At 43.4% G+C, this 56,652-nt stretch carries 63 protein-coding genes and 1 pseudogene (1 of these 64 only partly in view); 46 read left to right on the forward strand and 18 right to left on the reverse strand.

All coding sequences use genetic code 11. The features are described 5' to 3' along the window. Positions 1-137 precede the first annotated feature (137 nt). Positions 138-527 carry a large conductance mechanosensitive channel protein MscL gene (gene mscL / locus HU147_RS10870; protein WP_036809149.1) on the reverse strand — a complete coding sequence of 130 codons (390 nt, stop codon included), beginning with the start codon at positions 525-527 and terminating at the stop codon, positions 138-140. A 163-nt stretch (positions 528-690) separates the two neighbouring features. Here mscL and HU147_RS10875 point away from each other — a divergent pair, with 163 nt between their 5' ends. After that, on the forward strand, positions 691-1,338 hold the full coding sequence (locus HU147_RS10875; RefSeq protein ID WP_224076253.1) for a lytic transglycosylase domain-containing protein: 648 nt from the start codon (positions 691-693) through the stop codon (positions 1,336-1,338). A gap of 41 nt (positions 1,339-1,379) precedes the next feature. Here the strand turns inward: HU147_RS10875 and HU147_RS10880 are convergent, their stop codons facing one another. The 3 genes from HU147_RS10880 to HU147_RS10890 all read right to left on the reverse strand — a co-directional run bounded on the left by HU147_RS10880 (position 1,380) and on the right by HU147_RS10890 (position 3,537). Continuing rightward, complete coding sequence (locus tag HU147_RS10880; RefSeq protein WP_036809143.1) at positions 1,380-1,646, reverse strand: GlsB/YeaQ/YmgE family stress response membrane protein; 267 nt, start codon at positions 1,644-1,646, stop codon at positions 1,380-1,382. Positions 1,647-1,846: 200 nt separating this feature from the next. After that, positions 1,847-2,389 carry a cysteine hydrolase family protein gene (locus tag HU147_RS10885; protein WP_224076254.1) on the reverse strand — a complete coding sequence of 181 codons (543 nt, stop codon included), beginning with the start codon at positions 2,387-2,389 and terminating at the stop codon, positions 1,847-1,849. 293 nt (positions 2,390-2,682) lie between these two features. Continuing rightward, positions 2,683-3,537 carry a site-specific integrase gene (locus tag HU147_RS10890; RefSeq protein WP_074511438.1) on the reverse strand — a complete coding sequence of 285 codons (855 nt, stop codon included), beginning with the start codon at positions 3,535-3,537 and terminating at the stop codon, positions 2,683-2,685. Between the two features lie 228 nt (positions 3,538-3,765). On the opposite strand from HU147_RS10890, the gene HU147_RS10895 reads away from it, so the two are divergent. The 4 genes from HU147_RS10895 to HU147_RS10910 all read left to right on the forward strand — a co-directional run bounded on the left by HU147_RS10895 (position 3,766) and on the right by HU147_RS10910 (position 7,982). Continuing rightward, entirely contained in the window at positions 3,766-4,272 is a 507-nt protein-coding gene (locus tag HU147_RS10895; RefSeq protein ID WP_224076255.1) for a DinB family protein, read from the forward strand. 125 nt (positions 4,273-4,397) lie between these two features. After that, a complete protein-coding gene (acnA, locus tag HU147_RS10900; RefSeq protein WP_317985514.1) occupies positions 4,398-7,109 on the forward strand; it encodes an aconitate hydratase AcnA in 2,712 nt (903 codons plus the stop codon). 149 nt (positions 7,110-7,258) lie between these two features. Then, a complete protein-coding gene (locus tag HU147_RS10905; protein ID WP_224076257.1) occupies positions 7,259-7,699 on the forward strand; it encodes an acyl-CoA thioesterase in 441 nt (146 codons plus the stop codon). After that, on the forward strand, positions 7,683-7,982 hold the full coding sequence (locus HU147_RS10910; protein WP_224076258.1) for a hypothetical protein: 300 nt from the start codon (positions 7,683-7,685) through the stop codon (positions 7,980-7,982). The genes HU147_RS10905 and HU147_RS10910 overlap by 17 nt, the downstream gene beginning before the upstream one ends. 72 nt (positions 7,983-8,054) lie before the next feature. Here HU147_RS10910 and HU147_RS10915 read toward each other — a convergent pair whose 3' ends face one another. The 3 genes from HU147_RS10915 to plsY form a co-directional block, all read right to left on the reverse strand. After that, on the reverse strand, positions 8,055-8,450 hold the full coding sequence (locus HU147_RS10915; RefSeq protein WP_224076259.1) for a hypothetical protein: 396 nt from the start codon (positions 8,448-8,450) through the stop codon (positions 8,055-8,057). A gap of 90 nt (positions 8,451-8,540) precedes the next feature. Beyond that, a complete protein-coding gene (locus tag HU147_RS10920) occupies positions 8,541-8,840 on the reverse strand; it encodes a HesB/YadR/YfhF family protein (protein WP_224076260.1) in 300 nt (99 codons plus the stop codon). Positions 8,841-8,864: 24 nt separating this feature from the next. After that, positions 8,865-9,455 carry a glycerol-3-phosphate 1-O-acyltransferase PlsY gene (gene plsY, locus HU147_RS10925; protein ID WP_224076261.1) on the reverse strand — a complete coding sequence of 197 codons (591 nt, stop codon included), beginning with the start codon at positions 9,453-9,455 and terminating at the stop codon, positions 8,865-8,867. A 224-nt stretch (positions 9,456-9,679) separates the two neighbouring features. Here plsY and HU147_RS10930 point away from each other — a divergent pair, with 224 nt between their 5' ends. The 6 genes from HU147_RS10930 (at position 9,680) to HU147_RS10955 (ending at position 16,039) form a co-directional block, all read left to right on the forward strand. After that, positions 9,680-10,087, forward strand: a complete 408-nt coding sequence (locus HU147_RS10930; RefSeq protein WP_263427823.1) for a CoA-binding protein — start codon at positions 9,680-9,682, stop codon at positions 10,085-10,087. Positions 10,088-10,269: 182 nt separating this feature from the next. Further along, positions 10,270-12,240 carry a DNA topoisomerase IV subunit B gene (gene parE, locus HU147_RS10935; RefSeq protein ID WP_224076262.1) on the forward strand — a complete coding sequence of 657 codons (1,971 nt, stop codon included), beginning with the start codon at positions 10,270-10,272 and terminating at the stop codon, positions 12,238-12,240. Next, the gene (gene parC, locus HU147_RS10940; RefSeq protein ID WP_224076263.1) at positions 12,237-14,666 is read left to right on the forward strand and encodes a DNA topoisomerase IV subunit A; all 2,430 of its coding nucleotides are present in this window, start codon (positions 12,237-12,239) and stop codon (positions 14,664-14,666) included. The genes parE and parC overlap by 4 nt, the downstream gene beginning before the upstream one ends. 203 nt (positions 14,667-14,869) lie before the next feature. Then, positions 14,870-15,133: a hypothetical protein gene (locus HU147_RS10945; protein WP_224076264.1), complete on the forward strand. Its 264-nt coding sequence runs from the start codon at positions 14,870-14,872 to the stop codon at positions 15,131-15,133. 192 nt (positions 15,134-15,325) lie between these two features. Further along, the gene (locus HU147_RS10950) at positions 15,326-15,808 is read left to right on the forward strand and encodes a DUF2975 domain-containing protein (RefSeq protein ID WP_224076265.1); all 483 of its coding nucleotides are present in this window, start codon (positions 15,326-15,328) and stop codon (positions 15,806-15,808) included. Positions 15,809-15,823: 15 nt separating this feature from the next. Beyond that, on the forward strand, positions 15,824-16,039 hold the full coding sequence (locus HU147_RS10955; RefSeq protein WP_224076266.1) for a helix-turn-helix domain-containing protein: 216 nt from the start codon (positions 15,824-15,826) through the stop codon (positions 16,037-16,039). 152 nt (positions 16,040-16,191) lie between these two features. On the opposite strand, the gene HU147_RS10960 is transcribed toward HU147_RS10955, so the two are convergent. Beyond that, on the reverse strand, positions 16,192-17,490 hold the full coding sequence (locus tag HU147_RS10960) for an NAD(P)-binding domain-containing protein (RefSeq protein ID WP_224076267.1): 1,299 nt from the start codon (positions 17,488-17,490) through the stop codon (positions 16,192-16,194). 59 nt (positions 17,491-17,549) lie between these two features. Further along, on the reverse strand, positions 17,550-17,867 hold the full coding sequence (locus HU147_RS10965) for an ArsR/SmtB family transcription factor (RefSeq protein ID WP_224076268.1): 318 nt from the start codon (positions 17,865-17,867) through the stop codon (positions 17,550-17,552). A gap of 166 nt (positions 17,868-18,033) precedes the next feature. Here HU147_RS10965 and HU147_RS10970 point away from each other — a divergent pair, with 166 nt between their 5' ends. The 6 genes from HU147_RS10970 (at position 18,034) to HU147_RS10995 (ending at position 23,235) form a co-directional block, all read left to right on the forward strand. Beyond that, positions 18,034-18,741 (forward strand): class I SAM-dependent methyltransferase, encoded by a 708-nt coding sequence (locus HU147_RS10970; RefSeq protein WP_224076269.1) that lies wholly within the window; start codon positions 18,034-18,036, stop codon positions 18,739-18,741. Between the two features lie 258 nt (positions 18,742-18,999). Beyond that, a complete protein-coding gene (locus HU147_RS10975; protein ID WP_224076270.1) occupies positions 19,000-19,584 on the forward strand; it encodes a histidine phosphatase family protein in 585 nt (194 codons plus the stop codon). Positions 19,585-19,712: 128 nt separating this feature from the next. After that, positions 19,713-20,054 (forward strand): transposase, encoded by a 342-nt coding sequence (locus HU147_RS10980; RefSeq protein WP_224076271.1) that lies wholly within the window; start codon positions 19,713-19,715, stop codon positions 20,052-20,054. A gap of 404 nt (positions 20,055-20,458) precedes the next feature. Then, entirely contained in the window at positions 20,459-20,917 is a 459-nt protein-coding gene (locus HU147_RS10985; protein ID WP_224076272.1) for an SRPBCC family protein, read from the forward strand. Between the two features lie 545 nt (positions 20,918-21,462). Then, positions 21,463-21,963 (forward strand): HEAT repeat domain-containing protein, encoded by a 501-nt coding sequence (locus tag HU147_RS10990; RefSeq protein WP_224076273.1) that lies wholly within the window; start codon positions 21,463-21,465, stop codon positions 21,961-21,963. 630 nt (positions 21,964-22,593) lie between these two features. Then, positions 22,594-23,235, forward strand: a complete 642-nt coding sequence (locus HU147_RS10995) for a DUF3885 domain-containing protein (RefSeq protein WP_224076274.1) — start codon at positions 22,594-22,596, stop codon at positions 23,233-23,235. An 86-nt stretch (positions 23,236-23,321) separates the two neighbouring features. Here the strand turns inward: HU147_RS10995 and HU147_RS11000 are convergent, their stop codons facing one another. Beyond that, a complete protein-coding gene (locus tag HU147_RS11000) occupies positions 23,322-23,477 on the reverse strand; it encodes a DUF5412 family protein (protein WP_224076533.1) in 156 nt (51 codons plus the stop codon). A gap of 181 nt (positions 23,478-23,658) precedes the next feature. Here HU147_RS11000 and HU147_RS11005 point away from each other — a divergent pair, with 181 nt between their 5' ends. From HU147_RS11005 to HU147_RS11020, 4 genes are all read left to right on the forward strand, one after another. After that, the gene (locus tag HU147_RS11005) at positions 23,659-24,078 is read left to right on the forward strand and encodes a hypothetical protein (protein WP_224076275.1); all 420 of its coding nucleotides are present in this window, start codon (positions 23,659-23,661) and stop codon (positions 24,076-24,078) included. Positions 24,079-24,096: 18 nt separating this feature from the next. Beyond that, a complete protein-coding gene (locus HU147_RS11010; protein ID WP_224076276.1) occupies positions 24,097-28,995 on the forward strand; it encodes a DUF4132 domain-containing protein in 4,899 nt (1,632 codons plus the stop codon). Between the two features lie 351 nt (positions 28,996-29,346). Then, positions 29,347-29,769: a hypothetical protein gene (locus HU147_RS11015; protein ID WP_224076277.1), complete on the forward strand. Its 423-nt coding sequence runs from the start codon at positions 29,347-29,349 to the stop codon at positions 29,767-29,769. A gap of 151 nt (positions 29,770-29,920) precedes the next feature. Beyond that, positions 29,921-30,595, forward strand: coding sequence for a hypothetical protein (locus HU147_RS11020; protein ID WP_224076278.1), 675 nt, complete (start codon positions 29,921-29,923; stop codon positions 30,593-30,595). A 418-nt stretch (positions 30,596-31,013) separates the two neighbouring features. Here the strand turns inward: HU147_RS11020 and HU147_RS11025 are convergent, their stop codons facing one another. Then, positions 31,014-31,241, reverse strand: a complete 228-nt coding sequence (locus tag HU147_RS11025) for a hypothetical protein (protein ID WP_224076279.1) — start codon at positions 31,239-31,241, stop codon at positions 31,014-31,016. A 500-nt stretch (positions 31,242-31,741) separates the two neighbouring features. Here HU147_RS11025 and HU147_RS11030 point away from each other — a divergent pair, with 500 nt between their 5' ends. From HU147_RS11030 to HU147_RS11060, 7 genes are all read left to right on the forward strand, one after another. Then, a complete protein-coding gene (locus tag HU147_RS11030) occupies positions 31,742-32,164 on the forward strand; it encodes a nucleoside 2-deoxyribosyltransferase (protein ID WP_224076280.1) in 423 nt (140 codons plus the stop codon). A 105-nt stretch (positions 32,165-32,269) separates the two neighbouring features. After that, entirely contained in the window at positions 32,270-32,734 is a 465-nt protein-coding gene (locus tag HU147_RS11035) for a hypothetical protein (RefSeq protein WP_224076281.1), read from the forward strand. A gap of 561 nt (positions 32,735-33,295) precedes the next feature. Continuing rightward, positions 33,296-33,910 (forward strand): sigma-70 family RNA polymerase sigma factor, encoded by a 615-nt coding sequence (locus HU147_RS11040; RefSeq protein ID WP_224076282.1) that lies wholly within the window; start codon positions 33,296-33,298, stop codon positions 33,908-33,910. Then, entirely contained in the window at positions 33,897-34,853 is a 957-nt protein-coding gene (locus tag HU147_RS11045; protein WP_224076283.1) for a DUF4871 domain-containing protein, read from the forward strand. Before HU147_RS11040 ends, HU147_RS11045 begins: the two co-directional genes overlap by 14 nt. A 306-nt stretch (positions 34,854-35,159) precedes the next feature. Further along, entirely contained in the window at positions 35,160-35,444 is a 285-nt protein-coding gene (locus HU147_RS11050) for a hypothetical protein (RefSeq protein WP_224076284.1), read from the forward strand. 140 nt (positions 35,445-35,584) lie between these two features. Continuing rightward, positions 35,585-35,893 carry an inner-membrane translocator gene (locus tag HU147_RS11055; RefSeq protein WP_224076285.1) on the forward strand — a complete coding sequence of 103 codons (309 nt, stop codon included), beginning with the start codon at positions 35,585-35,587 and terminating at the stop codon, positions 35,891-35,893. A 300-nt stretch (positions 35,894-36,193) separates the two neighbouring features. Beyond that, positions 36,194-36,862: a DNA alkylation repair protein gene (locus HU147_RS11060; protein WP_224076286.1), complete on the forward strand. Its 669-nt coding sequence runs from the start codon at positions 36,194-36,196 to the stop codon at positions 36,860-36,862. 135 nt (positions 36,863-36,997) lie between these two features. Here the strand turns inward: HU147_RS11060 and HU147_RS11065 are convergent, their stop codons facing one another. Beyond that, on the reverse strand, positions 36,998-37,561 hold the full coding sequence (locus tag HU147_RS11065; RefSeq protein WP_224076287.1) for a cysteine hydrolase family protein: 564 nt from the start codon (positions 37,559-37,561) through the stop codon (positions 36,998-37,000). Between the two features lie 118 nt (positions 37,562-37,679). On the opposite strand from HU147_RS11065, the gene HU147_RS11070 reads away from it, so the two are divergent. The 5 genes and pseudogenes from HU147_RS11070 (at position 37,680) to HU147_RS11095 (ending at position 43,384) form a co-directional block, all read left to right on the forward strand. After that, positions 37,680-38,123 carry an Lrp/AsnC family transcriptional regulator gene (locus HU147_RS11070; protein ID WP_224076288.1) on the forward strand — a complete coding sequence of 148 codons (444 nt, stop codon included), beginning with the start codon at positions 37,680-37,682 and terminating at the stop codon, positions 38,121-38,123. A 115-nt stretch (positions 38,124-38,238) separates the two neighbouring features. Beyond that, positions 38,239-38,820 carry a DNA-3-methyladenine glycosylase I gene (locus tag HU147_RS11075; RefSeq protein ID WP_224076289.1) on the forward strand — a complete coding sequence of 194 codons (582 nt, stop codon included), beginning with the start codon at positions 38,239-38,241 and terminating at the stop codon, positions 38,818-38,820. Positions 38,821-39,440: 620 nt separating this feature from the next. Further along, positions 39,441-39,863, forward strand: a pseudogene (locus HU147_RS11080) (nitrite reductase); the annotation flags it as partial. A 260-nt stretch (positions 39,864-40,123) separates the two neighbouring features. Further along, the gene (locus HU147_RS11085; protein WP_224076290.1) at positions 40,124-42,223 is read left to right on the forward strand and encodes a copper-translocating P-type ATPase; all 2,100 of its coding nucleotides are present in this window, start codon (positions 40,124-40,126) and stop codon (positions 42,221-42,223) included. Positions 42,224-42,889: 666 nt separating this feature from the next. Next, positions 42,890-43,384 carry a DinB family protein gene (locus tag HU147_RS11095; RefSeq protein WP_224076291.1) on the forward strand — a complete coding sequence of 165 codons (495 nt, stop codon included), beginning with the start codon at positions 42,890-42,892 and terminating at the stop codon, positions 43,382-43,384. 115 nt (positions 43,385-43,499) lie between these two features. Here HU147_RS11095 and HU147_RS11100 read toward each other — a convergent pair whose 3' ends face one another. Both HU147_RS11100 and HU147_RS11105 read right to left on the reverse strand, forming a co-directional pair. Continuing rightward, positions 43,500-43,733 (reverse strand): hypothetical protein, encoded by a 234-nt coding sequence (locus HU147_RS11100; protein WP_224076292.1) that lies wholly within the window; start codon positions 43,731-43,733, stop codon positions 43,500-43,502. 117 nt (positions 43,734-43,850) lie between these two features. Then, entirely contained in the window at positions 43,851-44,093 is a 243-nt protein-coding gene (locus HU147_RS11105) for a hypothetical protein (protein ID WP_224076293.1), read from the reverse strand. A gap of 276 nt (positions 44,094-44,369) precedes the next feature. Between HU147_RS11105 and HU147_RS11110 the strand changes: the two genes are divergently transcribed. Beyond that, on the forward strand, positions 44,370-45,656 hold the full coding sequence (locus HU147_RS11110) for an MFS transporter (protein WP_224076294.1): 1,287 nt from the start codon (positions 44,370-44,372) through the stop codon (positions 45,654-45,656). Between the two features lie 74 nt (positions 45,657-45,730). Here the strand turns inward: HU147_RS11110 and HU147_RS11115 are convergent, their stop codons facing one another. From HU147_RS11115 to HU147_RS11125, 3 genes are all read right to left on the reverse strand, one after another. Beyond that, complete coding sequence (locus tag HU147_RS11115) at positions 45,731-46,390, reverse strand: O-methyltransferase (protein ID WP_224076295.1); 660 nt, start codon at positions 46,388-46,390, stop codon at positions 45,731-45,733. A gap of 64 nt (positions 46,391-46,454) precedes the next feature. After that, on the reverse strand, positions 46,455-46,781 hold the full coding sequence (locus HU147_RS11120) for an antibiotic biosynthesis monooxygenase family protein (protein ID WP_224076296.1): 327 nt from the start codon (positions 46,779-46,781) through the stop codon (positions 46,455-46,457). Between the two features lie 68 nt (positions 46,782-46,849). Further along, positions 46,850-47,200 (reverse strand): hypothetical protein, encoded by a 351-nt coding sequence (locus HU147_RS11125; protein WP_224076297.1) that lies wholly within the window; start codon positions 47,198-47,200, stop codon positions 46,850-46,852. A gap of 249 nt (positions 47,201-47,449) precedes the next feature. Here HU147_RS11125 and ccsB point away from each other — a divergent pair, with 249 nt between their 5' ends. Further along, positions 47,450-48,646, forward strand: coding sequence for a c-type cytochrome biogenesis protein CcsB (gene ccsB, locus HU147_RS11130; RefSeq protein ID WP_317985515.1), 1,197 nt, complete (start codon positions 47,450-47,452; stop codon positions 48,644-48,646). A gap of 306 nt (positions 48,647-48,952) precedes the next feature. Beyond that, positions 48,953-49,447, forward strand: a complete 495-nt coding sequence (locus HU147_RS11135; protein WP_224076298.1) for a DUF4306 domain-containing protein — start codon at positions 48,953-48,955, stop codon at positions 49,445-49,447. A 77-nt stretch (positions 49,448-49,524) separates the two neighbouring features. Here the strand turns inward: HU147_RS11135 and HU147_RS11140 are convergent, their stop codons facing one another. Then, positions 49,525-50,730 (reverse strand): MFS transporter, encoded by a 1,206-nt coding sequence (locus HU147_RS11140; protein WP_224076299.1) that lies wholly within the window; start codon positions 50,728-50,730, stop codon positions 49,525-49,527. 263 nt (positions 50,731-50,993) lie between these two features. On the opposite strand from HU147_RS11140, the gene HU147_RS11145 reads away from it, so the two are divergent. The 10 genes from HU147_RS11145 to HU147_RS11190 all read left to right on the forward strand — a co-directional run. Beyond that, complete coding sequence (locus HU147_RS11145; protein ID WP_224076300.1) at positions 50,994-51,464, forward strand: GNAT family N-acetyltransferase; 471 nt, start codon at positions 50,994-50,996, stop codon at positions 51,462-51,464. Positions 51,465-51,512: 48 nt separating this feature from the next. After that, complete coding sequence (locus HU147_RS11150; RefSeq protein WP_224076301.1) at positions 51,513-52,277, forward strand: hypothetical protein; 765 nt, start codon at positions 51,513-51,515, stop codon at positions 52,275-52,277. A gap of 300 nt (positions 52,278-52,577) precedes the next feature. After that, positions 52,578-52,961: a DUF302 domain-containing protein gene (locus tag HU147_RS11155; protein ID WP_224076302.1), complete on the forward strand. Its 384-nt coding sequence runs from the start codon at positions 52,578-52,580 to the stop codon at positions 52,959-52,961. Between the two features lie 188 nt (positions 52,962-53,149). Beyond that, on the forward strand, positions 53,150-53,410 hold the full coding sequence (locus HU147_RS11160) for a metal-sensitive transcriptional regulator (RefSeq protein WP_224076303.1): 261 nt from the start codon (positions 53,150-53,152) through the stop codon (positions 53,408-53,410). A 141-nt stretch (positions 53,411-53,551) separates the two neighbouring features. Next, on the forward strand, positions 53,552-54,031 hold the full coding sequence (locus HU147_RS11165) for a DsrE/DsrF/DrsH-like family protein (protein ID WP_224076304.1): 480 nt from the start codon (positions 53,552-53,554) through the stop codon (positions 54,029-54,031). A 16-nt stretch (positions 54,032-54,047) separates the two neighbouring features. Beyond that, positions 54,048-54,413 carry a rhodanese-like domain-containing protein gene (locus HU147_RS11170; protein WP_224076305.1) on the forward strand — a complete coding sequence of 122 codons (366 nt, stop codon included), beginning with the start codon at positions 54,048-54,050 and terminating at the stop codon, positions 54,411-54,413. An 18-nt stretch (positions 54,414-54,431) separates the two neighbouring features. After that, positions 54,432-54,728: a rhodanese-like domain-containing protein gene (locus tag HU147_RS11175; protein WP_224076306.1), complete on the forward strand. Its 297-nt coding sequence runs from the start codon at positions 54,432-54,434 to the stop codon at positions 54,726-54,728. A gap of 46 nt (positions 54,729-54,774) precedes the next feature. Then, a complete protein-coding gene (locus HU147_RS11180; protein WP_224076307.1) occupies positions 54,775-55,344 on the forward strand; it encodes a sulfurtransferase TusA family protein in 570 nt (189 codons plus the stop codon). A 39-nt stretch (positions 55,345-55,383) separates the two neighbouring features. After that, positions 55,384-55,500, forward strand: coding sequence for a DsrE/DsrF/DrsH-like family protein (locus tag HU147_RS11185; protein ID WP_224076308.1), 117 nt, complete (start codon positions 55,384-55,386; stop codon positions 55,498-55,500). Positions 55,501-55,614: 114 nt separating this feature from the next. Then, positions 55,615-56,652 carry the 5' portion of an MBL fold metallo-hydrolase gene (locus tag HU147_RS11190; protein WP_224076309.1) on the forward strand. It continues 84 nt past the right edge of the window, so 1,038 of the gene's 1,122 nt are visible here — the first part of the coding sequence; the start codon lies at positions 55,615-55,617; its stop codon lies off the right edge, out of view.

Here is a 56,652-nt window from a genome sequence, read left to right on the forward strand (position 1 = left end):
TTCATGACGATGGTTTTTGACGGGACCAATCATGAGACCTCGCTCCTTCATTTTCTTTTAGTGTACATCGGAAAAGTAGTAAAATAAACAAAAAAACAGGCTGTCGAGAGAGTTTCTCGACAGCCTGTAAAAACCGGTCATAGACCGGTTTTTTCTTTTGCCAATAAATCGCGGATTTCGACCAGCAGTTCTTCTTTTTTATCGAGAACTTCAGGCTCCACTTCAGCAGGCACATCTTTTTTGCGTTTCAGTTTCGTAAAAATGCGAATCACTAAGAAAATCGAGAAAGCAATAATGAAAAAGTCGATGACGGATTGTGCAAACAGCCCGTACCGCAATTCTGCCCCTTGAAATGTATAAGTCCAATCTTCTACGCTGAAACCGCCCAGCAGGATTCCGACTGCCGGCATAATGATGTCTTCAACCAATGAGGAAACAATTTTCCCGAAAGCAGCCCCGATAACGACTGCAATCGCCAAGTCGAGTACATTTCCTTTTAATGCGAATTTCTTAAAATCTTCCCACATATAAACACCTCCTTAACCTCCAGTATATCGAGAAATTGAATGCTTCCATACTGTTTTCTATAAGGAAAAACCGAATTCGCCCCTCTTGAACGGGAAAAGGAGGCAGATAAGTATGAAAAACTATGGTAAACTGGGGAAAATGGACGTTTAGGTGTGGGAAGAAATGAAGAAAAAGAGAAAACTCAAACGGAGTGTCCGTTTGAAATTGTGGTTTTTAATTGTCCTGTTTCCAGCTGTTATTGTGCTGACCACACTATTCGTTGTGGTTTTTTATATGTTTAATCCAATGTCAGTCGCGAATACATTAAAAGATGCGCCACAACAACTGTTTGAAATCGAATTGCCTGAGGAAAATATTCCGCTTTATCAGGAAGCTGCGGATGCATTCGGCATCCCATGGACTTTGCTTGCTGCACATCACCGCATTGAAACAAAGTTTTCGACGATGGATCCTTTGCTTTCACCGGTTGGGGCAGAAGGGCATCTCCAATTCATGCCGTGCACATTTGTCGGGTGGACCCATCCGACTTGCTCTGGAAAAGGCCAGGGGGAAATTCCTGAAAAGGAAAAGACCGATCCGGCCGTTATTGCAAAATATGGCGGGTATGGGCTTGATGGAGATGGAGACGGAATAGCCGATCCGTATAATCTAGCGGATGCCCTTTACAGTGCAGCTAATTATTTGTCGAAGAACGGGGCAGCTGATGGGAAACTGGAGCAAGCCGTTTTTCAGTATAATCACAGCGATCAATACGTAGACGATGTTATGCATTATTATCATCTATACGAAGAGCAGTTTCCAGGTCGATAAAAAAGAGACCCCTCAACGGGATCTCTTTTTTTATTGGCTTATTAAGTTCTTCTTGTTCTGCCTTTACGCATAGATCCAAGAATTAGGCTTAAGACAAATACTAATACCAAAGCACCAATCAATGCAGGGATTAGATAAACGCCCCAAATTTCTGGACCCCAATCGCCTAGTAGCAAGCTACCTAGCCAAGCACCAACGATACCTGCGATAATGTTACCAATAATGCCGCCCGGGATGTCTTTACCAAGGATTAGACCTGCTAGCCAACCAATGATACCGCCCATAATCAAAAATAATAAGAAACTCATTCTGTCCAACTCCTTTTTAAGTAATGAATAAGTGCTACACTCTAGATATAACCTTAATCATGACTTTTGAAACATAGAGTTGAAAATTTTTTTTGAAAGGCTGTTTTTTTCGTTTCCTCCGTAGCAGTAAGAAAGGAGGTTTCGTGCAGGGAAAACCCTCAATGAAGTCTATAAAAGCAGTCCGGTTACCTGCTTCTTTTTCAGCGCACTTCAGCGCCAAGCGTGTTTTGAAAATGGCCGAGCGCCCAGTCGTGGCCGACCGGATTAAAGCTTGCAACCGCGTCCTGGTGGATGACGATATTGAATCCTTTGTTATAAGCTTCGACCGCTGTATGCAATACGCAAATGTCGGTGCAGACGCCCACAATGTGAACTTCTTCGATTCCTCTTTCGCGCAGCAGGATTTCCAGATTGGTTCCCGCAAACGCACTATAGCGTGTTTTATCCATCCAGACAATTTCGTCTTTATGCTGTTCATATACTTCCGCCAAGCGGCCGTATAAATTTCTGCCGGCTGTGCCCCTGATATTATGGGGAGGGAAGAGTTTCGATTCGGGATGGAAGTCGTTGTTGACCTCATGGAGATCAACAGGGAAGACGACATACTCCCCGGCATGCACAAATTCCTCTGTCAACGAGCAAATCTTTTCTTCAATGGCCTGGCCAGGCTCGCCGCAAGTCAAAGCTCCGTCGTCTGCCACGAAATCGACTGTATAATCCACTACCAATAACGCTTTTTTCATCTGTTTGCCTCCTAATCTTTTATCCTCTTAATCTAATCACAAATGAGCTTTTTAAAAAAGCAATATTCATTCTTGCCAATAAAAAGAATTTTCTGTATACTCCTTAAAAGGAGATGAGAATATGGTATATGAAAACACTGAGAAACTGAACCGCCAGGCTTTCTGGTTTGTGGTTCTCCATACTTTGCTCATTATCAATTTTGCCATCGATTTTGAGGTGTTCATGTGAAACAGCCATTAAAATAACCTGCTCCCGCATATAAACGGGGAGCAGGTTATTTTAATGGGATGAGTTAATCCCGTTTCAAGCGGGTCAGGGAATCCTTCAGCATACGGGAAGCCGAGTCGAGCGAGACACCCATGATTTCCTGGATTTCCTCCAGATTTTTGTGTTCAACCGCGTATAAATGATGGACATAAGCAAAACGGATGTCCCCGGAACGAATCGGTGTGCCAAGAAACGCAGACAGCGATTCGGTATAATCGGACAGCGATCCCATTTTGAACATGGTGTATTCGTCTTTCACTTTGGACGACAAGAGGTAAGGCGTATTGCGGAAAACCGCCCGTTCAATGCCGTCCAGCATCACGGGGATTTCCTTTTCCGTAAATTCGATATGAACTACATAACCGTCTTTCTTTTCAACCGTCAGCTCGAGCACATCGCCGCGGTCAACAAAGTCTTCCACTTCGATGGCTGCCATGTCACGCAGGCGAAGCCCGCGCATATAGAGGAGAAAAAGAATTTTTGCCGTCAGCGATAATTGGTCGGAATCGAGTACCGACGCCTTCTTTTCCAAAAGCACTTCGTAATTGACGTGGATGTCGGATGGCCGCAAATCCAGTTTTTGATTGAATTTGAATTTCGGCATAAAATCCACCGGAATCCGGCCGATTCTCCACATATAATCAAACCATTGCCGAATATAAATCAGTTTCCGGTTCAAGGTGCTGTCCTTGATGCCGGTCGCGTATTCTTCCTGCAGAAACTTTTGAATATCAATTGGACGAATTTCATGGGGTTCCACTTGTTTCTTATATGTTTTTCGCAAATAAGCGAACAGCGAGCGGATCAATTGCACTTCATGGACAACCGTATTCGGACTAATGCCATTTTCTAACCGATACTTTTCATAACCATAAGGCATAAAGCAGCACCCCTCCTCCATAATTATCCTTAATTATACCACTAATCCGGAAAAATAGAACGTATTTTCCCTTAGTGAAAGCCTGTGAAACAGCGGTTTTATCAGGTTTTTCGCCTTTTTGGGCTAAATGCGCCAGGAACAGGAAAAATTACACGAAAAGAAAGCTTTATTTAAATCCGATAAGGGTATGCCTACTATAGAAGTCCATATCACAGATGGGGGATTGCCATGTTTAAAGAAGAGAACGCAAAAATCAGGAAGGCAGTTTTGCAAGCGGTGGAAGGGTGGCCGGACGAAGTCCTGAACACGAAACCTTCCGCTGATGAATGGTCGCCAATGCAAATCCTGGACCATCTTCAATTGATGGAAGGGGTAGTGGCCAAAAATGTCGCCCGTCAATTGGGGAGCGAAAAAAGCGAGAAAGCGCTCAAGAAACCGATCCAGCTGACCGTCAGCCGCATGATAAAAGTGGACGCACCGAAACACGTCGTGCCGTCCGAAGAATTTATTTCCCTGGCCGATATGAAAAAACGGCTGGAAGATTCAACAGCGTTCTTGCATCAAGTATACGATGGGACCACCATTGAAGAGCTGGAGAACAAGTCGCTGCCCCATCCGGTCTTCGGCAAAGTCCCGTTGATCCAATGGTTTCCATTTGTCGGACTTCATGAGAAACGGCATTTAAAGCAGTTGGAAAAGACTCTGGACAAACTCAAATCAGAAAAGACTGGGTAATTCATAAAACTTATTACAATGTATAAATTTAATGTAATTTACTTATGCTTCTCTTTTCGATATGATGGAGGAGGAGAAAAGACTCTTACCCGGCCTTTTCAAAGATTTAAAGGAGGAACATGATCATGGCAAAAAGCAGTTTGCACAACAGCCGTACTTCTTTTGAGCTAAATGGCAAAACGTATAACTACTATCGTTTAGCTGCTTTAGAAGAAGCAGGAATCGCGAAAGTATCACGCCTTCCTTACTCAATCAAAGTACTTTTGGAATCCGTATTGCGTCAGCATGACGGATATGTCATCAAAGACGAGCATGTAGAAGAATTAGCAAAATGGGGCAAAAATGCCAACAAAGATGCGGAAGTACCATTCAAGCCGTCACGCGTAATCCTTCAGGATTTCACGGGTGTACCGGTTGTCGTTGACTTGGCAGCACTTCGTTCAGCTATGTCTGAACTTGGTGGAGACCCGAACAAAATCAACCCGGATGTACCGGTTGATCTCGTTGTTGACCACTCTGTCCAAGTAGACAGCTACGGTTCAAACGAATCGTTGAAAATCAACACGAAACTGGAATTTGAACGCAACGCAGAGCGCTACCAGTTCCTAAACTGGGCTCAAAAAGCATACGACAACTACCGTGCTGTTCCACCGGAAACCGGTATTGTTCACCAAGTTAACCTTGAGTACTTGGCAAGCGTTGTCCATGCGATCGCAAACGAAGATGGAACATTTGAAGCTTACCCGGATACACTGGTTGGTACGGATTCTCATACAACGATGATCAACGGACTTGGTGTACTTGGATGGGGCGTCGGCGGTATCGAAGCGGAAGCGGGCATGCTGGGACAACCTTCATTCTTCCCGATTCCGGAAGTTATCGGCGTTAAATTGACAAATGCATTGCCAAACGGTGCAACAGCTACTGACTTGGCACTTAAAATCACTCAAGTGCTCCGCCAAAAAGGCGTAGTTGGGAAATTTGTTGAGTTCTACGGCGCTGGTGTTACGACATTGCCGCTTGCTGACCGTTCAACAATTGCCAACATGGCTCCTGAATACGGCGCTACTTGCGGATTCTTCCCGGTTGACGAAGAAGCGCTTGATTACCTTCGCCTGACTGGCCGTGAAGACAGCCACATTGAAGTTGTAAAAGCTTACTTGCAAGCAAACGACATGTTCTTCGATGCAGACAAAGATCCTGTTTACACAGATACAATCGAACTTGATCTTTCGACAATCGAACCAAACTTGTCAGGCCCTAAACGTCCGCAGGATTTGATTCCTTTGTCTCAAATGAAGACAGAGTTCAACAAAGCGGTAACGGCTCCTGAAGGCCCGCACGGTTTCGCATTAAGCGAAGAAGAAATCAACAAAACAGCAACTGTGAACTTCAAAGACGGTTCATCAGCGGTTATGAAGACTGGCGCAATCGGCATTGCGGCGATCACTTCATGTACAAACACTTCAAACCCATACGTAATGCTAGGCGCTGGTCTTGTTGCGAAAAAAGCAGCTGAAAAAGGCCTAATGCCACCGGCTTACGTAAAAACTTCTTTGGCACCAGGTTCAAAAGTTGTTACTGGCTACTTGCAGCAAAGCGGCCTGCTTGAGTACTTGGAGCAAATCCGCTTCAACTTGGTAGGTTACGGCTGTACAACATGTATCGGTAACTCAGGCCCAATGCTTCCTGAAATCGAAGATGCGATTTTAGACAGCGACTTGTTGGTAACTTCTGTACTTTCCGGTAACCGTAACTTTGAAGGACGTATCCACCCGCTTGTAAAAGCGAACTACTTGGCTTCACCGCCGTTGGTTGTTGCTTACGCACTAGCTGGAACTGTTGATATCGATCTTCAAAACGACCCAATCGGACAAGACAAAGAAGGCAACGATGTGTTCTTGAGCGACATCTGGCCGACTACGGAAGAAGTCAACGAAGTCGTGAAGAGCACAGTTACACCTGAATTGTTCCGCAAAGAATACGCACGCGTGTTTGACGAAAACCAAACTTGGAATGCCATTGAAACTAATGACGATTCTCTATATGCGTTCGATGAAGAGTCGACGTATATCCAGAACCCGCCGTTCTTCCAAGGACTTTCTGTTGAGCCAAAAGCGATCCAGTCCCTGGATAACTTGCGCGTAGTTGCTAAATTCGCGGATTCAATTACAACTGACCACATTTCGCCAGCTGGTGCAATCGGCAAAGATACTCCAGCAGGGAAATACTTGCGTGAAAAAGGCGTAGAACCTCGTAACTTCAACTCTTACGGTTCTCGCCGCGGTAACCATGAAGTTATGATGCGCGGAACGTTCGCAAACATCCGTATCCGTAACCAAGTGGCACCAGGCACAACAGGCGGTTTCACAACCTACTGGCCAACTGGTGAAATCCTGCCAATCTACGATGCAGCGATGAAATACCAAGAACGCGGTACAGGACTTGTTGTTCTTGCCGGCAAAGACTACGGCATGGGCTCTTCACGTGACTGGGCTGCCAAAGGTACATTCCTTCTAGGCATCAAAACAGTCATCGCTGAAAGCTATGAGCGTATTCACCGTTCAAACCTTGTGATGATGGGTGTTCTTCCGTTGCAATTCGTAAACGGACAAAACGCTGACTCACTTGGTTTGACTGGACGCGAAAGCATTTCTGTCAACTTGACTGACGACGTGAAACCACGCGACGTCCTGAAAGTAACAGCAACTGCTGAAGACGGCACTGTAACAGAATTCGACGCACTTGTGCGCTTCGACTCTGAAGTAGAAGTAGACTACTACCGCCATGGTGGTATCCTGCAAATGGTACTGAGAAGAAAGCTTGTTGAAGCGTAAAAAGTAATAAAGATCAGACGTCCCCTGAATCAGGACGTGTGAATCTGAGCAAGTCAATTCCTTACACTCAAATAAGGCTGCCCTTGGGCAGCCTTATTTTTTATTTATCGGATGATTTTCTGTATACTTACATAGAGGTGAAAGAGAACATGCACATAAGCGACAAAGAAATTGAAATCCGCTACGCGGAAACCGACCAAATGGGCGTGGTCTACCACGCGAACTATATTATCTGGCTGGAAATCGGCCGGACGCAATTGATTGAAGACCTGGGCTTTACTTATGCCGGGATGGAAAGTGAAGGCTATCTGTCACCGGTGACCGATATTTCAATCCAGTACAAAGCGGCTCTCCGCTACGGCCAAAAAGCGACGGTCCGCACATGGGTGGAAGACCACGGGCGCCTGCGCACCACATACGGCTACGAGATCCTGCACGAAGACGGAACAATTGCCGCAACCGCAACTTCTGAGCACGTGGTGGTTAAAAAAGATTCGTTCCGCCCGGTGTCACTGAAGAAAATCTATCCGGAATGGCACGAGAAATACGAAGAAATCAAAAAGCAGGCAACTGATGGCGTTCGGAGTTAAGCGAGACGAACTGAATCGCTGGAAACAGAATGTCGAGGCAGGCCATATCGCATTTTTAACGCATTACTGGATAGACGACCGTTTCCCTGGGTGTTCAACGGTCACGAAAGTAGGCTGCAGCGACTTGGATAAGCTGGAACAGTGGGGAATGCAATACGGATTGAAGCGTGAGTGGATGGATCTGCGGGGCAAGTACCCGCATTTTGATTTGTTCGGAGAGCATCAGCGCCGCATATTGACGGCGGAAGGCCAAGCGGAGCATTTGCGGCGCTTCAATTTGTAACACGGGTTAAACACGTTTAAAACTGCGGGCAGCGCACAAGCTGTCCGCAGTTTTTTTATGGAGAAAACCAGACTACAAATCTATGAAATCTTCGATGTACGCTTGCAGCTCTTCTTGGATGTCCTGTAAACTTTCATCCAGCAAGTCTCCGACCAGCCGGCTGCCGGGGAGGTTTTGGTTAACAGGCAAGCCCAAAAATAGCCTTTCGCATGTCCAAATGGGGATATTATGCAAATCGATGAGTTCCCCATGATCATCACAAATGCTGACCACGAGTGCAGAGCTGTAGCCTGGCTCGAAGGGGTCCATGCCTTCTTTGGTAATTCCGGCATCCAGCACTTTGTATTCCTGCAGAAACAAGCCTTGGTAGCGCGGAAGCCAGCTTTCCACATAGCGCGTAAGTTGCATTTCTTTGCGGTGGATTTCCTGCTTTAACAACTCGTTGAATTCTTTCTGGCGAAACCGCATATCTGATTCCTTCTTTCCGCGAGAGATTTCTTTCGGTAATAATGCCGATAAAAAAACACTGCCGAAGCAGTGCGGGTCCATCTTTTTCAGTTAGGCACTTTCTTTTTCGTAGGAATAATCCAATTCCTTCAATTCATCGTTTACAGTAACGTGCAGATCGTGCCCGTCAAAATACCAGACATCGGTTTGTTCCACATAATAAGTGACGCCGTCGTGTTCAAGCACCACTGCGGCTTCTGAAGGGACATCTTTTGTCACCCCGAGGGAAAAGCCGGGTTGAAGTTTGCTCGAACCGCCGTAGCGGACATAAAACCGGACCGCTTCTCCTGCGGCAACTTCCATTTCTTCATGAAACCAGTTGAATGCATCTTCACTGATGTTGATATTCACTCCATGCACACCCTTTCGTAGACCTTACCATTTGATTTTCGGTTCTGTACCGGCCTTGATTCGGCCAATATTCGCCCGGTGGCGGTAAATGATGAACGTTGCCAGGACGATGATGACTGCCAGGAACAAGTAGTCGCCTGTATTGATCGCATAGATGGTGGTGTAAATAACCGCTACAACCGCCAAAATGATGGAAGAAAGCGAAACCATTTTGGTGATTTTTAAGGTGATCAACAGAACCGCTACCGCTACCAGGAAAAGCGGCCATTGATACCCCAGCAGGATTCCGCCGGAAGTCGCTACGGCTTTGCCGCCTTTGAATTTTGCAAAAACCGGGAACATATGGCCAACGACAGCGATGACACCGAAGATCAGCGGATGGATATTGGTGTCGATATAAAGCGGAATCAATGTGGCCGCTGTCCCTTTTAAAATATCCAGTACGGTCACGACGATTCCCGCTTTAGCCCCTAGGGTCCGGAAAGTGTTGGTCGCGCCGAGGTTGCCGCTTCCTTTTGTCCGGATGTCTGTGTTGTAAAAGATTTTTCCGATCCACAAAGCGGAAGGAATTGAGCCGAGCAAATAAGCTAAAAGTACTGGAAGCAATGTATCCATTTTGAACTCCTTTGAACCATACTATTTATCCTGCATCAACAGCCAAAAAGCGGCCATTAAAACCCAAGTGAGCGGCTGCCGGTTGGGCTGGATAGCCCACAGAATGCCGTTTCACTTTACGTTTTTAGTTTAACACGAAGCGAGTTCTTTGAACAATATGTCTCTGATTGTTCACCTGCCTCCCTAAAATAAGGTATGATAGAATAAAAGGACAGGTGATTCTCATGAACAATCCAAGCCGTGAAGAAATCAAGAAAATCCTCGATACTGCAAAAACCATCGCAGTCGTGGGCCTAAGCCCGAATCCGAACCGGACTTCTTATATGGTATCTGAAGCGATGCAAAAAGCGGGTTACCGCATCATTCCGGTGAACCCCGTTGCTGACGAAGTGCTGGGGGAGAAAAGTTATGCGACGCTAGCTGACATTCCACATCCGGTCGATATCGTCAATGTGTTCAGACGCAGTGAATTTCTGCCGGAGCTCGCAAAAGAGTTTGTCGGGATTGATTGTCCTGTATTTTGGACGCAGCTGAATGTTGTAGATGAAGACGTTTTCAATGAATTGGCGGATGCCGGCTATACCGTGATCATGGATCGCTGCATCAAAGTTGAACACGCCATCCTGAAGTAAGGAAAAACGGCGGCCGGTGGAAGGGAAATTGCACTTCCGCAGGTTCGCCAAGCGGCAGCAAATCCGATTTAGGCAGAAGGGCGCCCTGCGCTCTTTTTTCTATGATAATTGACAGATGGCCGCGTTATCGATACGATTAAAAGAGAAGAAAGTACGAACAGATGTTTGTTGGAGGGAACTTAATGGCAAAAACTAAAAATACGGCATACAACGAAGAAGCGATTCAAGTACTCGAAGGCCTAGATGCCGTTAGAAAACGCCCGGGTATGTATATTGGTTCGACCGACACCAGAGGGCTTCACCATTTGGTCTATGAAATTGTTGATAACTCCGTCGATGAAGCACTTGCCGGATTCGGAAAAAGAATTACCGTCACCATCCACGAAGACAACAGCATCAGCGTCCGGGACTACGGCCGCGGAATGCCGACTGGCATGCACCGCAGCGGAAAACCGACGCCTGAAGTCATCCTGACCGTGCTACACGCCGGCGGGAAATTCGGCCAAGGCGGCTATAAAACGAGCGGAGGCCTCCACGGAGTCGGGGCGTCCGTTGTTAACGCGTTGTCAAAATTCCTGGAAGTGACGATTTACCGGGACGGCAAAAAATACCGCCAGCGCTTTGAAAACGGCGGCAAAGCCGTCACGACGCTTGAAGAAATCGGATCGACGAAAGAAACCGGCACCACCATCCATTTCCTGCCGGACGAATCGATTTTCTCGGCTACTAAATACAATTACGAAACGCTCAGCGAACGCCTGCGCGAATCGGCGTTCCTGCTGAAAGGCCTGAAAATCGAACTGATTGACAAACGCACCGAAACCGAAGAAACTTTCTTCTTCGAAACGGGCATTGAAGCGTTTGCCGCTTATTTGAACGAGGAAAAAGACGTCTTGCATCCGGTTGCCTATATCGAAGGCGAACAGGACGACATGGAAGTGGAGTTTGCGTTCCAGTTTAACGACGGCTATTCCGAAACGATCCTGTCGTTCGTCAACAACGTCCGCACGCGTGACGGCGGAACGCACGAAACCGGCGCAAAAGCCGCGATGACGCGCGTCTTCAACGATTACGCACGAAAAATCAATTTGCTGAAAGACAAAGACAAAAACCTCGAAGGCTCAGATATCCGCGAAGGGCTTGCGGCCATCGTGTCGGTCCGGATACCGGAAGGCCTTTTGCAATTTGAAGGCCAGACGAAAAGCAAGCTCGGCACAAGCGAAGCGAGAAGCACTGTGGATGCGGTCGTTTCCCAGAAACTGATGTACTTTTTGGAAGAAAACGCCGACCTCAGTGCGTCGCTTGTCCGAAAAGCCATCCGTGCTTCACAAGCGCGCCTGGCTGCCCGAAAAGCACGGGAAGATGCCCGGAACGGCAAAAAACGCAAAAAGTCGGATGTGCTGCTGTCCGGCAAATTGACGCCGGCCCAGTCACGCAATGCATCCAAAAACGAATTGTACCTGGTAGAGGGCGACTCTGCCGGCGGTTCTGCCAAACAAGGCCGGGACCGCACATTCCAGGCAATTTTGCCGCTGCGGGGGAAAGTCGTCAATACCGAAAAAGCGAAATTGGAAGAAATTATGAAAAACGAAGAAATTTCGACGATCATCCATGCCATTGGCGGCGGGGTATCGAGCGATTTCTCAATTGAGGACATCGCCTATAACAAAATCATCATCATGACCGATGCCGATACGGACGGGGCGCACATCCAGGTGCTGCTCTTGACGTTCTTCTACCGCTACATGAAGCCATTGATCGAAGCAGGGAAAGTGTTTATTGCCTTGCCGCCGCTCTACAAAGTATCCAAAGGCGTCGGCAAAAAAGAAGTCGTGGATTACGCATGGACGGAAGCGGACCTGGAAGCATCGACGAAAAAAGTCGGCAAAGGCTATATGCTGCAGCGCTATAAAGGGCTCGGCGAGATGAACGCCGACCAGTTATGGGAAACGACGATGAATCCCGAAACCCGGACTTTGATCCGTGTGACGATCGAAGACGGCGCACGTGCTGAAAGAAGAATTACGACACTCATGGGCGATAAAGTAGAACCGCGCCGCAAGTGGATTGAAAACAACGTCGACTTCGGAATGGAAGAAGATGCCAATATTTTAGAAAATGATTTGATTCATGCTGAGGAGGAAGTTGTATGACACAAACCGAACGTTTTCAAGATCTGCCCTTAGAAGAAGTCATCGGCGATCGGTTTGGGCGTTACAGTAAGTACATCATCCAGGACCGGGCATTGCCGGATGCGCGGGACGGGCTTAAACCCGTTCAGCGCCGGATTTTGTATGCGATGTATAAAGAAGGCAACACCAACGACAAAGCGTTCCGGAAATCGGCCAAAACGGTCGGGAACGTCATCGGCAACTACCACCCGCACGGAGACACTTCGGTGTACGAAGCGATGGTGCGGCTGAGCCAGGATTGGAAAATCCGCCATATGCTCGTTGAAATGCACGGCAACAACGGTTCGATGGACGGCGATTCGCCGGCAGCGATGCGTTACACCGAAGCACGGCTTTCTGCGATTGCTGGAGAATTGCTGCGCGATATCGACAAACGCACCGTGGAATTCATCCCGAACTTTGATGATTCCGATATGGAGCCGACGGTACTCCCGGCGAGCTTCCCGAACCTGTTGGTGAACGGATCGACCGGTATTTCTGCCGGTTATGCAACGGACATCCCGCCGCATGCGCTGCACGAAGTGCTTGATGCAGTGCTGATGCGCATGGACAAACCGAACGCGACGGTGGATGAATTGATGACCGTGATCCATGGACCTGATTTCCCGACCGGCGGCATCATCCAAGGCGTCGACGGGATCAAAAAAGCGTATGAAACCGGACGCGGCAAAATTGTCGTCCGTTCCAAAGCGGATGTGGAGCCGTTAAAAGGCGGAAAAGAACAAATTGTCATTACCGAAATTCCGTTTGAAGTGAACAAAGCGAATATGATCAAGAAAATTGATGATCACCGCTTTGACCGCAAACTGGAAGGCATCTCGGAAGTGCGTGACGAGTCGGACAGAACCGGCCTGCGCATTGTCATCGAATTGAAAAAAGACGTCGATGCAAATGGCATTTTGAACTACCTGTACAAAAACACTGACCTTCAAGTGAGCTACAACTTCAATATGGTCGCCATCTACAAACGCCGTCCGACGATGATGACTTTGCAGTCGATGCTTGACGCCTATATCGACCACCGCAAGGAAATCGTGACGAAGCGTTCGGAATACGATTTGCAAAAAGCGAAAGACCGCATGCATATCGTCGACGGTTTAATGAAAGCCTTGTCGATTCTCGATAAAGTGATCAAGACAATCCGGGCATCGAAAGACAAGCGGGATGCCAAAAACAATTTAATTTCTTCGTTTGAGTTTTCTGAAGCCCAAGCGGAAGCGATTGTTTCCCTTCAGCTATACCGCTTGACCAATACCGACATTACTGAACTGCAGAATGAAGCAGCTTCTTTGAAGAAAACAATCGATGAACTGACGGGTATTTTAACCAGTGCCACAAAGCTGAAAAACGTCATCAAAAAAGAATTGTCGGCTGTCCGTAAACAGTTTGCGGAGCCGCGCCGTTCTGTCATCGAAGAGAAAATCCAGGAAATTACGATCACCCGTGAAGTGATGATCCCGAGCGAAGACGTCATCGTGACCGTGACCAAAGAAGGCTATGTGAAACGCACCAGCCCGCGTTCGCATGCCGCCTCAAACGGCCAGGGCTTTGCGATGAAAGACACCGACCATCTGTTGTACGAAGGCAACTTGAATACGCAGAACACCATTCTGCTATTTACTTCAAACGGGAATTTTGTCTACCAGCCCGTCAACGAATTGCCGGACATCAAATGGAAAGACCTTGGCCAGCATTTGTCGAGCATCGTCCAGCTGGAGCCGAACGAATCGATCTTGTCGGTTTACCCGTTTGAAAACTTCGATGCAGATGCCAGCATCCTGACCGTTTCAAAGCAGGGCATGGTCAAACGTTCTGCGCTTAAGGACTACCACGTCCAGCGCTATTCCCGCACAATCAAGACGATGAACCTGAAAAAAGGCGATTCAATGATTTTTGCCGGGCTCGTAACCGATGAAACCGAACTGTTCATCGCCACGAACCAAGCGTACGGCGTACGTTTCCCGTTAGACGAAGTGCCGATCACCGGACTCCGGACAGCGGGTGTCAAAGGCGTGAATTTGAAAGATAACGATTTCGCGGTGTCTGCGATTATGCTGGATGCAGAAGAAAAGCAGGAACTGATTCTGGTAACAAACCGCGGAGCGGCGAAAAAGATGAAACTGCAGGAATTTGAAACAGGCGGACGGGCGAAGCGCGGCGTCGTGATGCTGCGTGAACTGAAAGCCAACCCTCACCGTGTAGTGGCCGTTGTCGGTACTTCAGGAAGAGGCGAAGAAATTCTGATTGAAACAGCAAAAGGCGTGCGTTTGACGCTTGCCGTCAACAACTTGAAACCGGTTGACCGTTACTCGAACGGGTCATTTGTCCTTGATGAAGGAACCGATGGCACGCCGGTAACCGTCTATCGATTAGAGAAAAAAGAATAGCAAAGCAGAAGCGCCTCCTTGCCAGGAGGCGCTTTTTTACTTTCATAAGCATTCACTTATGAATAAAATATAATTATTATGTAATCTATATGAGATTGTTAACTTCTGGTATACTGGTGGAAATAACCAAAATCAACAAATGGAGTATTGAAATCTGCAGCTGGTGGAGCTGGATATAACTATTGCTAAGAGGGGGAAAAGAGATGAAAAGATCTACTTTTGTCAGCTTGTTGGTCATGCTGTTAGCTTTTGGCGTCTATTTCCGTTTTCTAGACCCCTTATTGGATTCCAATCGCTGGTTGGCTTTTGCCGTTTTCCTGTTGATTTGGATGGCGGTGCGCGTAGCCAACCGGGCTCTTGAAGGACGATTTGAGTTTTTGGACAAGCACATGGATCCGCAAACAAGCGTCTGGCTGACCATCACCTTGTTCATCGTGGTGCCGGTGCTGATATTTTCACTGGGCTAATCTTTTTCGTCATCCAACAAATAAAACTGCTGACAAAACGTTCTTCCAAGTGGAAGAGCGTTTTTTATTTGGATTGAACGCGTTTTTTTCTATTTATCAACAATATTATAGTAAAAATCAATATTATTTTATTTCAAAACGATAAATAAGCTGATAAAATCAAAGCAACAAGAATGAAGCGAGGTGCTTATAATGAAACACGGTTCGACGCTCTTTTTAAAAATTGTCATTCTGTTGTTGGGGCTGCCGGTTCTGGGCGGCTGCCTTTATGGATTGACGCGCTTTGATCCAAATTCGCCTTATTGGGCGACTCCAGAGCTGGAAAAATTGCAGTACCCGCTGCTGATCGGCATGTACGCCGCGATGATTCCATTTTTCATCGCGTTGTACCAGACGCTGAAACTGCTTGGCTATATTGACCGCAACCAGGCGTTCTCTGAGTTGGCGGTAAAGTCGCTAAAACGCATTAAACACTGTGCGATGATCATCAGCGCACTGTTCGTGCTCGAGCTGCCGTTTTTTTACTTATTAACAAAAGCGGACGATGCACCGGGCGTCCTGATGGGACTGTTTGTGATTTTTGCTTCACTGGTGATTGCCGTCTTTGCGGCTGTTCTCCAAAAACTGCTGCAGGATGCCATCCGCATCAAAGCGGAAAACGATTTAATCGTCTGATACGGGGTGAAAGCAATGGCAATGATCATCAATATTGATGTGATGCTCGCAAAAAGAAAAATGAGCGTTACGGAACTCTCAGAGCGTGTCGGCATTACGATGGCGAATTTGTCCATCTTGAAAAACGGCAAAGCCAAAGCGGTGCGCCTGTCTACACTGGAAGCCATCTGCAAAGCGCTCGACTGCCAGTCGGGTGATTTGCTGGAATATCGGGACGGACAAAGTGAATGATAATTGAGAAAGGCAGGCTGTCGCACAGGACAGCCTGCCTTTCTGCTTCTTTGGAGCACCTCGCCGCTCGGCCTCCAAATCGCTTCCATGAGCGATATACCTAAAAGCTGCCAAAGGTTTCTGGGCAGCCTGTCATTCGGTTGGGTTCTGGATTAACTGCAGCAGGACGACCCTGACCCGGCTGGAGTCAATATCTTAAAGGGAACCGGACGGCTCGAACAGACGCCGGTTTCCGGCAGGTTCAACTCCACCCGCTTCGCAGCTTCTGTGTCTCCGCAAAGGTGCGCAACCACAGACCGGGCTTGTTCATAGCCGGTCGCCATCAGGAATGTCGGGGCGCGGCCATAGCTTTTCACACCGATGATGTAAAAATCCTTTTCGGGCTGGCGCAGTTCCTGTTCTCCGTGCGGCCGGACCGTGCCGCAGCTATGGACGTTCGGGTCAATCAACGGCGCGAGAGCCGGCACGCTTTCAAGCGCGGGATCAAAACTATAGCGGATTTCACGCAGGAAAGAGAAATCCGGTTTCGAACCGGTATTCGCAATGATTTCATCAAACGGACCAAGTTCAATTCCATCGCCGTTTTGCTGAGCCATCAGCGTCAAACTGAAATCCGCATTTACTTGCATTGACACAATGGAAGTAGAAGTATGGGTCGCCATTTTTCCTTCTTTTAAGACATTCCCGACACGGCTCCCAAGTGCTCCGCGAGCCGGCAGCTGGTCATTGCTTCCACCGCCGAGCGCACTGTCAGGGGTTGTCCGGCGTGTAATCCAGGAAATGACTGTGTTCGGCGCAGTCTTTTGGAGTTCGGCCAAGTCAAGAATCGAATTCAAGGCGGAATGCCCGCTGCCGACAATGGCCACGCGTTTGTTTTCGAATTTGCTGCGGTCGGCGCCGAGAATATCGGGGATATTGTAGTGCACTTTTGGGTTGTCTCCAGTTTCCAGGCCGCCTGAGGCGAGCGGATTCGGTTGCTGCCAAGTACCGGTGGCATCGATCACGGCTCTTGCCTGGAATGCACGGGTTTTATCGTCCTGCTGCACCAAAAGTTCAAACGGCCGTTCCTCGCGGCCTATTGACTTCACTTTATCGAGCCCTTGCCGGCTGATGTGCACCACTCGACTGTCCAAATGGATAAACGGCTTTATGTCCGGGAGATTCCCGAGCGGCTGCAGGTATTGTTCGGCAATCTCCCGGCCATACGGCAATTCTTGTGGATCCGGAAGCGGAGTATGGTGCTGTTCAAGCAGTTCTTTTGCCGCTTCATCGATATTGTACTGCCACGTTGAAAACAGGCGGACATGGCCGTAATCCAAAAAGTTCATACCGAGCTGGGCGCCGGATTCAAACAGGACAAACGATTGGCCGCGTCTCACCAACTGGGCCGCAGCGGCTAAGCCGACCGGGCCACCGCCGATAATTGCGACCGGTAATTGTGTGATTTTCATGCAGAACACCCCTTCATCAAATTATTTTGATTTATTGATTTGAAGAAAAGCCATCCCGTTTAACAAGATGGGCTGAGGACGCGGCAGATTTCATTGGACAGCAGCCGGTCCATTTCGTTGCTGTTTAACGAATAATAACTCCACGTGCCGCGGTTCTCCTTGTGCAAAAGCTCCGCATTCAATAAAATCTTCAAGTGGTAGGAAAGTTTCGATTGCGGAATCGCCATTTCGTCGACCAAATCGCACACGCAGACGGAACCTCTCCGGCAAATCAGGTTGAGCAGTTCCAACCGTTTTGGATCTGCCAGCGCCTTAAACTTCTGCGCGTAGAGGTCGAGGTCCGGAGAAGAAGCAATCGGTTCAATTCTTGAAGGCATGCAAATCCCTGCTTTCTATTAATCAAATTTATTTGATTTAATCATAATATAAATGAAAAGAGGGTACAAGCGTTTTCAGAAAATTTTATTGAATCTAGCAGGAGATAAGGCTATGGTAGTAAAAGAATAGCGTTATATACAACTGTAAAAGCCAGGAGAGAGTCCATTGAAAGACCAAGTGACTGAAGTATACAATCGATTGGCCGATTACTATGCCAACCAGGCAGACGAGGCAAGCCTATATAATAGCGAATACGAGCGGCCGGCCATGATGGCTCAATTGCCGCCAGACATGAGTGGATTAACTGTTCTGGATGCAGGATGTGCAGCAGGCTGGTATAGCGAGCAGTTTCTGGTTGCTGGAGCGAAAGTGACGGCGGTGGATTTCAGTCCGGAGATGGTCAAGGCGGCCAAGAAGAGGACAAAGAGAAAGGCAGAGGTTTTTTGTCTGGATTTGGCACTCGACTTGCCCTTTGCAGATCAGTCATTTGACTTGATTATCAGTTCATTGACGCTTCATTATTTAAAAGACTGGGACAAAACACTTCAAGAGTTCAAGCGTATTTTAAAGCCAAGTGGCCAATTGCTCTTTTCGGTCCATCATCCGATGACCGATATCGAACTCTTTTCGAAAGCTCAATACTTCAACACCGAATTGCTTACCGACCACTGGACGAAAGCAGGCGAAACGTACGAAGTCCTCTTTTACCGCCGGCCGCTCAGCGATATTCTCAATAACACGCTTCGCTGCTTTTCCATCGAAAAGGTGATTGAACCAAAGCCCACTATGAAAATGAAAGAAATGGCGCCAGAGAGTTACGCACGTTTGATGAAAAAGCCGCAGTTTTTGATTTTAAAGGCCAACAAGTTGTGAACGTCATTAAAAGTTTCGCTCTATCTGACTCTCCTTGCATATAGGTATGAAGAGATAGTGAAACGTTCGTAAAGTAGTATGAGACTTTTGCGAACGGTTTTTAGGCGGATTTCAGGTAATTTTAAGACGTTCGTAAAAGTGTACTTTTACGAACGTCATTATTTTTAATGTCTCCTAGATTTTCCAAATTTTGATTAGTATAGTGGATAAAAGTAGATTGTCTTGAAATTTAGAATAAAAGTATGGAGGGATTTAATTTTGAGTACATTTATTTATATGGTAAGACACGGTGATTCTCCAAAGGAGGGAAATGAAAGAACAAGAGGATTAACAGAAAAAGGGAGAATAGATGCTCTAAGGTTAACTGCTCTACTGAGGAAGGAAGAAATTGATGTTGTCACTTCAAGTCCCTACACACGTTCCATTTTAACTGTTGAAGAATTAGCTCAACAAATAGGGAAAGAAGTTTTAGTGTTTGAAGGCTTAAAAGAAAGAATATTTTCCGCGGAAGACCAGCGAATATCTGATAAGGAATTGCTTCCCCTATTGGAAAAATCGTTTTCAAATCCAAATTATGCTTTAGAAGGAGGAGAGTCAAATGCTGATTGCCAAGGAAGGGCTATAAAAGTTTTAAAAGAATTGCTAACTATTTATAGAGAGAATAAAATTGTAATCGCTTCTCATGGGGCTGTTATGACTTTAATGATGGGCTTTTATGATAACAAATATGATTTAAATTTCTTGCACAGCACTTCTAAACCGGATGTTTATAGAATGGAATTTAATGACCAGGAATTACTAAGTGTTCAAAGATTATGGACCGAACGCGTTGGGGGTAATTAACGAAAAAGTATGGGTTTAAGTATACATATCAGTACTTATTGGTAGTTCGATAAAGAGAAGTTGAACAGCTTTATCTCACATTTTATTTAACTATTTTCACTTAGAAGAAAAAGAAATGAGGACTTAACATGAACGAGAAGTTTGCCAAATCGCTTTATGAATCAATTGTTCAAGAAAATCTGGATTTATACAGAGAGGATTTTGAAGACACAGAAATAGATTCGTATACGGAAGAGTATTGGATAAAAGCTATCGAGTTTTACAATAGTCTAGCAGACGAACATAGAGACATTTTAATGAAAATAATAGAACAAACCATGGTTGATACCATATCTAATGTATTGGGAATCATTGATGGACATGTAACTCAAGCTGATGATTCGATTGAACCAAAATTATATCTTAATTCGAAAGATACAGAAGGAGAACTCCAAGATTCCTTTTTAGAATATGTGGAAGATCTAGGATAAAATAATTAATTCTATCCTCATAAAAACTTCAGAATCTTAATGAGTATAAATCGAATTTCAGTTTACATACCAAAAATTGATCGGAATCTTTATAAATAGGCAGGGAGAGAATGGGCTATTCAAGCTTATTTTCTCTTTTTTTCGAGTTAGATTACATATCATGACTTATTGGAAGAGGAAAAGCTAATAAGCTTTTCTCTTTTTTGTTTGGATAACTGGACTTTTACGAACATTTTATGGCCGGGACTAAATATTGTAGATTATTTTGTTGAGTAGTAATGAATGCTAATATAGTAGTCAATATAGACAATAGATCAAAAATCACGGGATCTAAAAATTTAATCCGAAAAATTTGAGTCGAGAGACTTTAAAGATGAAGAAGATAGCTGGGAGGAATTTCACTTATGCCAATTATTACGCATGAAATTTATATCCATGCTCCAATCAGAATTTGTTTCGATCTTGCCAGAAATGTTGATATCCATACCGAAACTACTGCTAAGACAAAAGAACGAGCGATTGCAGGAGTAACAACAGGTTTAATGGAAGAAGGAGACTGCGTAACGTGGGAAGCTATTCATTTTGGTGTGAAACAAAAGCTCACTGCTAGAATTATCGAAATGGAGAAACCTTATCGATTTACAGATGAGATGGTGAAAGGGGCATTCCATTCCTTTACCCACACGCATGAATTTCTCAAAAAAGACAGCGGAACCATTATGAAAGACAGATTTGTTTATCGTTCTCCTCTCGGCCTTTTCGGGAAAATAGCGGACAAATTATTTTTAGAAAAATATATGAGACGATTTATCATAAACCGGGCAATTGAATTAAAGAAAATAGCGGAATATAAGGAGGTGTAGAGTTTACATCTCAAGACTTTATCGAAAGGGAAAAAGCAGATAGTGCTTTTTCCTTCTTTTCGTTTGGATCAACGTGCTTTTATAAGCAGTTCTATTTCCAGTATTATCTATCTTTTGGTTTAAGTTCTAGGTATATTTAATGTATGAGTTTCGATCGGATAACTAAGAGATAAAATTTAAACTCGCAACAGAAAAACCGAATGAAGATTTTGGAACAAAGGCTAGGAGTTGAAAGTAACTTAAGTGCAGATAAGTTACTTTCAGATGTACAAATACTTAGGAGAAGGAAGGTACTCAATGGAAATATATATTGCGGCATTTTGTAGTATCTGGGTAGCATTTATACTTTATTTGCTCATTGAAAAAAAGGTGGCTAAACGAGACAAACCACTCTTTTATTTTATTATCGCAATCCTTCTTTTTGTCATAAGCATGTCAGCACCGTACTAAACATCTTAAAAAGATTTTGAATGTGACTTAATATGAATTAAGTTACATTCAGATTGGCTTAGAGACACTTTTAGAAAGAGAGGGAGGAGAGAAGGATGAACATCAATCTGCTCGAAAACGCACTTGAGAAAAACGATGTGGAAGAAGTAGAAAGATTAATAACTGAAATTTCCTCTGATCAACATGACGAGGCAGTTCCCCTATTGATAAAGCACATTACCTTAACCGAAAATCTAGGTATAAGAAATGCACTGGCTATTGCTTTGCGGGATATTGGAAATGAAAAAGCGATTTCTCCCCAGATTGACTTGATTAACGATCCGAAGACACTTAGAAGCAGAGGGACTTTGTTATATGCTTTGGAACCTTTTGATTGTACGGAGCATTTAGAGTCCATCGTCCAGCAGTTTGTAACGGGGAATTTTGAAGTGCAGGCCATGGCTTATCAACTCCTGGAATCCATGGATGGAAAAGTACCTGCTGAAGCCTTACTAAGATCCCTTCAAAAAGTAAAAGAGCAGCTAAACGAAATTGAAAGACAACAGGAATTACATACAAAGGTATTAGATTTTCTATTTGATTCGAATGTAACTTAATTTAAATTACGTTATATTCAACTTTTTAATTACATTGAGTTGACCAAAAAACTAAGCGAGATTGAACTTGCCAAAAAAATCATTTATTCAAATTACTGTTATACAAGATTTATGCGCCGGAGTTGTGAAGTCCATAGCTTCCTTATCAGAGAAGGAACTTTACTTGAAGTTTCTTCTCTTTTTTGTTCGTAGAAATGTACTTTTATGAACGTTTTTTTGACTCCAATCCACCATCATAATAAAGTCAGGAAATATTGGATTATTTTGGTGTGATATATAAAAGAAGAATTTGACTTGCATGTACATATAGAAACTGTTTATAAAACTATTTTGACGGGGAGTTGGTTAATTTGTTCAAGTCTTATGTAAAATTTTTAGAAAAGTATAGCCTGCTAATCATTGCATTTTTTTGTTTAGTTTATTTACTTACTTCGTGGGGGGATAACTGGGTACTTACTTGGATTCTTTTGGCTGGACTGATTATTTCTCCACTTATCTTTATTTCGAACATCAACTGATTAAATACTCATAAACCGTAATTTAGTAGAATAGGAAAGTTGAATGTAACTTAAGTGCAGTTAAGTTACATTCAGCAGGATATGAAATTATAAAAAAGAAAAGAGGTACGAAATGAACCTTGCTGATTTTATGAATGAGAATTTCTCCAACTTAGAATTGAAAGTTCCATTGTTTTATAACTGGGAAATCGGTATTCGCTTTGAATTAGGAGTGAATTATGATCGGGAGAATAATAAAGAAAATAGTCCTTACCTTCAGGGGGTCTACCACAGAGCGATTAATCTGTTTGAATCCTTACATCCACAGGACGATGAAATTTTTATGGTAGCAAATGTAAACGATTATGGAGATGGTGCAACGTTTAACCGCAAGCTGCAAATCTTCTCTCGGTACGTACAGGAGAAATCCATTTTAAAGCAGTTGAAGCATGTGACTCTTCCATACGTTTATCCAGAAGATGATGAAGACGGCAAATATAAAACGCACCGTTTTATTCTCAAATGTAAAACATCCGATATCAAATACATCCCATTGCTGAAAGCTATATGTAATAACGACATGGGAATTAAACCGAGCATCCATCATGATGTGTTCTTTATCAACATCAAAAATAAAACCGTCTTTCATGTTTACGATGATAGAGGTTGTGATCTAGTAGCCAGCTCATCTGAAACTATTAAAGGCATCTACAACAAATACAACGACTGGATATTGGGTTACGACAGAAATAAAATAGACCAAATATTTAAATAATCATGTCAGTTAGTAATTTTTCTGAGTTCTGAATGTAACTTATTGTGAAGTAAGTTACATTCAAACCTTTTATTTCAATAGCTTTCTTACTGATTTCTAAAATCAAATTTTTCTCTAGGTACATCCAATGAATTTCCATTGATGATGACGGTATCGTTGTCTTGCCAGCTAATATCTGCAGTCTCTTCACCGTAGTTCCAGTAGATGTTTTTTACTTTGGCATTCTTGTCGTTAACTACCAGTTCGTATACCTAGTTGAATTTATTTTCTGTATACAGGTCTATAAAATTTTTTTATACTTCCGTTATTAATTCGATTCTATTTAATACGTGAATTTAAATATCAATATGAAGATTGAAAAGGATATTTTTCAAAGATGTATCCGTGTACTGCAAAATTAAAAATGCAAGGAGGCGAGCTGGCATGAAAATATTCGTTACTGTAAAAAGTGCAAGTTCTACAAAAAAATATCTAAATCAGCGGCCTATGACTTTGCCGGAAACAATTTCTACACTACAGGAGCTTGTGGAAGAACTCGTCATACAGAACGTGAAAGCCGCTCTTGCTTCTCATGAACAAGGGAATATAATAAGCTTTTTGACAGCAAAAGACACTGAAAACCAGCTGGCAACAGGAAAAGTTGGATTTCAGTATACGTATGGCAAGCAGGAAATGGACATAGAAAAGGCATTCCAAGAAGCAGAATCCGCCTTTAGAGACGGGCTATATCGTGTGTTTATCAATGATAGTGAAGTAATGGAATACAAAGAAACGATTACACTTAACGAAAACGACACTCTGGTTTTTATGCGGTTGACTATGCTGGCAGGAAGACTATGGTGAGCCAAAGGGGGAAACGGGATGAGCCGAAAAGTTGATCATCAATATTTAGAAGAACTCACTAAAAAGGTCGATGGCTTGCCGGAAGTTGATAAAGCGCTCGGAAAAAAACTGGCCAGAGCCGCTGTGTTGGAGGATTATCATTATAATCTCCATATACGCCGTTTGAAAAGAGAGCTGGAACAGCATGCTCCAAGTTTTGAGGAGAAGCTGACCAAACTGAAGTTTTTGACACAGCAGCTCCTGTCTTCTTATTATTCAGATGTTTTCGCATACATTATCCAACATGCTACAGAATATGCTTATACATCCGGTTATTATAGAAGACCATTTCGAACAGTAGAAAAGTCAGCTTATTTGGATACAATTCTATTTAAATGCCTTGAACTTCATGCATTTGCCTCTTCAAAATTGAATGCCACTGATTTGCTGGCCGGTAAAATGGTTCAAACTGAGTACAGTATAGGAAGCGATATAATCGCTTACGAAATCGACAAGGGCAACGAAGAAGTGTTGGGAAATATTCAACAAGCTGTATTTGGCGACAACAATATTGCCCTTGTATCCAGAGAAATGATCAAGGGAATGGTGATGAGCCACAATAACGAAATGTACGCTATGCTCGGACAGCTATTAATGGCTGCTAAATTGCAAGAAGGGCTAAGGCAGAGCATTGTTGAAACGATGGATGAAGGGTGTCTTGATGCCACCATCCACTTAATGCAAGTAATCATTGAAAATGATCTGATTCGGTACAGTTCAGTAGCGAGAGCCATGAGTGTATGGACGGGGATAGAACTCAACGTAGAGAATAAAAGGGTTCTAAAACAGATCATCCGTTATATGCATGAAGCACTAACTGACAATTCATGCAGGACAGAATGGCTTACTAGCGAAAACGCGGATAAATTATATATCAGTATATGGGCCACGGCTGTGCACAATGAACAGCACCTGGAAAATGCTGTAGAAAAAGTCATGAGAAGCGGAGCGGCTTATCAAAAAGTTGCGGCGTTGCATTTGCTCATGGAAAGCGAAAACCTTTCTGTCAAGTATGCTATTACAGCAGCAAATTTAGGGGTATCAACGATGGAAATAGAAGCGATGATCATCGCTAACTATCCCGATACCTTTGATTATGCTGCCATTTATAAAGCACATGCTAATGGCAAAAAGAGCAGAGATGATGTGGAATATATATCGGAGCTCGGAGATGATGCTGAGAGAAACCGTCAATTTGCATTATTAATGGAAATGTTTCAAGCCGCCCCGCATAAAGAACGAGTCATTGCTTCCACCCTGTTTAATGGTGCTGAAATTCTTTATTCCAGCGATTCGGTCGCAAAGAAAATGTTGTATTTGATTTCGTATGACCATGACCCGCAAAAGCTTAAGACACTGCTTGAGCACAGAGCGCTTCTAGGTATGGATACGAAGGGCAATATACTGGAAAATTTCATTCGGAATTTTGAGGATCCTGTTTTAAAAGACTTTATATTATCAAGCTTATCGGACCGCAGCAGCCACAACCGGGAGCTTGCTTTGAAAAAAATTGATCAAATGACGCTGGATGCCGGTGATGTGATGCGGGTGGAAGCGCTTTTGAAGTTAAAAACGGGAACGGTCCGCCAAGCTGTGATAAAGCTATTGCTGAAATTGGATGAACCCTTGTTAAAGGGTTCTCTGAAACGCCTTGTTTCATGCAAAAATGAATTGCAGCGACTTGGTGCACTGGAGATTCTAACAGTTCTAAAAAACAAAAAATCTGAACGCTATTCCTTTTTCCAAGGGATGCATCTGTCTATCGATCAACCGACTGCCAAAGAGCAAATTTTGCTGGATAAGTTGAACATTCAAGAAAAAGCTGCCGTTCAGGCAGGTTTAGGGTTGTATGATCCAGATCAAAAATTCCAACTGTTTAGGGATCAGCAGGAAATTGAGCCTCTCCTACTGCATTCTTTCATCACGATTCAACAAAGTCGTTTCAAAGAGATATTATCCGGACTGGACCAACTGATCCATGAGCACCGGAATGAGTCCTACGAATTGGAGTGGTATGGTTCGACCGAAGTTTATCTAATCGGAGCGGAAATCAACCGGGATAATCAGTTTGAAGAAGAAAATCAGAAAAAAGGAATCTACACCCTTCCTTTAACGCAGGTGTGGATTAACTTTTTTGAGGAAATGAACGTGACGCCTTCGGAACTCTTTCAAATGCAAACGATTTTTTTACTGCATAAAGCCTATGGCTATTATTTAAAACTTCGTCAAATAGAAGCAACCAGCTCAACACCTTCCAGCAAATGGAGAAAAGAGTTGTTTGAATCGCTCTACCCGCTGTCAGCCATAGCCGACTATTATGCCGTACTTGAAAAAATGCGTTATAAACCACAGCTGGCTGAAATACTCACCGCGTTTTTTGAAGACCGGGATAAACAGGTATTCTTTGATGTGACCAGCCGGATTTTAAACACCTTTATCACAGCGATTCCTGAAGAATTGCGCAAAGAGCAGCGAGGATTGTACGAATATTTGGCTCATCCCTGGTTGGAATGGCTTTCAGATGAGGTAATGGATGATGAAAGATTCAGCCGTTATTTTATGATGAAGTATCAGCTTTATACCGCAAAGAACTTCAGAAAATACCAATTCGGCACAGAAGAAATCGACAGAGCTTATTCGCTGGGGTTGCTCGACAAAAATGAGTGCTTCAAAGAACTGGTGGAGCGCAAGGGAGGAGAGTTTCGCCATCACCTTTATAACCTGACACATCCAAGTACAGCTGCCAACTTCAAAGCGCTCGCGCCGCTAAAAGAAGAACTGGTCGCACGTCTGCTGGAAACCGAGTTGAAAAGAGGCGACCTTCAGACAGCCTATTCCAAATTGGTAGTGGAAATCGATCATTTTGAAGGGATCAAGTACTTTGTTTCCATCCTGAAAGCACTGGACGGTGAAACATTTGCCAGGGGATATTTTTACTCATTCTTTAGTGAATATGCGAAAAAGGACGTATTAAGCCATCTTCTTAGAAATTGCCATCCGCATAAGGATGACACCGCAGAACGGCTTGCGCTTCTGTTCAAAGAGTTTCCGGTAACAGATATCCGCCTGCTGGAAGCGGCCATGTACGCCCCTCAATGGACTGATCTTATTTCTGAGCTTCTTGGATGGGATGGACTGAAAAAAGCGATTTGGTATTTTCATGCACATACAGGCGAAAGCCTTTCTGCTGAAAAAGAAACTGTTATAGCTCATTATTCCAAATTATCACCGGAACAGTTTAATGACGGCGCTTTTGATATTGGATGGTTCAAAGAAGCCTACGACGAACTGGGAAGGGAGCGTTTTAATAAACTATATGACTGTGCGAAATATATTTCGACAGGTGCGTTTCACAGAAGAGCTCAATTGTTTGCAGATGCAGCGATGGGGAATTTGGATTCTGAAGAGCTGAAAAAAAGCATACGGACAAAACGAAACAAAGAGCATTTATTGTCATTCAGTTTAATGCCGGTCACCGGAAATTCCGAAGAGATTATTTTGGAACGCTATGGCTTTATCCAGCAGTTCTTAACGGAAAGCAAGAGTTTCGGGTCGCAAAGACGCGCCAGCGAAGCAAAAGTGGTGGAAATTGCTTTGATGAACTTAGCTGAAACAGGGGGCTATGGAGACGTGACGAGAATGCGCTGGTCCTTGGAAGCCAGAAAAGCGGACGCCATTCAGCCATACACCATTCCGGCAGAAGTGGAAGGATACCGGATTCATATCGCAATAGATGAGAACGGAAAAAGCCGCCTTCGAATCTTCAAAGAAGAAAAAGAACTTGCATCTTTACCGGCCAAACTCAAAAAGAATGAGTATGTGAAAAAACTGAAAGAGATCAACAGTGAATTAAAAGAACAATTCATTCGAAACCGTACTGAACTGGAAAAATCCATGATTTCGCAAAGTCCATTCAGATTAAACGAATTACAACAGATGCTGCAAAATCCGACCGTAGCGCCTCTGGTTAAAAAGCTAGTATTTCAAATAGAAGAACGCTTTGGTTTTCTTACTGAAACTGGACTTATTCAAGAGGATGGAAACGTATCTACTATAAATGAGACTGATGAAGCAACTATAGCCCATTGTGTGAATCTCCAAGAATACGGCGTATGGGGGGCTTACCAGCGGAACTTGTATGATAAAAAGATCGTTCAGCCGTTCAAACAAGTATTCCGTGAACTTTATCTTCTTAATGAAGATGAAAAACAGGACGGGTATCGATCTTTGCGCTATGCAGGCCATCAGCTTCAGCCCGCCAAAGCCATCGCACTGTTCAGAGGCCGCTCCTGGACGGTTCATTACGAAACAGGTCTGCAGAAAGTATATCACCAGGAAAATATCATCGCGACTGTGGACGCAATGGCTGATTGGTTTTCACCGGCTGATATCGAAAGTCCTGCCCTTGAACAGGTGGCTTTCTTCCACCGCAGAACACATAAACCATTGAAATTGATAAGCATTCCGCCCATTCTTTTCTCGGAAACCATGCGGGATGTGGATCTGGCGGTCAGCATCGCGCATGTCGGCGGCGTCGATCCTCAGGCAAGCTTAACGACGATTGACATGAGAAAAGCAATCATTCGTGAATCGTTGAGGCTGACCAAAACGGACAATGTCAGAATTGAAAAGAATTTTGCTTATGTAGAAGGTACACTGGGAGAGTACGGAGTCCATTTAGGCAGCGGATCGGTACAGAAACTGGCGACTGGTTCAATTTATATTATTCCTGTCCATAGCCAGCACAGAGGCAGACTGTTCCTGCCATTTTTGGATGAAGATCCGAAAACGGCTGAAATTCTAGCTAAAATTCTGTTACTGGCTAATGACAAAACAATTAAAGATCCACACATACTGAAACAACTCCAGCTTAAATGAATAACGGTATTGGTTGATTGTTTAGCTTTCAAAAAAATGAAGCGAAAGTTAACACTAACCGGTTTTCTTTACTCTTTTTAATCTATCCACCACTTTTTCCTTTGCAAGTTGTTCCCAATGGCCATGTAACTGGATGATGGTAAGGAAGAGGCTTCGTAGAAAGTCTCTTCCTTTTTTATTCGTCTAAGTATACTTTTACGAACTGTTTTATTTTCCAATAATTCCTAGTTTTCCATACTTTTACTTAGTATAGTTAAAGAAAATGTGTAATTACGAAAATTAAATAGAGGGAGAAAATAGAATGTCTGTATATCTAATTAGGGAACAAGGGTGGTTCTATGAGGAAAGCAAATGAATAAGGAAATGGAAGAACTGATTGTGAAATCCTTCTTCGAAAAAAATGTTCAAGAAAGAGTACTCCACGAATTGTTTACACCAAAGAAAAGAGATCATGCTTTGAATCGGCTCTGTCATGAATATCAGAGAATGTTGAAGGGGAAATACATGATTGAAATTCCACCCCCTAACTCGGATCCAGATGATATTTATGAGCTGCTAATAAAAAACGGAGCTGAAAAGACGTGCTATTCCCTGTCTTACAGCGGAAAGATAGATGGAAAAGAATTGCCCCTTCGAGAAGCCTTGGAACATGCTGTCGGCTATGGTTTTCCTTCCATCATTTCGGGTGTTTCCGGTGAAATAGCCTATTTTGAAGCGGAACAAGTCTATGGATCTCCACCCAGATATATTTTAAAGAGACCTAAAATAAATTAAATTCATTGATCTGAATGTAACTCATTGCTAAATAAGTTGCATTCAAAATAGGGAAAAGCGACATCAAAGTTCCTGAAATCGAAACATCAAGGAGATTTGATTTTCTTGTCGTAAAAGACTAAAACCCTAGTAATTATGAAAGGAGAAAATCATGTTAGACGTTCATTTTAATGACTGGAGAAAAAATCGTACCCAGGAAGACAAAAAACGAAAGCACGAAATGAATATTTTTGAATTGATTTTTTCTAGGAAGGCTACAGAACTGGGACTGACCATAGAGGGGCATGAGTTGATCAACATTTTTTGTTTAGGAAATGAACGACGTCCCTATTCTCTAAGCAAACGGCCAGAAATTATGGAGATTGAAGTGAAGGTGCCTTATAATTTTCTGGAATTTCTTTGCTTGGAATCCACTGAAGCGAAATTCAAGGAATTTAAGCGCCTGATTCATTTATATGTAGTGCCTGTTTTACTGGAATATTCCCCTTTATCAAAGGATGTCATTTTGGAACTAGTGGACCGTTCACTTAATCAAATTCCGAATCAAAATTACGAAGCCGTGTTTTTAGCAGGAAAAACTCCAAAAAAGAGTCCTAGCCGGAAAAGAGTAGCGTTATTAAAAGGTGTGCATCGCGTCGAAGGGTTTCAATTGTATTGTGAAGTTTATGATGCAAGAGGGATGCGAATTGTAAACAAACTTCTGGTGGAAGAGATAGGAGAACCAAATGCCTACTCCAGGTTTTTAGGGGAACTGAAATGGCAAAGCGATTCGTTGATCGTTGTCAAATCTCCATACAGCAGCTGGCAGGCTACTATCGAAATTTAGACTATTTAATAAACCCTGTAAAAACGTTTTTCTTTCAGTTTGGAATGTAACTTATTAGCAAACAAATTACATTCAACTTCCCAATATATAAGGGCATTCGAAAAATAAAGTAACCTCATACTCTTTTTCAGTTATACTAATATTTAGTAATAGAGGAGCTTACTGGAATGCGAAAAGCGTTAGTCACATATATCGCTTTTGGTGCAGCCATCGGATTCTTTTTTTGGGGGGATTTGGAAGGCTATTGCGGCAACGGTGCTCGTTTACATTGCGTTCAGAATTGATCATCTTGCTTAAAATAACTTAATTCAAAATCACGTTCGAAAAAAGAGAACGTCTCTTTATTAAACCTGGATGTAACATAGGGGCAGTTGAGTGACATTCCAAATTCCTTAAGGACAAATAAGAATGGGGAGATTTATGTGAAAAACAGTTTTTTAGATTCATTTAAATTATTTGCAGTTTTCTTTTGTTTAGGGGTTTTAGCTTTAATAGTAGGCGTCAACGGAGAATCAATTGCTATAATTGTTTCGAGACCTTCGGGTGCTGGATTTTGGACAACATCTGAAAGCATGATGAATGGATTTACATACATACCTATGTTTTTAGGTGTTTTTTTCTTTATACTAGCTATTGTTGTTTTCACAACTTCTTTTATAAAAGTAAAGAAAACAACTATATAGTACTTGCTAAGGACTCAATCTAATCTATTTTAAGAAGCTGTAGGGGAAAGACCTTGTTTCGGTAATTTTTTTATTTGAAGTAAATAGCGTGAAACTGAAGGTAAATTAATCCTCACTATTTTACTTTCTTTTGCCTGATTACATTGACTTGAACAGAAAACGTTGTGAAATTGAGCTTGCTCAAAAAGATGACACATTCAAAAGTCTATTTTAAACGGTATAAGAGAAGGAATTGTGAAGAACATAAAGAAAAATGGAAGTTAAAATCGAGTAAGATATAGCGGCTGATTACAAATAATAATTCTTTAGAAAAAATCCAATCAGTTTACATATCTTGGCGATACTTGAAGAGAAGAAGTTTAGAAAAGAGCTTCTTCTTTTTTGATTGGAAAAAGACTCCATTAATGAATTCCGCATGTTAAAGTGAAATAACAGTCCTTATAGCTGAAGGAGAATGGAAAGTATGGAAAAGTTTTATGTGGCATCCAGCTTTAAAAACATGGATGCAGTTCATTACCTAACAAATAAATTGTTAGATAAGGGATATCTTCAAACTTATGATTGGACGAAGAATGCACAAGCGAAAGAAAAGCAGACGATCACATTAAAAGACTTAATGGAAATCGGACAGCATGAAATCCAAGCAGTCAGCGATTCGGATTTTGTTGTGATCTTATTGCCTGGAGGAAAAGGTACTCACGTCGAATTGGGAATTGCATTGGGGCAGAATAAGAAGATTTTTCTCTATTCAGAAGACGGGTCCATCAATATTGCAGAAGCAACATGCACATTTTATCATTTGCCAGAAGTCGAAAAATGTTTCGGAACCCTTGATGAATTAATAGAGAAAATAGCAGCTTCAGAAAATCCAGCGAGTGGATATTAATGGATGGCGTTAAAGAGAATTGGGCGTATTCGTCCCAGCATAACCTGTTGGTTAGCCTGATTCAGTCCATTAAAAATATAACTTGTTAGAGGAGAGGACAGAAAGATGAGCTTAGAACACGAATTTTGCTTAGTACCTGCTTCAGTGAATTATTTTGAACGGATAATGAGTGGAGAAAAAAGCGCTGATACTATCGACTTCATCGCTGTTCCAGACGACTTGATTCAATACATAATGGATTCGTTGAGCTGGATTCCAAGTAAGAATCCAGCCAGATCGATGACAAAAGAAGAAAAAGGAATAAATTATCACGGCATCACTCTTTTTGATCAAACATCGGCAGCTGTTATGAAAAATGTTTTGGCCGCTTGGCACACTTTGTTTACAAACTCTCCTGAAAAACTGGAGCTGACAGGAGAGTTTGTGGTTTCTTCCCGAAAAAATATAGTTGGTGAATATGAACGTTTAATTTTCAACAGGAATGACGTTCTTGAAGTACTAGAAAGATTGCTTTCTATGATTGAAAGATTAGAAGAAGAGAACCTCTTTCTTTACCATTTGGGAATATAAAAATCGATTTATGTAACGTTTATGATTCAACAAAAACGAGTTTGGAGGGATAAAGTTGCAGCCCATATTTTTAGGAATCATCCTATTTTCATTGCTTATCTCTTCTCTAATAAGTTATGTGATGGTAAAAACAAAAGCAAACAGATGGACAAAGATTTTGTTGGCCTTTAGTGTAAATGCACTTATTCTTTCGCTAGCTTCAGCCTATCTTTACAAACTGGATATTCAAACTTTTCATAAACAGACAGTGGGCTTGTTTGATTCGCTAGGTATAGGGACATTGCTATTTTTCATTCCAATGAACACGTTCATAAATATTCTTGTTATAGAGTTCTTCAAAAATAAAAGAAATTATTTAGTAGGTGAGCGATCAAACTGAAAGTTACATTGTAGTTAAATTCGAAGAATTACAAGGGAAAGTGAATTTACGAAATAGATTGATGCATTCGAAAGACTACTCTATCAGGTCTTGAAACGGAGGAAGAGAGGGACACCGAATTCCACTCTTCCTCTTTTAGCTTTCAAAAAAATGTTAATCAAAATATTTCTTTCAATTAAATAATGAAACTATTTTTGGAAATCCTGCGTCTATGGGGTGTTCAGGAAAGGGCGGTGCGTTCTGTGTCGAGGGACTTTGCAGAAAAAAGGTTAAATGAAGAACAACTGAAGCAAGTTATGAATCTGTACGGAGAATACTTGATCCGTTTAGCTTTTTTATATGTAAAAGACTGGGCTGTCGCTGAAGACATCGTGCAGGAAGTCTTTCTCGCTTATTACCAGAAATCGAGTCAATTTGAAGCACGTTCCTCCCTTAAAACCTACCTTTCTAAAATAGCCATCAACAAATGCCACGATCACCTCAGGAGTTGGAAAAACAAACGCTCCTTTTTAACAGAGTCCATAGGCCATTTGGTTTCCCAAAGCCAAACACCTGAAGAATCATTTGATCAACAATCGGCGCAAACTGTTCTAATGGCTAAGGTATTGGAATTGCCAATCAAATACCGGGAAGCTGTCCTGCTCTACTATTACCAGGAATTCACCACAAAGGAAATCAGCCACTTGTTGGGTTGTTCGGAAAATACCATAAAAACGCGGTTGAGAAGAGCGAAGGATCTGTTGAAGGACAAGGTGGATTCAAGAGAATGGGAGGGGCTGCTAGATGAACAGATTTAAGCGGGATATGGATAAGTTTATCGGAGAAAGCCCCCATTTCAATGAAGCTTTGAAAGAGAAAATCCTATTGAGAATAAATGAAGAGAACAGACCGGGAAAGTTAATTGGAAGAAGATTCAGGACTTTAAAAGTTGCCGCTATTTTTACCGTTCTTTTAGCGTTTGTCGTGTCCTTTCTCGTTGCTGCCCTTAACGAAACAGGAGAAGAGCTGCAGACCTCATTTTTAGGACAAGGGACAGTGCCTGTTAAAAATTTCGCGGATGAAAGCGAGAACTGGAAAGTAACCTATAGCCAAAATGTTCTGGATGAAGGCGTTCGGTCAGCGTTTTTAACCGTCGAATATATAGGGGAAGCATCGAAGCCGAAAGAAGCCTCATATCAGTTTTTCTATAAAAAGGATCAAGAATCGTTTAGAGGTTCTCTTACATTGAACGAAGACGGCAGTTACGCCAATGTTGATTTTGGAACGTGCAAAACCTGTATCCTTTATGCGGATGAGGAGGTACTCTCAGGAACAATCGAGTGGGAAGGCCAACAGGAAAACCTGATGCTGAAAAAAACCGATAAATCCAAATGGCAGGAAAGCCCTTTGTTTGAATCAGGACCTTATACCATGATTGGTGTAGAGGGAAGGACGGGTTTTATTTACGATGGCAGTGAAGCGTCTCGTTTCTATGAAAATAAGACACAAAAGTACATGTGGCATTTTTGGGGAAGCCAAGCAGAGTTGACTGGTACGTTCAAAGTAGTGGGCGTGCATGAGAACAGCATTGAGGAAATTGTAGTGGTTCCGGAAATGGATTCGCGCCCTAGCCCGAATAACGGAGCGGACCACCACATACCCACGTCGATGGAATTGCCTGAAAAGGGGATGTGGAAGCTAACAGCCGTTTTCAATGATAAAGCCATCGGCACGTTATATGTTGAAGTGCATGAGAAGTAATTTGAACAGCAATGATATCTCCATGAATGCAGTAAAATTAAATGAATGAACACAACATATTAAGGGACTATAAAAAGACAGGAAATTCTTCGTGAATTTCCTGTCTTTTTAATTGGTTAAAGTCCGCTTTTATAGAAGAATCCTTTTATCCAGGTTTTCTTTGGAAACTTGTGTAAATTTATAGCGTTATTAAAGGAGAGACAAATTTTCACTTTTATAAATTTGATCCAAAAGAAAGGTTTGATTAAACCTTTTAATCTATTAATAAATCTTTTTCATAACTAACAATAGAATGGAGGCTAAATTATGTGGTTCATATTCGGACTTATTGCAATAGCAGCCACTTGTTTAAATCTTTATCTGTATGCAGCAGGTAAAGATTACAAATTGGCAATGGCAATGGGCCTATCGTTTACAGCGCTGACGCTTGTTGCAGATTACAGTATGGTGTCTTCTTGGGTCCAGGCAGAAGACTGGGGGGCCTTATTGGATGTAGTGCCTATCATGGCAACAGCGTTATGGGTTTTGACTATCATCTCGATCTTGTTGAATATAGCTCCTGTCCTTTTAGAGAAGATTAATAAAAAATAATTTCTTGTTGTTGCATAAAAATAGAGAGAGTTTATGCAATGATTTGTCTTTTTTATCAATTTTAATGTTCCACCATCCCGTCTAAATTAAATAACAATAGCTAAATCGGAATTACACTATAACCAATAAGGAGTTGCATTATGGCAAATTTAATTTTGGCATGCTTCCTAATAGTTTTGATCTCCCTTAATGTTCTTTTTTTCAACTTGTCTAAAAAAGAACAACTAAGTCTGATGGTCTCAGGCCTTATTTTGATAGGGCTTGCTCCTTTAGTAAACTTTACAATGAGAGGGTTATTTCTTTATTTTTATGACTGGAGTTCTGGAGGGACGGGGGAAGGAGCCGGATATGGTGGAGCAATCCTGGCGTTAGTAACATTTGTAAATGGCCTTTTCCTCTTAGTGCTTGGCTTCAACAAATGGCTATTTACAATTATCAAAAAAAATTGAGATACAAATAAAGCAGAGAATTTTTTCTCTGCTTTATTTGTATCTCAGTAGAAGTCCTATGCCACGCTGCCGGCGCGTTTCGCCTTCGTTTTTCACCGCTAACTTTTAGGGGATACCTTCGCATTATAGAGGGGTGTTTTTCTTCGATTATCGCAAGAGAAAAACGATATACGTAATATGCTACAATACGGGGAAAGGCAAACTTTAAAGTGCAATAAAGCTTGAAATACAATCCGGAGCTTTGCAGATTCCGTCAAGGACATAGTTTGAAACAGTGTTTTACTAAAGGAGCTGTCGATAATGGTTAACAAAAGAGAAACAGAAAGAAAACGCTCTTCAAAAGCAGAAGACATTCTACTTCAAATCAATAGCAAAACGAAGCTTGGCGACTTGCGAAAAATTGCGAAGGGCATTAAAAAAGACCACGAACTCGCTATGGAACTTTGGGCAAGCGAAGAATTTCTGCCCAGATTATTAGCCATCTTAATCATGGACAAAAAACTCCTTTCACAAGATGTTCTAAATCAGCTTGATCAAGATATGCTGACGCACACTTTTGAAGAGCGAAATAACTTGATGGATTGGTTAATGGCTAATCAGCTTATGAAAGATCAGAAAAACATTGCCTTGATGGAGTCCTGGAAGAATAGCCCTTCTGCTCTCCAAAGGCGGGCTTTCTGGTATTACCAGGGCCGATTGAGATGGACTGGGCAAACGCCGCCTGACAACACCGCAGACTTGCTGGCTGAAATAGAAGCGAATCTTGCGCAGGAAGACCCGGAAGTTCAATGGGCTATGAATTTAACTGCAGGCTGGATCGGCGTTTATGATGAAAAATATCGTGCACGCTGTATGGGAATCGGGAAGAAAACAGGTCTATACAAAGATGAAATGGTATCAAAAGGATGTACGCCCAACTATTTGCCCGAGTTCATTGCGATCGAAGTTAACAAGCGAAGTAATAATTAGTTGTCCCTGAAAAGTTTAGGACAAAGAAAAATTATACTTCTCCTCATTCTATCTCTTAGATGTAAAAGAATAAGGGAAATGAAAAATGGAAACTTGTAGAAAAACAAGTTTCCATTTATATTGAATTCAACCTGTTTATAGGATTACCGCTTTCTGTTGCAAATAATCCTCGGTTGATGTTACTTCAGCGTACATGCCTTGAAGTGCACCGACAAACGCATAATGGACCTGTTCTGCGGACACGACTTTGTCCCGGTAAGTCAACTCGCGAGTCGCACAGGCATCTTCGATCAATGTTGTTTCATAGCCCAAATCTGCAGCAGCACGCACGGTTGCATCGATGCACATATGTGTCATCATCCCCACAACTACGAGTTTGGTTATCCCTTTTTCTTTTAATTGGCTTTCCAAATTTGTTTGTAGAAAGCTGTTCGCGAAATGTTTAGTGATGATGCTTTCGTGTTCGATAGGATGAACCGCTTCATGTATTTCAGCGCCTTCTGTATCAGGAAGAAAGAAGCCCATTGCAGGGTCGCTTGCTACGTGCTGAACATGGAAAATGTTTTCTTTCTGATTTTTTCTGAACCAATCAAGAATTTTCGCTGCATTGGCAGCTGCACTTTCAGGATTGCTTAATTCCATCTTGCCATTTGGAAAATAGTCTTTTTGAATATCGACAATAATCAAAGCTGTACTCATTTTTCCACCTCATTTATAATTTTTCCTACACGTTCATGATATACAGCTTCCACATAATTAGCGATAGGCTGATGAAGCGTTTTTGCGTCATATCATTTCATCATGAAAGGAATCAACTATGGAACTAAACAATATTGATTTTCAGATACTCCGCTTGCTGTCGGAAAATTCCCGTATCCAATGGAAAGACTTAGGCGAACAAATCCACATGACGGGACAGGCAGTAGGGAATCGCATCAAGAAACTGGAAGACAACGGCGTCATTCAAGCCTACTCTTTGATAGTCGACGATTTGAAGTTAGGGTTTTCGTATACGGCATTTGCCATCATTTACATGAAAACAACCAATCACGAGCAGTTCATCAATTTTTTAGATGAGCGGCAAGAGGTGATTGAAGCGCACCGCGTGTCGGGAGAAGGCTGCTATCACCTAAAAATAAAAGTGGCTTCCCAAGAGCAGTTAAACCTTTTCTTGAATGCGATTCTGGATTACGGCAATTATACCTTGTACCTTTCTATAAAAGAAATTAAACAACGGCGTTCGTTAATCGACAACGTATGATTCACTGGTTTTCATTTCGCCGTTATTACGAAGCTTGATTTATACCGCTGGAAATTCCCATTCTTAATAGGGCATCCAGTTGTCCTTTTAAGAATGGGAAAATAAGTTCAACAAGATGAAAGAGGTGAACCGAACTATGGGCGGATGTCTATGGCCGCAAAGCAGTGAACTCATGCAAGCGTATCATGATGAGGAATGGTGCAGACCCAGTAGGGACGACCGGTATATTTTCGAAATGTTAACCTTGGAAGGTGCACAAGCCGGTTTGTCTTGGAGTATTGTTTTAGCAAAGCGCAAAGCTTATCAAACTGCTTTTCATCATTTTGACATCGGGTTCTGCGCTGGATTGAGTGGTACAGATTTAGAAGCGATAAAAGAGAATTATCAAGTCATCAAGCATTTTTCAAAGCTTCAATCGATTCGCACCAACGCGGAGGCAGTATTGAAGATTCAAAACGAATACGGGAGTTTTGCAGATTTCTTATGGCGTTTTGTCGATCATAAACCGATTGTAAATAGTTGGGAGACAGATGCGCAGATGCCTGCGCAATCTCCTTTATCCCTCCAGATCAGTAAAGAACTTAAGAAGAGAGGCTTTAAGTTTGTAGGACCGGTTACCACTTATTCCTTTCTACAGGCCATCGGTATTATAGATGATCATATTAAAACCTGTCAGTTTCATACTTCAAATAAATAGCCAGGAAAGAAATTTAATATGGAGCTTAAATTTACAACCGATGGATCCGCAGCAAAGGAATCCAGCGTTTCTTTAACTCAAGTTTATGAACAAGTAGAGCAAAGTGAATTACAATAATCGGAACATACTTTTTCTTAGTTCCATCACTTTTCTAAAGAAAAAGGCGTCAGCAATGAAATTGATCCATATTCAGTGAAGGGCATCCTGCAAAGCAGTTGTCGCCCTTTTTTGCATTTAAAATAATTTCTGGTAATGGTTTAACGTTATCATCGAGTAGCTGTATGACGGGGGTAGATCTACCTAAATTCTGTTTCATTGCCTTGTCGTCTGTCTTTTCACCAAATTAAAAGCAGTCCATCCAGTTGAAAATCCAAAAAGGCAGCAATTTTTTCAGAAAAATTCTTAATCCCTTTACATACTTTAGGGGGGTATAGTATATTGTTTTTGAGAAGTTGCTGGATTACCTGAAAGTAAAGGGAAGTTCCGCAGCGGAGATCGTCAAAATCATGGCGGTGCAATTTTTTGCACTTGTATATACCCTGTGCGTGTATAAGACAGTTTGAAATTATTGCTGCTTTGAAAATTTGCAGAAATAAATCATGGAAGAGAGGGAAATGCAGATGGAAAAACAGGGGAAAATGAAATTTGCCGTTAATGGCGGCATCGGATTCGGTGCCAAACTTAACGCCAAACAGCTGATGGCTATTTCAAAATATATGGAAGAGGATGAGGAGCTGGAGCTAACGACTTTCCAGCAGCTTTACGTTGAAGTTTCCGCAGATAAACAGGAAGAAGTCATCGAAGAATTTACAAAGGTCGGACTTGCCTGTTATCCGGGCGGCAATTATGTCAAAAGTTTAAGGACCTGCAATTTCTGTGAAGGGGAAGAAGCGGAAGGAATGCCGGTGGCAAAAGAGTTGAATCGCCGCATTGCCGGAAAGCCAGTCCCCGTAACGTTAAAGGCGGCTTATACGGGCTGTGCGGTCGGATGCGGCGAACCGATGCTGAGCGATATCGGGGTTATGAAAAATCGGGACCGCTTTCCTGTCGCTCATATTTGTCCGTACGCCTGAATTGGCACAAATTCTTGCAGAGGAATAAATGCCATAGTGGCCAAATAGAAGAGGGGGGAGAATAAGTAGTATACGTCCAATAGATATATTGACTATGAGGAAGTAAACCTTAGGAGGAATAAGGAAATAATCGAAGAAAAAGGATACAGTGTCGTTTAAGAGTGCTGAACAGTACTTTTTATTTTTAAGAAAAATATACCCCTAGGCTGTATTTAGAGGAGGCGTTAGATATGACGAAGTTTGAAAGCAACCATCTTGATTCGCAGCAGGAACATGAGAATCACGTTACGATGGATCATTCTAAACACGTCGGGCATGTCCATCACGAAGTGCAAGTGGAAGAAGGGATTCATGGCCACAGTGAATCTGCCGAGCATCATAATCACGGTGAACATGACCACCATCAACATCACGGGAACTTCAAAGAAATATTTCTGAAGTCACTACCCTTAGGGATGATCATCCTGGTTTTGTCGCCGATGATGGACGTTCGGCTGCCTTTCCAATTCACTTTTGCGTACTCGGATATTTTGGCCGCTGTGTTGGCAACCATTTTATTGCTTTACGGGGGGAAACCCTTCTTTCAAGGTGCGATAGGCGAATTCAAGCAGAAAACTCCGGGCATGATGGCCCTTATCTCTTTAGGGTTATCCGTCTCATATCTGTATAGTATTTATGCAGTGTTGGCCCGCTATGCGACCGGCGCCCACATTATGGATTTCTTTTTTGAATTCGCTTCTTTGCTCTTGATCATGCTCCTCGGCCACTGGATTGAAATGAAAGCTGTCGGTGAAGCAGGGGACGCACAAAAATCTCTTGCTGAATTGGTGCCGAAAGATGCACATGTGGTTTTGGAAGACGATTCGATTGAGACACGCCCAGTCACCGAGTTGAAAGCCGGAGACCTTGTACGGGTGCAGGCTGGCGAAAACATTCCTGCTGACGGCATCATCAAGCGAGGAGCCTCCCGCATCAATGAAGCATTGCTGACAGGAGAGTCGAAACCTGTTGAAAAAGAGGTTGGAGATAAGGTGATCGGCGGTTCCACGAACGGTGAAGGCATCTTATATCTTGAGGTGCAGGAAACGGGTGAACGGTCGTTCATTTCTCAAGTCCAAACCTTGATCGGCCAGGCTCAAAATCAACCTTCGAGAGCTGAAAACCTGGCCCAAAAAGTAGCCGGCTGGCTATTCTATATCGCCATTGCGGCAGCCGTAATAGCATTTGGGGTCTGGCTGTATATAGCGGATATCCAAACCGCCATTCTCTTTACAGTCACAACGCTGGTTATCGCTTGTCCGCATGCTCTCGGCCTTGCCATTCCGTTAGTGATTGCACGGAGCACCAGCCTCGGTGCAAGCCGCGGATTGTTAGTGAAAGACCGTGAAGCACTGGAATTGGCAAATAAAGCCGATGTGATGATCCTGGATAAAACCGGTACGTTGACTACCGGGGAATTCAAAGTATTGAACATGGAAACGCTGGATGGCCAATATACAGAAGCTGAAATCACAGCCCTTATGGCGGGGATTGAAAGCGGATCGAGCCATCCCATCGCCCAATCGATCGTCCATTACGCTGAGATACAAGGGATTCAACCTGTCCGCTTCGATAAGATAGGTATTGTGCCCGGTGCCGGTGTGGAAGGGAACGCCAATGGACGCAACTACCAAGTGATCAGCCAAAAGGCGCTTGCAAAAGCTGTTGCGGTGGATGTTCCAAAAGGAGCCACATTAAGCATACTGGTTGAAGACGGGAAACCGATTGGTACGGTTGCATTAGGTGATGAATTAAAGGAAACGAGTAAAACGCTGATACAGGCATTGAAACAGAACGGTATTCAACCGATTATGGCTACTGGCGACAATGAAACGGCCGCGCAGGGCGTGGCGGAGGAACTGGGCATTGAATACAAAGCCAATCAATCGCCGCAGGATAAATACGATTTGGTCGAATCTCTGAAAAACAAAGGGCAAACCGTGATCATGGTCGGCGATGGCGTCAACGATGCACCATCCCTTGCGATGGCAGACGTTGGTGTCGCAGTCGGAGCCGGCACTCAAGTCGCCATCGATTCCGCTGATGTGATTTTGACGCAGTCAGATCCAGGAGATATCGGATCGTTTATCGAATTGGCCAATAAAACAACCGGTAAAATGAAACAAAACCTCGTTTGGGGAGCCGGTTATAATTTTATTGCGATTCCCGTAGCTGCCGGAGTCCTAGCTTCCATTGGAATTACGTTAGCTCCTGCAGCTGGCGCAATCCTGATGTCCGTGTCGACTGTCATTGTGGCAATCAATGCGATGACATTAAAACTTCAGAATTAGGCCGGCTTGATAGCCTGCTAGAGAAACGGTGCCTTCCAAAAGTTGATTTGTTATAACTTTGGGGAGGCACCGTTTTGTGATAGGCTGCATTCTGAAAAGGTTTATAAACCTTTTAACAATAACTTATCAGAAGTATCAGATAGATAAACATAGAAATAGTAGCTGTTTAGTTATTTTATTCGTACAAAGAAAGTCTAATATAAGCCAGGTAAAACCATCAATCTCGATTTCTCAACCCTCCACTTAAACACCAGCCAAAACTTATCTGGTATTCTAAGCCTTGCTGTTTAAAGGAGGGACCATTTTGGCTAAAGAATCGGAAGTATTTTATTTGGAAAACTTGAATAAGTTTGAAATAATGATGGAATGAAAAATTCATCCCAAAAAACCAGCCGGATCCTCTGATAAAGAAGGGATTAACCTTAAGCACCTAGAATTTTAAGCTATTCAGAAAGTATTTCATGAATGGGAGATATTAAAACCGTAATCTAATTGGAATCCTGGAATTTTTGAAATTCATCCTGATACAACAAAGGGGTTTGAGTGATGAAATTTCTGCTTACATCTGCAGGAGTCACGAACAAAAGCATCCATAACACCCTGGTTGAAATGCTGGAAAAGCCGATTGCAGATTATAGAATCAAGGATGACGGGAGGAAGTAATAGATGAAGGGCTACGAACTGTTTATTGCCTACAGAAATGATCTTTCCAATTATTCTTTGGAGCAATTGAGGCATATTCCGGAAAAAGGCGTCTGGTCCATTGGACAAATGTATGACCATTTAATTGTGGTCAGCCATGAGTATTTAGACAGTATGGAAGCATGTGCCGGACGAATGGATGAACAAACATACGGCAAAACGCCTGCTGGTGAGAAATTATTTCAAATGGGTGGATTTCCGGCTATAAAAATCAGATTGCCCGATGAAATGAATGCTCCGCCAAATAATTCAGCCAGCCAGGAAGAACTGATGAACAGAATCGAAGAGGTCATACTAAGGTTAATGCAATGGGAACTGAAATCAGAAGCGATTAATCCGAATTTCAAAGTAGAACATGGCGGATTCGGCTGGTTGAATGCGAAAGAATGGTATGTCCTGGTTGAAATGCATGCCCGGCATCATTTAAAGCAACAAGAGGAGCTGGAAAGTTATCTATGATGTCGAATTTGCCAATGTTTCTGTCCGATGAATTTTTAAAAAGATTGGAAATGGATCATGGCCTGCATAAACTGGTTGAGGTTGCTACATAAAAAAACCTCCTTTTCCAAGGAGGTCAGTTCAAATTACTGGCATGAATTCTTTTGTGCAGGGCTTCGGCCGCTTCATCGACAGTCGTGTAATATTCGATAAGCTGGTTTTCACTGGAAGTCACTTCGAGAATGAACGTGTCTTTCAGGCACTTTACTGTCAACGTGTCATCTACGCCAATCGAAAAGGAATGGCTGATGGTTGAAGTATTGAAATTGCATGAGATCTGCAGAAGATTCTTGATGTGTTCCAACTTCATGGCAATCGCGCTCTTTCCTTTTGTGACGTAGTTTGTTCCAAGGGGTTAAGCATTAAAAGGACGAGTTATAGATTATTACCCAATTTTGCGCTTCTTAACCAAAAAACCCCTGAACCATCAGGAGTTTTTGCTCTTCTCATAGGAAGCTAAAAACGAAATGATGTACTCAGTTGTATTTTCAATCGAATCGTATTGAATAACTTCTTGTGTAACGGCATTGGAAATTTCAAAAGTCTGTGTATTGGGCAGACAGCGAACAGATAAACTCTGTTCGTCTTCCGTCGTAAAGACCTGTTTGATCTTCACCGTATTGTATTCGCACATTGTTTCCAGAAAAATCTTTAAGCTATTGTAATTCATATAGGGAGTCTCCTTTCCTGTTTTGGAAAGTGACTAAGAAAAGTCTGGAAGAATCCAATACTATTAGAACTTTAGTTTAGCATAATGAAAAAATAAATCCTAATAAGATGTCTTTCGACCTAAATTTTGAGTGATTATGTTCACTGCAAAGGAAAGAGTCAAGCGGCTGTCTGATGGAAGAACAATAAGAATGCGCATATAATCCCAAAGAAGAACAAAGTCTTTATGTGATGGAGGAGCTATTAAAGCATGTTAGCCAAAGAAGGTGGAGAATAAATGAACCTAAAAACCGCTCAATCCATCCAACCCTATATAGATTCACCGGAAAAACTGAAGAACTTATACCGGCGGGTCATTTTTATCGCCAGTCTTTCCCAGATTTTTGGCGGGGCGGGATTGGCGGCAGGGATAACGGTAGGGGCTCTGTTGGCTCAGCAAATCCTTGGAACGGCAGCCTATGCTGGGATGCCGATTGCCTTGTTTACGCTCGGCTCCGCCGGTACGGCTATACTAGTCGGCCGGCTGTCGCAGCGCTACGGCCGGCGCATCGGCTTGACCACCGGTTTTATGCTTGGGGGATTCGGTGGGCTGGGAGTGGTTATTGCCGCGATTGTAAACAATCTCCCGCTTTTAGTCGTCGCGATGCTGGTCTACGGGGCGGGTACCGCAACCAACCTGCAAACGCGCTATGCCGGAACGGATTTGGCAGCCAAGAACCAGCGGGCTAAAGCGGTCAGCATTATCATGGTGTCCGCTGCATTCGGGGCATTTGCCGGTCCGAATTTGGTCGGCGTAATGGGCGAGTTTGCTTTATCAATCGGAATTCCCGCACTTTCCGGACCGTTTCTGTTATCAGGGACAGCGTTTCTGGTGGCAGGGCTCGTGATTTTCCTGTGGCTTCGCCCGGATCCGCTTTTGATTGCTAAAGCAATAGAGGCTTACCGCGAAGAGCATCAACAAGAAGATGTTCCCGAGGATGCACTTCAAACCTACAGCAAGAAAGGGATAGCGGCCGGTGCAGCTATCATGGTGCTGACACAGATGATCATGATTGCGATTATGACGATGACCCCGATACATATGGGGCATTACGGCCATGATCTTGGAGATATCGGACTGGTGATCGGCATCCATATCGGAGCGATGTATCTGCCTTCGTTGTTTACAGGCATTCTGGTCGATAAATTCGGCGCCAATGCCATGTCGGTGGCAGCCGGCAGTATCCTTGCAGCAGCAGGCGCTTTAGCAGCTTTAGCACCGGGAGAATCTCTGATTTCCCTAATCCTGGCACTGGCTTTGCTGGGCATTGGCTGGAACATTGGGCTGATAAGCGGAACAACGAAAGTGGTTGATTCAACGGTTCCGGCAAACCGTGCGAAGATCCAGGGAAATGTAGATGTCTTTATCGCTTTGTCGGGAGCTTCTGGAGGGGTATTGTCGGGCATGGTAGTGGCTGGGTGGAGCTATACTGTCTTGTCTTTGGGCGGAGGAGTGTTGTCGCTGATTTTAATTCCCATCATGCTTTGGGCAAATCGAAGCAAAAGTGCCTCTAAAGTTGCTTAAGTTGCAGTGAAAAAGACATTCTTGGAAAGTGGATGGACCACTTCCGGAATGTCTTTTTGTATGATATGGGCTTCTTACTTCACAATGCCGATAGCAAAGCCGTCGTAACCTTTCGCGCCGACCGTTTGAAGGGCCGTACCGTCGATCAAATTCTCATCTGCCATCAAGTCCATAAAATTCCGAACCGCTTTTCCGGTCGGATCTTCCGGATCGAGCACGCGCCCGCCTCGGACCACATTATCGGCAATGATGACGGTGCCAGGACGGGAGAGTTCCAGCGCCCATTTGAAGTATTCAGGATAGCTCGGTTTGTCCGCATCGATGAAAATTAAGTCGAAAGAAGTCCATCCCTTGGATTTCAAAGTCGGCAATGTCTCAAGGGCTGCTCCTTCGATGACTTCGATCTTATCGGACAATCCCGCGCGTTCAATGTTTTCGCGTGCCACTTTGGCATGGACGTTTTTGTATTCAAGTGTCACGATGCGCCCGTTTTCCGGCAAGCCGCGCCCCATCCAAATACTGCTGTAGCCACCGAGCGTTCCGATTTCCAACACGTTTTTGGCATTCGTCATTTTCACCATCAGACTCAGGAACTTGCCATGGTTCGCTGAAACATCGATTCCCGGCAATCCGGAATCGGCATTATTTTGCTGCACGGCTTTCATGACCGGATCTGTGTTGTGAAGCTTATCTGTAAAATAATCATCTACATCATTCCACATTTGCTCTTTCATTACTAAACCTCCTGATCTTTCAAGATGTTGGTAGAGCCTGCGCCATTTTGAATTCGAATGGAGCTTAGTTTTCTTGAACCGCTGTTTTAACAGCCTTCACGTCGTATTTGGCCACTTCCACATTAAGGATATGCGCCGGTTTGGGTTTGTTCAGGTTCGCTTTGTGGCCTGCGATATGGACATCGCTTTTTTCCCATTGCTTCCAATGGGCTTCGGATTCCCATGTCACCAGAATCAGCACTTCTTCTTCGCCGCGTCTCACTTTTTTCTGTAATACTTTCATGTCAATAAACCCTTCTTGTTGCTCAAGGATTCCGGGTTTGCTGAAGCGCTCAAGCACCAGGTGGGAATTTCCTTCGGTGATGGTCATTTTACGGGATTGGATAAACATATTTTAATCTCCATTCATTTTAGAATTGTGGCCTTACAATCAATAATATTCGTTGCTATTTCTTGAATTTACTCGCTATCGGCAGTTTCGTCGTTATTATTTTGTGGCGGGGAAGAACTTCCATGGATTTCGTCTTCATGGATTTCAAACAGCTGCGTAAATTCAGCAATCACCATATCCACCGCTTTCAGTTCGCCGACCAGAACCGGATGGATTGTCTGCAATTCCGGCGTTTCCAGCTGCTGTTTTAACGTATCCCGGCGAGTGTTCATACGGGCCAAAAATTCCAGGGCCCTGCCGCGCCTGAACGTTTTGGCGCCTCCGCGTTCCTTGCGCCGGTGTCCGCCTCTGCCGCGCCGGAATTCTTCCCGGTTTGAGTCTTCAAAGCCGGTTGGTTTTGTGCCTTCCGGTTCTTTCATTGCTCATGCCTCCTCATAAATCCATTGCCTAACTATCCATATTGTATACAAATGTATACGATATGTCAAAATTCCAGCGAAATAACCTGCAAGGACATTTTGGCGAAAAAATATAAAGACTAAAAGGCAAATTCACAAAATCGTTCGTGAAAGCCCGTCACACAATTGACTTACATTAAATGACATCATTAATGCTATGATGAAACAGAATGCATTTATCCATTTATTGTATGTTAAAGGAGAGTAACTATGTCCACAGAATCCATGATTTCGTTAAGCAGTTCGTCGTTGTTCTTTTCATTTATTGTTTTCTTGATCGCGATTGTCCCGTTCGGCATCGCCGTGAAATCCCGGAAGCAAGCGGCTGTCAAAATCGCTTTGGCATTGACGGTTATCGGCTTTTTGGCTCAATTGAATTATTTCATTTTGCGATGGGTGGCTTCCGGCCATGCACCGGTCAGCAATCTCAATGAGTTTCTGACGTTCTTTGGCATCATGCTGATCGGCAGCTTTTTGGTGTTTTACTACCTGTACCGCCAGCCGGTGGTAGGACTGTTTTTGCTGCCGGTAGCCATTTTGATCATCGCTTATGCCAGTATGTTTGCCAATGAAGTTGCGCCGCTAATTCCGGCATTGCAAAGCCACTGGCTCACGATCCACGTCATTACGGTGGCCACTGCCAGTGCAGTGCTATCAGTGTCATTTGTGACCGGGCTGATTTACTTGCTGAAGAATGTAGACACTGCCCAAAAGGGAAAACGTTCGTTCTTTTTGGAACTTGTGCTGTATTTTCTGGTCGTTGTGGTCGGATTTATCCTGGTGACTTCAGCGTTCCGGCTCACCGATTACAGTGCCAGCTACCAGTTTGAGAACCAGCAAGGGGAAATCCAGGTGCACGATTATGCGATGCCTGCCATCGTGGTGCCCGCTGGATCCGTGCCCGTTAAAGAAGTATCTGGAAATTACGAACCGGCAGACCATTACGCCGGTCTCCTTGGAATTCCAAACAGCATCGAAGCAGCAAAATCCAATTCGGTCTTGTGGTCTTTCCTGGCAGGTTCCGTCATCTATTTACTGATCCGCTTGATTGCACGCAAAAAAATCGCACAATTGCTGCAGCCGTTTACCAATAAGGTCAGCTCCACGTTGATGGATGAAATTTCATACCGATCAGTGGTCATCGGCTTTCCGCTGTTTGCACTCGGCGGCCTGTTCTTTGCCATGATTTGGGCGCAGATTGCCTGGAGCCGCTTCTGGGGCTGGGACCCGAAAGAAGTGTGGGCATTGATCACGTTCCTATTTTATGCCGCATTTCTTCATTTGCGGCTCGGCAAAGAATGGACAGGCGAGAAAACAGCCTGGCTCGCCATCATCGGTTTCGGGACGATCATTTTCAATCAAATTTTCGTAAATTTGGTCATCGCCGGTCTGCATTCTTACGCATAAATGAAATCAGAGCTCTGAGAGAACGATTTGTTCTTTCGGGGCTTTTTCACTTCTAAAACTATCCGGAAAGTTAGGATCCTCAATTCCCAATGCCGATTAGGGTAGGCCGCTATATTTATGAAGCGCTCGCCGCTTGGAAAGATGGGGAAGTGTCCTACACATTTGTCATTGAAGGGAGCTAGTGCTTTCTGAAATGCAAACACAAGTGAAAAGCATAACCCTCATTTACTTTCAAAAGAATTGCCATAAATGGAACTTTTTACACTTCATTTCGTAGGAATTAGTAAGTAGAAAGGAGAGTGAAATATGGCATTTAAAAAAATTGTCCTGCTAATTGGCGCGGTTGTTGTATTCATACTGGCGGCGCTCATCAGCTGGTACGAAGGAGGGCAATTGCGCGACGAACCACGGGAATGGCGGTATACCGCCGTGTTTTCGAATTGGGCAAATGAAGGCTTCACGAATGCAGACAATCTGTGGGTTCTTGATCATTTTGTCTATGCCGCTAAGTTTGAGCCCCTTTTCCCACTAGCGATGGCAATATCGTTCTTTTTTGTTATATTTCAGCTGACTTTCTGGTTATTTAGAGGAAGAAGAACTGTACGAAATGCGATTTTATTGCTCGTAGCGAGCATCTCTTTTCTGGCTTGCTATGCCTTATTTGATTCGCCGACCATTGGTTTTAGGCTGTTTGCTGTCTTATTCGGAATGGCAGGGGCATTATCGGTGTTTGGAATAATTGCTGTTAAATCCGGGGGATACAGTGAAGCTAAAGGCTTTGGAAAAGGGAAGTTTTCGTGACAGGAAGCCTTTACTATTTATACGAAATAAAGGAGACAGCCGATTGAAAAACGGCTGTCTCTTTTTATATACCTCTATTATTCCTGCACAGTCCGCCATAAAAGAACTCTGCCTTTATAAGCGATCAAACTGACCGCAGTCAATAAGATACCCGACAAGATAAAGACTCCGCGAATGCCAAATAAATCTGCCAAAACACCCATCATGAGGGAAGCGACACCGAAGGTTCCTGTGCCGATTGCGCCGAGCGTTGTGAACACCATCGGCAATTGGGTTTTCGGTACACTTGTCTGTACCACGGTTTGCTGCGGAATGTTTTTGATCTGTCCGAACACACCGACCAAAAAAGACAACAGCAATGCCAGCAGCGGCAAACTGTTAAGACCGAAGAAAACCGTAGCCAGGCTGCTTGAGACAGCACCCATGAAAATGAACTGGCTGAGCTTTTGTTCGATCTGGTCCGAAAAGTGCAGACAGAACAGGCTGCCCGCGATCAATCCAAGAAAGAAAGAGCCGTTGATGAAGCCCCACCATTGTTCGCCGGCCGACAAAGCATCGCTGACAAAAACATAAAGAATCGCAGCGATCCAAACGGTGCCGGCAATGGTTTCCAGTATGTCCATCCAGGCAATCCGTTTTAGTACAGGTGAAGCGGAAACGGTCTGCCAGCCTTGGGTGATTTGCTGCCATTTGCTTTGCCCCTTGGAAGGCGTGATATTAACGGACTCCAACCCGCATAAAAGCAGGCTCGAAAAGAAAAACAAAGCCGCTGTCAGCCAAACTAGATCGTTTGCTGAGAGCCAAATCAACAGCGAACTGCCGACAAACCACATGGCGGTTTGGATCGACTGGGTAATTGTTTCGGTGATGCCATTCGCTTTTAACAGCTGTTCACTCTTCACGTAATGCGGGAGGAGCGTTTGAGTCACAGGGTTGGCACAGCCGTCCAGCAAGGCAACTATACTGATGACTGGAAATAGTACGTAATAGTTGGAAAGAGAGAGTTGCGGCAACAAAGATGCCAGCAAAATCAGCAAGGCGGTTTTGCCGAGCTGCGAGCCAGTTAGCAGCCATTTCAAATTAAAGCGCTGCATCAGCAATGGCGTCAACGTGTTCGACAGAAACATCGATGCGGTAATGGTAAACGGTACGAAAGCGGCAGCCGTGGCCGATCCGGTCAATTCAAATATTAAGTAAATCACGCTGACAATGTACAAGACGTCGCCAATATTGGCAAGCGACTGCCCGGTCAGCAGCAAATTGAAATTTCGATTCAGTTTCATCATTGTATTCCCCCATAAATTCAATTCGTAATCGTTTTGAATGAATGGGGTTATTTAAATTGGACTACGGGTCATGTCGAATATTCCTTTCGGCTGGCGGACAGCTCCCGGGGGAAAGGGAGGAGTCCTGAATTTTGGTTAGCTTCATTATACGCTAAATATTCGGAAAATAAATGGCAGGAAAAGAAGAAATTGGATATAGTTGAATAGAAAAGCGGTTCGATAACGGCTTGAGTGTATGCATTTACAAAGGAGATTTTCTTATGGAGTTACTGTTAAAACCGATGGACCGTAAGGCGGCTGAAGAAATTTTAAGTTGGCAATATGATCCGCCGTACAATTTTTACAACACGGAAACAACTGAAGAAGAAATGGCCGAACGGCTCAATGGAACATACTTTGCCTTGCAGGCAAGTTCGGGAGAGCTCGCAGGATTTTTCTGCACCGGGCATAGTGCCCGAGTTCCGGCCGGTGAGCTTCTAGATGTATATGAGGAAGTTCTTGCCGATATGGGGTTTGGGATGAATCCGAAGTTTACCGGGAAAGGGTATGGGACAGCCTTTACTTCATACATCATTAATTGTATTGAAGAGAACAATGAAAGCGTACCTATCCGCCTGACCGTTGCGCTATTTAATAAAAGGGCAATTCACTTGTATAAAAAACTTGGGTTTGTTCCTGACAAGAAGTTTCGGACAGCTGATGTTGAATTTATGACGATGGTTAAAAGATAAAATGAATTCTTTAAGAAAAACAGCTTTTTTAGAAAGGGTTTTATTGTGATGAAACATATTTTTGCCTTTGAATCGATAGAAGAATATAAGAAGCATGAAAGTCTTATTCAACGCTTCAGAAATCGATTAGATGATTATCAAGTAATACTAGAAGAAAATTTCGCCTTAACAGAAGCACCGAAAGCGATTGTATGGACTTCGGCTGAACTCGCAACTTCCGTTTTTTCCAAAATACCGATTCCGGCATTCACGAATGAAGACACGATTTACATAACTCCGGATTTAACAGCATGGAGAAAACTGATGGTTGAACAATTGGATGGAAAAGATCTGCCGCATATTCAGCATTTTTATGAAAACTTTTCTGAGAATCTTTTATTTACTATATTGGCCCACGAACTAACGCACCACTCCGACTTGTTTATAGACGAATTTGACGAGGAACGGGTTGACAGTATCTGGTTTGAAGAAGGAATGTGCGAGTACTTGCCAAAAAAATTATTGTTAAGTGATAGCGAATTTAATGCCATAACTGCAGTAGAGACAGAACTGGTTGAAGTATTTAACGAAGAATACGGGTTAAGATCGCTCGATGAATTCGGAAGCGCTTCATATAAGGGAGGGATATCCAGCATCATGTTTGACTACTGGAGAAGTTTTCTTGCCATTAAGTTTTTGGTAGAAGAGCGTTGTCAAAACGATGTCCGTTTGGTTTTTGAGGATTATCGTAAATGGCATGAGGGGGGAAGAAAGACTTCTCTTTCCTCTTATTTTAAGATTGAGCAGATAATGGAGAAAACAGATGCGCAGTAAAAAGTCCGGGGAGTAAAACTGAAAACAGAAGCACATCAGTTGCTCTTTAATTACTTTCAAGTTATTCTAGTCATAAGAAATACCCCTGGGGGTTTAATTGGCGGAGGAGATTTTCATGAAGACATTTTGGAATTCGCTATGACCAGCGCAGCGGTTAGCGTTCCTGGCAGGAATTGCGTTCTTATTTTTTACAGTCGCCACTAAATAGAAATTGATTTTATACGGCTAGATGATTGAATGGCTGGCAAGAGGGAAACAATACGTAGGAATAGACTTATAAAAGAGAGAGGAGTTTTTAATATGTTCAACTACACAGTAGAAACGACTAAAGGCAGAGACGAAGCAGTCCAAGCACTCGCAGAAAACTTGCAGGCAGAAAAGTTCGGGATTCTTTGGAATTTTGATCTGACAACAAAACTTCAGGAAAAAGGCACAGATTTTGATACTCCGTTTACCATTCTCGAAGTCTGCAATCCTCAGGAAGCGAACCGGGTGCTGTCGGAAGACTTGATGGTCGGATATTTCCTGCCATGCAAGATTGTAGTGTATGAAGAAGAGGGAACGACGAAAATCGGCATGCCAAAACCAAGCGCTTTAATCGAAATGGTGCAAAATGAGTCGATCAAGCAAATCGCTTTGGATATTGAAGAACGATTAATCGGCTGCATTGATAAATCCATCTAAGAAAAAAAGCAGAATACCAGCGAACATTTAAAGTGTATGGGACAATTCCAAATTCTGAGTGCATTTTATCGAAACGGTGGGATTGTCCCGCTTCTAAATAGAAAAGCAATATAGTTGAAAATATACCCAAAGGGGTATATGATGAGGGTATCGAAAGCTTCTTAAATTTTTAAAGGAGGGCCAAACCGATGGAATACGATAAACAAGTCCAAAACCGGCTCAAACGGATTGAAGGCCAGCTGAAAGGCGTCCTGCGCATGGTTGAAGAAAACGACGATTGCCGCGATGTAGTTACTCAGTTGTCTGCAGTCCGAAGCGCAGTAGATCGCGCAATCGGTGTCATCGTCAGCGAAAACTTGGAACAATGTGTCCGTGAAAGCCTTGAAAAAGGAGAAAGCACCGACAAGCTTGTAAAAGATGCAGTCAGCCTTCTGGTCAAAAGCCGCTGAGAAAATTCGTCAAACAAGTGTTGACGAATTTCTTCTTGGATGATAATATACCCCATAGGGTATTAAGGGTAATTGAAATCCTATTTTTTATTTAGCATTATATATACCCCTAGGGGTAAATTGAATGGAGGAAACAAGACAGTGGAACAAACAAAATCAACAAATATTATTTTATTCAGCGGAGATTACGACAAAGCGATGGCAGCTTATATCATCGCAAACGGGGCGGCGGCCTATGACCACAAAGTGACCATCTTCCATACATTTTGGGGATTGAACGCTCTTCGAAAAGACAACCCGCCAGTCGTAAAGAAAGGTTTTCTTGAACGTCAATTTGCCAGAATGATGCCGCGGGGCGCAGACAAGATGGGATTGTCCAATATGAATATGGGCGGCATGGGGCCAAAAATGATCAAGCAAGTGATCGGCAAGCACAATGCCATGACCATGCCTCAGCTCATTGAAATGGCGCAGGAACAGGATATTAATTTAGTGGCATGTACGATGACGATGGATCTCCTCGGGCTGAAGGAGGAAGAATTGCTTGATGATGTAACGTACGCTGGAGTAGCCGCTTATCTTGCAGATGCAGAGGACGGAAATGTGAATTTATTTATTTAATGAAAAGAGGGATAGTATGGATATCTGGTTAGTGATTTTAATTGGTGCTATTATTGTCTTTATCGGTTACCGCGCCATGGTACCAGCAAAAGGCGTGAAAACCATTTCTGCAGATGAACTAAAGCCCGAACTTAAGAAATTCGGCAAACAATTCGTTGATGTCAGAACACCTGCAGAGTTCAAAGCAGGCCATATCAAGGAATTCAAAAATATTCCGCTCAACGAATTGCCAAATCGCTTGGATGAACTGAACGCAGATAAAGATATTTACCTGATGTGCCAAAGTGGAATGCGAAGCAGCAGAGCAGCGGGTTTATTAAAGAAAAATGGGTTTAAGCAAATTATTAATGTAAGTGGCGGCATGAACAATTACCGTCCGTAAATTCAAGGAGGAAAAACGATGAACCGAATGACTACACAAGAAGTACAGGAATATATGAAAAACAACAAAGATGTCTCCATTATTGATGTACGTGAAACAGAGGAAGTTATGGCAGGAAAAATTCCGGGCGCAGTTCATATTCCTTTAGGGCTTATTGAGTTCCGCCTCCAGGATATCGACAAATCGCAAGAACACATCATGGTATGCCGATCTGGAAATCGCAGCGGAAAGGCAACGGATTATCTCCAAAGCCGCGGCTATAAAGTCATCAACATGGATGGCGGAATGCTCGACTGGAATGGTCCGACCGAATAATTTTTAAAAGACGAATATGCCCCTGCGGGTAATTGGAGGAACTTACATGATTAAAACAGACCAAATTCTTGATGCAAAAGGGCTTGCCTGCCCGATGCCAATCGTGCGCACGAAAAAGGCGATGAAAGACTTGGAGCCTGGGCAAGTAATTGAAGTACAGGCGACAGATAAGGGCTCGCTCGCCGATATGAAAGCCTGGGCAAAAAGCAGCGGAAACCAATATCTTGGTTCTTCCGAAGAAGGTAAAGTACTGAAGCATTATTTGCGCAAAGCAGACTCATCCGAAGAAAAGAAAGAAATGAAATTTCCGTATACGGCAACGAATAGCGAATTGAAGGAACAGCTTGGGCGTGATGACGTCATCGTCTTGGACGTCCGGGAACCGGCAGAATTCGCATTCGGCCATCTACAAGGCGCAGTCTCAATTCCGCTTGGGGAACTGGAAGAGCGGGCTGGCGAACTGGACGCAGAAAAAGAAGTCTACGTTATTTGCCGCACAGGCAATCGCAGCGATTTTGCAGCGAAGCAACTGGCGGAAAAAGGCTTTACTCGAGTGAAAAACGTCAGTGAAGGCATGTCTATGTGGGACGGCGACATTAAACAGGACAACGCATAATTAAAAAATTTACAAACTACGGCAGAACGCTTCAAGGGGATGACTTCACCTGCCATAACGGAAATGACCGAAATGGCACACGAGCTGGATGAAAAACTCATCGGCTGCCAAATGACGATGGATGTGTCATGGGACCTGAAAAAAAGCATTCATTAACGGCAGTGAGGTCGTCAAAGCGGTAACATTTTTTGAAATTGCAAAAGCCGCAGAGATAAGGCAAAGGTTTTAACAAAAAAATTTAACTACAAAAATACACCCGGGGGTATTGTGATGGCAGTGAAATCAATGACAGTAAAGCAAGTAGCAAGAAAAGTAATCGACAACGAACCATTGTTCATTCTTGATGTACGCAATGGCGACGCATTCGCCGAATGGAAAATCGAAGGCGGTAATTTCCAGTATTTGAACATCCCTTATTTTGATTTATTGGACGGCGTCGAAAAAGTGGTTTCAGAACTTCCGAAAGACAGAGACATTCTGGTCGTTTGTGCGAAAGAAGGATCTTCTGTCATGGTCGCAGAAATGCTGGATGAAGAAGGTGTCGACGTAGCGTATCTCGAAGGCGGCATGAAGGCGTGGAGTGAACACCTGGAGCCTGTAAAAATCGGCGATTTGAAAAACGGCGGCGAATTGTACCAATTCGTCCGCATCGGAAAAGGCTGTTTATCGTACATGGCCATCTCCGGCGGCGAAGCTGCGATTATCGATGCCATCCGCATGACCGATATGTTCCTGGATTTCGCGCAGGAAAAAGGTGCGACGATCAAACATGTCTTCGATACACATTTGCATGCTGACCACATTTCCGGAGGTCGCACAATCGCTGAAGCGACTGGCGCAACGTACTACTTGCCGCCGGCTGACGCTGAAGAACTGGTATTCGATTATGCGGAATTGGTGAATGGACTGGAAGTCGCTATTGGCGACGCGAAAATCGAAGCCTTATACTCGCCGGGGCATACCATCGGTTCGACATCGTTCATCGTAGACGATCAATACCTAATGACCGGCGACATTTTGTTCATCGATTCCATCGGACGCCCGGACCTTGCAGGTCTTGCAGAAGACTGGGTGGGCGACCTTCGTGAATCGCTTTACAGCCGCTATGCGGAACTCGCTGATGAATTGATCGTCTTGCCGGCTCACTTCATGATTATGGAGGAGTTGAACGAAGACGGAAGCGTCGCGAAAAAATTGAGTGATTTGTTCAAAGAAAACCACGGATTGAATATCGAAGATGAGCAGGAGTTCCGCGACATGGTAACGAAAAACCTGCCGCCTCAGCCGAACGCTTATCAGGATATCCGC

This window comes from Planococcus chinensis (genome assembly GCF_020071995.1).
Classification (GTDB): domain Bacteria; phylum Bacillota; class Bacilli; order Bacillales_A; family Planococcaceae; genus Planococcus; species Planococcus chinensis_A.

Bases quoted from the DNA above. Each gene is read 5' to 3' on its own strand.
- mscL (WP_036809149.1), bottom strand. From the start codon at position 527: ATGTGGGAAGATTTTAAGAAATTCGCATTAAAAGGAAATGTACTCGAC.
- HU147_RS10875 (WP_224076253.1), top strand. From the start codon at position 691: ATGAAGAAAAAGAGAAAACTCAAACGGAGTGTCCGTTTGAAATTGTGG.
- HU147_RS10880 (WP_036809143.1), bottom strand. From the start codon at position 1,646: ATGAGTTTCTTATTATTTTTGATTATGGGCGGTATCATTGGTTGGCTA.
- HU147_RS10885 (WP_224076254.1), bottom strand. From the start codon at position 2,389: ATGAAAAAAGCGTTATTGGTAGTGGATTATACAGTCGATTTCGTGGCA.
- HU147_RS10890 (WP_074511438.1), bottom strand. From the start codon at position 3,537: ATGCCTTATGGTTATGAAAAGTATCGGTTAGAAAATGGCATTAGTCCG.
- HU147_RS10895 (WP_224076255.1), top strand. From the start codon at position 3,766: ATGTTTAAAGAAGAGAACGCAAAAATCAGGAAGGCAGTTTTGCAAGCG.
- acnA (WP_317985514.1), top strand. From the start codon at position 4,398: ATGGCAAAAAGCAGTTTGCACAACAGCCGTACTTCTTTTGAGCTAAAT.
- HU147_RS10905 (WP_224076257.1), top strand. From the start codon at position 7,259: ATGCACATAAGCGACAAAGAAATTGAAATCCGCTACGCGGAAACCGAC.
- HU147_RS10910 (WP_224076258.1), top strand. From the start codon at position 7,683: ATGGCGTTCGGAGTTAAGCGAGACGAACTGAATCGCTGGAAACAGAAT.
- HU147_RS10915 (WP_224076259.1), bottom strand. From the start codon at position 8,450: ATGCGGTTTCGCCAGAAAGAATTCAACGAGTTGTTAAAGCAGGAAATC.
- plsY (WP_224076261.1), bottom strand. From the start codon at position 9,455: ATGGATACATTGCTTCCAGTACTTTTAGCTTATTTGCTCGGCTCAATT.
- HU147_RS10930 (WP_263427823.1), top strand. From the start codon at position 9,680: ATGAACAATCCAAGCCGTGAAGAAATCAAGAAAATCCTCGATACTGCA.
- parE (WP_224076262.1), top strand. From the start codon at position 10,270: ATGGCAAAAACTAAAAATACGGCATACAACGAAGAAGCGATTCAAGTA.
- parC (WP_224076263.1), top strand. From the start codon at position 12,237: ATGACACAAACCGAACGTTTTCAAGATCTGCCCTTAGAAGAAGTCATC.
- HU147_RS10945 (WP_224076264.1), top strand. From the start codon at position 14,870: ATGAAAAGATCTACTTTTGTCAGCTTGTTGGTCATGCTGTTAGCTTTT.
- HU147_RS10950 (WP_224076265.1), top strand. From the start codon at position 15,326: ATGAAACACGGTTCGACGCTCTTTTTAAAAATTGTCATTCTGTTGTTG.
- HU147_RS10955 (WP_224076266.1), top strand. From the start codon at position 15,824: ATGGCAATGATCATCAATATTGATGTGATGCTCGCAAAAAGAAAAATG.
- HU147_RS10960 (WP_224076267.1), bottom strand. From the start codon at position 17,490: ATGAAAATCACACAATTACCGGTCGCAATTATCGGCGGTGGCCCGGTC.
- HU147_RS10965 (WP_224076268.1), bottom strand. From the start codon at position 17,867: ATGCCTTCAAGAATTGAACCGATTGCTTCTTCTCCGGACCTCGACCTC.
- HU147_RS10980 (WP_224076271.1), top strand. From the start codon at position 19,713: ATGAACGAGAAGTTTGCCAAATCGCTTTATGAATCAATTGTTCAAGAA.
- HU147_RS10985 (WP_224076272.1), top strand. From the start codon at position 20,459: ATGCCAATTATTACGCATGAAATTTATATCCATGCTCCAATCAGAATT.
- HU147_RS10990 (WP_224076273.1), top strand. From the start codon at position 21,463: ATGAACATCAATCTGCTCGAAAACGCACTTGAGAAAAACGATGTGGAA.
- HU147_RS10995 (WP_224076274.1), top strand. From the start codon at position 22,594: ATGAACCTTGCTGATTTTATGAATGAGAATTTCTCCAACTTAGAATTG.
- HU147_RS11005 (WP_224076275.1), top strand. From the start codon at position 23,659: ATGAAAATATTCGTTACTGTAAAAAGTGCAAGTTCTACAAAAAAATAT.
- HU147_RS11010 (WP_224076276.1), top strand. From the start codon at position 24,097: ATGAGCCGAAAAGTTGATCATCAATATTTAGAAGAACTCACTAAAAAG.
- HU147_RS11015 (WP_224076277.1), top strand. From the start codon at position 29,347: ATGAATAAGGAAATGGAAGAACTGATTGTGAAATCCTTCTTCGAAAAA.
- HU147_RS11020 (WP_224076278.1), top strand. From the start codon at position 29,921: ATGTTAGACGTTCATTTTAATGACTGGAGAAAAAATCGTACCCAGGAA.
- HU147_RS11030 (WP_224076280.1), top strand. From the start codon at position 31,742: ATGGAAAAGTTTTATGTGGCATCCAGCTTTAAAAACATGGATGCAGTT.
- HU147_RS11035 (WP_224076281.1), top strand. From the start codon at position 32,270: ATGAGCTTAGAACACGAATTTTGCTTAGTACCTGCTTCAGTGAATTAT.
- HU147_RS11040 (WP_224076282.1), top strand. From the start codon at position 33,296: ATGAAACTATTTTTGGAAATCCTGCGTCTATGGGGTGTTCAGGAAAGG.
- HU147_RS11045 (WP_224076283.1), top strand. From the start codon at position 33,897: ATGAACAGATTTAAGCGGGATATGGATAAGTTTATCGGAGAAAGCCCC.
- HU147_RS11050 (WP_224076284.1), top strand. From the start codon at position 35,160: ATGTGGTTCATATTCGGACTTATTGCAATAGCAGCCACTTGTTTAAAT.
- HU147_RS11055 (WP_224076285.1), top strand. From the start codon at position 35,585: ATGGCAAATTTAATTTTGGCATGCTTCCTAATAGTTTTGATCTCCCTT.
- HU147_RS11060 (WP_224076286.1), top strand. From the start codon at position 36,194: ATGGTTAACAAAAGAGAAACAGAAAGAAAACGCTCTTCAAAAGCAGAA.
- HU147_RS11065 (WP_224076287.1), bottom strand. From the start codon at position 37,561: ATGAGTACAGCTTTGATTATTGTCGATATTCAAAAAGACTATTTTCCA.
- HU147_RS11070 (WP_224076288.1), top strand. From the start codon at position 37,680: ATGGAACTAAACAATATTGATTTTCAGATACTCCGCTTGCTGTCGGAA.
- HU147_RS11075 (WP_224076289.1), top strand. From the start codon at position 38,239: ATGAAAGAGGTGAACCGAACTATGGGCGGATGTCTATGGCCGCAAAGC.
- HU147_RS11085 (WP_224076290.1), top strand. From the start codon at position 40,124: ATGACGAAGTTTGAAAGCAACCATCTTGATTCGCAGCAGGAACATGAG.
- HU147_RS11095 (WP_224076291.1), top strand. From the start codon at position 42,890: ATGAAGGGCTACGAACTGTTTATTGCCTACAGAAATGATCTTTCCAAT.
- HU147_RS11100 (WP_224076292.1), bottom strand. From the start codon at position 43,733: ATGAAGTTGGAACACATCAAGAATCTTCTGCAGATCTCATGCAATTTC.
- HU147_RS11105 (WP_224076293.1), bottom strand. From the start codon at position 44,093: ATGAATTACAATAGCTTAAAGATTTTTCTGGAAACAATGTGCGAATAC.
- HU147_RS11110 (WP_224076294.1), top strand. From the start codon at position 44,370: ATGAACCTAAAAACCGCTCAATCCATCCAACCCTATATAGATTCACCG.
- HU147_RS11115 (WP_224076295.1), bottom strand. From the start codon at position 46,390: ATGAAAGAGCAAATGTGGAATGATGTAGATGATTATTTTACAGATAAG.
- HU147_RS11120 (WP_224076296.1), bottom strand. From the start codon at position 46,781: ATGTTTATCCAATCCCGTAAAATGACCATCACCGAAGGAAATTCCCAC.
- HU147_RS11125 (WP_224076297.1), bottom strand. From the start codon at position 47,200: ATGAAAGAACCGGAAGGCACAAAACCAACCGGCTTTGAAGACTCAAAC.
- ccsB (WP_317985515.1), top strand. From the start codon at position 47,450: ATGTCCACAGAATCCATGATTTCGTTAAGCAGTTCGTCGTTGTTCTTT.
- HU147_RS11135 (WP_224076298.1), top strand. From the start codon at position 48,953: ATGGCATTTAAAAAAATTGTCCTGCTAATTGGCGCGGTTGTTGTATTC.
- HU147_RS11140 (WP_224076299.1), bottom strand. From the start codon at position 50,730: ATGAAACTGAATCGAAATTTCAATTTGCTGCTGACCGGGCAGTCGCTT.
- HU147_RS11145 (WP_224076300.1), top strand. From the start codon at position 50,994: ATGGAGTTACTGTTAAAACCGATGGACCGTAAGGCGGCTGAAGAAATT.
- HU147_RS11150 (WP_224076301.1), top strand. From the start codon at position 51,513: ATGAAACATATTTTTGCCTTTGAATCGATAGAAGAATATAAGAAGCAT.
- HU147_RS11155 (WP_224076302.1), top strand. From the start codon at position 52,578: ATGTTCAACTACACAGTAGAAACGACTAAAGGCAGAGACGAAGCAGTC.
- HU147_RS11160 (WP_224076303.1), top strand. From the start codon at position 53,150: ATGGAATACGATAAACAAGTCCAAAACCGGCTCAAACGGATTGAAGGC.
- HU147_RS11170 (WP_224076305.1), top strand. From the start codon at position 54,048: ATGGATATCTGGTTAGTGATTTTAATTGGTGCTATTATTGTCTTTATC.
- HU147_RS11175 (WP_224076306.1), top strand. From the start codon at position 54,432: ATGAACCGAATGACTACACAAGAAGTACAGGAATATATGAAAAACAAC.
- HU147_RS11180 (WP_224076307.1), top strand. From the start codon at position 54,775: ATGATTAAAACAGACCAAATTCTTGATGCAAAAGGGCTTGCCTGCCCG.
- HU147_RS11185 (WP_224076308.1), top strand. From the start codon at position 55,384: ATGACTTCACCTGCCATAACGGAAATGACCGAAATGGCACACGAGCTG.